Source organism: Pyxidicoccus fallax, assembly GCF_012933655.1.
Classification (GTDB): Bacteria; Myxococcota; Myxococcia; order Myxococcales; family Myxococcaceae; genus Myxococcus; species Myxococcus fallax.
In genome coordinates, this window is the sequence record NZ_JABBJJ010000016.1 from 1 (window position 1) to 57,671 (window position 57,671).

Genomic DNA, 57,671 nt, shown 5'->3' on the forward strand with positions numbered 1-57,671 from the left:
GTAGGGGACGGGGAGGAGGGTGTGGACCGAGGAGCATCCGTTCGAGACGTCGCTGCGCGAGTCGGCGACGCCGCGGGCCTGGCGCGGAAATGGCCACGCACGCGCCGAGGATCTGGCGCGGGCGGGGTGGATATCGGTGGGCCGCTTCTACCGGCACCATGGCAGCAAGGCGGGCTTCGCCTGGGTGTACTCGGCGTACCGCGAGCCGCGTGGGCTGTGGACAACACGAATGTGGAGAGCGCAATCCCACGTGCGGGACGCGGCAATCCCACGCCCGAACAGCCTGCGCCCCGTTCCCCCAGCCACGCGGACGAATCGCCGGGCGTAAGCCTTGCAGCCCTCACCCGCCATGAGCCCCACCCCGTCACCCCTAGCGTCCGGGAGCGAAAGCGCCCGCCCCGTCGGCGCGGGCGAGCGAGTCGTCCTCCTCGACACGCTGCGCGGCTTCGCGCTGTGCGGCGTCCTCATGGCGAACGTCTACCTGTGGTTCAGCGGGCGCATGTTCCTCTCCCGCGCCCAGTTCGACGCGGCGATGAAGGACGTGACGTGGCTGGACACGGTGGTCAACCACGCCTTCGGGCCGCTGATTGGCGGGCGGTTCATCACCCTGTTCTCGGTCCTCTTCGGCCTGGGCTTCGCGGTGCAGCTCGGGCGCGCCGAGCACCGGGGTGCCTCCGTCGTCCCGGTCTACACGCGGCGACTGGTGGTGATGCTCGGCCTCGGCCTCGCGCACCTGTTCCTTCTCTTCCAGGGGGACATCGTCAGCACGTACGCCCTGCTGGGCTTCACGCTGCTGCTCTTCTACCGGCGCTCGGACCGCGCGCTGCTCGCCTGGGCCACGGCGCTCATCTTCCTCGCGCCCGTCCTCGTGAGCGTAGCGCTGCGGCTGCCCCAGTGGCTCGGCGGACCGGAAGCCCTGGAGGCCGCGAAGGCCGCCAACGAGCACCGCGCGGGCCTCCGCGCCCAGGTGCTGGAGGCGTTCATGCACGGCTCCTTCGCCGACACGGTGCGATCCGGAGCCGCGTACTACGTGGGGGACCTGGGCCCGATGCTCGCCACGTTCTGGCCCGTCATCATCGGCCGCTTCCTGCTGGGCCTGTGGGCCGGACGCCGCCGCCTCTTCCACGACGCGCCCCAGCACCTGCCCTTCTTCCGCCGCCTCCTCGCGTGGAGCCTGGGGCTGGGCCTCTTCGCCAGCGGCGTGGGCGTGCTCGTCGGTCAGCTCTTCAGCCGCAAGGTCCTCTCGCCGGACGGGCTCCCGTGGCTGCCGTTCGTCATGGGGCCCCTGCGCCATCTCGGGGAGATGGGGATGGCGGCGGCCTACGCGGCGGCCATCACCCTGCTCTTCCAGCGGGACACATGGCGGCGGCGGCTGGCGGTGTTCGCGCCCGTCGGGCAGATGGCGCTGACGAACTACCTCATGCAGTCCGTGCTGGGCGTGCTGCTCTTCTACGGCTGCGGGCTGGGGCTGATGGGCCGGCTCGGGTCCGCTGCGCAGCTCGCGGTGGCCCTGGGAATCTTCGCCCTCCAGGCGGTCTTCAGCCGCCTGTGGCTGGCGCGCTTCCGCTTCGGCCCCGCGGAGTGGCTGACGCGCTCGCTGACGTACGGCCGGGCGCAGCCCCTGCGCCGCGCCCCGGCCGGTGATGAGGTGGCGAACGCCTGAGTCCGGGAGCCCTACCCGGCCTTCGCCTTCTTCGGACGCACCGCCTGGACGGCGCGCGTCACCGCCGTCACGAGGAGCAGGACGATGGCCCCGGCGACCACGCCGGTCACCGCGTCGATGAGCGACGGAAGGATGGCGCCCAGGACACCGCCGATGCCCGGCACGCCGCTCGCGCCGTGGGCGATGCTCTCGCTCAGGTGGTGCAGCGGGGGGATGCCGTGGCCGAGGATGCCGCCGCCGACCATGAACATGGCGACGGTGCCGGCGATGGAGAGCGTCTTCATCAGCACGGGCGCGGTCGCGAGCAGCAGCTTGCCGAACTGCCGCGCTCCGGCGCTCGGCTTCTTGCTGAGGTACAACCCCGCGTCGTCGATTTTGACGATGCCGGCGACGAGACCGTAGACGCCCACGGTCATGATGAGGGCGATGCCCACCAGCACGGCGACGCGCTGGCCGAAGGACGCGGCGGCGACGGTGCCGAGCGCGATGACGACGATTTCCGCCGAGAGGATGAAGTCGGTGCGGATGGCACCTTTGATCTTCTCCTTCTCGAACGCGACCATGTCGATGGCCGGGTCGGCGACGGCCTTCACCAGCTCCTCGTGGTGCGCGTCGTCCTCGTGCTTGCTGTGCAGGAACTTGTGGGCCAGCTTCTCGAAGCCCTCGTAGCAGAGGAACGCGCCGCCCAGCATCAGCAGCGGGGTGATGAGCCAGGGCGCCAGGGCGCTGATGGCGAGCGCGGCGGGCACGAGAATCGCCTTGTTGACCATCGAGCCCTTGGCGACGGCCCAGACCACGGGCAGCTCGCGGTCGGTGTTGACGCCGGCCACCTGCTGGGCGTTGAGCGCGAGGTCGTCACCGAGCACACCCGCGGTCTTCTTGGTGGCGACCTTGGTCATCGCCGCGACGTCGTCCAGCAGGCTGGCGATGTCATCAATCAGGGTAAAGAGGCTGCTTCCGGCCACGTGGGTCTTCCTGTTGCTATGGGTCTGGCGGGCACTTCCGAAGGGTTCGCCGGGACGCGGTCCCGGCGGATTTCGGGGGTATACCTCGACTCGGCGATAAGAGCCCGGGACTCCTGGTGGAACGCGTCCCCGCCTCCTTAAAGCCGACAGCCGGCGGACGAAAGCGGCTCGTGGGAACCCCTTGACCTGATGCGCCATCCCCTTCCGTCCCCGGCGGAACGGCGCTCCCCTGAAATCCAGCCAGGCCCACGGGCCGTAGTCCGGGCATCGAACGACGTGCGTTTCCAGGGGGGTGTCCCATGCGGTGGTTGTGGCTTGCCGTGGTCCTGTCCGCGCTGGTGCCCGAGGCCGGGCGCGCGCAGTCGCAGTGCGTCTCCAACGGAGAGCTGTTCCTCCATGACCCGTCCATCATCAAGGTCCGCGAGGGGGCGCGGGACGTCTTCTACGTGGTGTCCACGGGACAGGGCATCGCCATCCGCCGCTCCGTGGACCTGGTGAACTGGCATTACGTGGGGCGCGTCTTCCCGCCCCAGTGGGATGCGCAGTGCAATGACCTCAACGCCGTTCCCGCCTGGGCGCTCCAGCGGTTCGCCACGTCCCTGCTGAAGCCGGACCAGGTCTGGTCGCCGGACATCTCGTACTTCGGCGGGCGCTTCCACGTGTACTACGCCGTCACGGTGCCCGGTTCGAACCGGGTGTACGTGGGGCATGCGTCCAACACGGTCCTCGATGGCAGCCTGCCCTGGACGGACCATGGCGAGGTCTTCCGGAGCACCGCGGCCTCCCCCTTCGCGGCGGACGGGCCGGACGTGCTCCTGTTCACCACGGCGACCGGGGCGCCGCGCGCGAAGCTGTCGTTCGGCGGGTTCTTCGGCGGCGTGTACCAGCTCCCGCTCAGCCTCGGCACCGGCAGGCCCAATACCGCCGCGACGCGCGTCCGGCTGGCCGGCCGCAACGGCGAGCGCTACCACGCGCTGGAGGGCGGCCACCTCTTCCAACGCGGCCGCTACTACTACCTGGTGGTGAACTGGGACTACTGCTGCGGCCCGCGCCCGAAGGAGTCCCCGCTGGGCTGGACGCGCGTGTACCCGCCCTACACGCAGTCCACTCCGACGCGACTGGCCGACCTTCCCGCGTACCGGCTGGTGGTGGGCCGCTCCACGTCGCCCGCCGGCCCCTTCGTGGACCGCAATGGCGTCAAGCTGGTCAATGGCGGCGGCACCGAGCTGCTCACCAGCCGTGGCAACCTCGTGGGACCGGGCGGCGCCTCCGTGGTGGAGCACGAGGGCCGGCACCTGCTCGTCATCCACCGGTATGCCGAGCGTCAGGTGGACGGCGCGACGTTCTGCGCGGGGACCCAGGCGCCCCACGTGCGGCGCCTGCACTGGACGGCGGATGGCTGGCCCCAGGATGACGGCCCCCATACCCTGGTCGACCCGAGCAATGCCGACACGGGCACGTCGGACCGCGTCGAGCCGTGTCTACCCGGCGTGCTGGAGGTCAGCACCCCCGGGGGCGGGAGTGTGTCCACCTCGTGCGGCGGCGCGTCGTGCCGAGGGGATACCGGCTCCCGGGTGGGCGTGACGGTGACGCCCGGCGAGGGACGCCGGTTCAGCCACTGGGTGGCACCGGCCGGAGAGCGCTGTTCGCTGCCGTCTCCTGGGGCCTCGGGAGGCACGGTGCAGGCGCTGCTGGATTGCCCCATCGTGAACCCCACGCGGGGCTGGGCCTCGTGCCGCCAGCGGTGTCAGGCGGTGTTCGTGCCCTGACCCGCCCCGCGCCTACTGGATGGTCAACGAGAGCTGCTCACCGGGGCGCACCGGCAGCTGCTGCTCGCTGAGCGCCCCCGCGTCCGAGCCGATGACCTCCATGCCGAAGCGGAGGTAGTCCATGTCGCCCAGGAACTGATGCGGGATGACGAAGCTGCGGGTCGTCATTCCCGGGACGGTGCCCAGGCGGAGGCGGCGCGTGGGGCTCAGCGCGTAGAGGTTGACGTCGACGGTCTTCAGGTTCCGCACCTCCACCGGCGTGTCCGGCGGAGGAGGCGGCTGGCTGGGGTCTCCCGCCTTCTGGGCGCCGCTGCAGGCGGCCACGGAGACGAGCAGGAGGTAGAGCGGGAGCACCGACCGGGTACGCATGGCAACTCTCCAATCTGGGACGGTATCCGTATGACAACCGTACCCCCGTGGAACCTTCCACCCGGGCCCACCGGGTGGAAAGAACCGCGTCCGCGTCACGTTGACCACGAGACCCGGGCATGTCCGCCGTGGCTCCCACGCACGGCAGGCCGGCGTCGCTGACGGCTTCCCTCCAGGCTCCTGGAGCCCGCGGCCCCGTCCGCGCGTTCACCCCCGAGACCGAACCGCTTTGCTCCGCGGGGCCTTCTTCCCACCACGAGCCCCCGAGGCGGCCTTCCGTGGCGCCCGGGCGGCGTCCCGCACCGGAGCCGCCCGCGCCTCCTCGAACCGCCGCACCAGCGTCTTGGGCGCCTTGAGCCTCCAGGCCGCCTCCAGCCGCCGCCGGCCCTCGTCCACGCGCAGCTTCGACAGCCGGGCCAGCACCGCCGGATAGCCCTTGTAGTGGTCGGTGATGAAGTACAGCGCCGGCATCGCCTGGATGAGGAACTCCTGCTCGTCCACGCTCTCCAGCAGGAAGACCACCGTGGCGCCGTCCTCCTTCAGCCGCACGAAGGACTTGCCCCGGACCTGCAGCGCCGGGGTGCGCCACCAGATGCCCTCCTCCACTTCCGGCAGCTCGCATCCCACCTTGCACAACTGCTCCCACGTCATGACGCCCTCCCGCGGGTGTTCGCGGGAGAGCCTCACACGTTCAGCCTCGCCGGGCCAACCGCGTCAGCGGGGCGTGAGCTTGAGCAGGCGGCCGTTGGACGCGTCCGTCAGCACGTACAGCGCGCCCTCCGGGCCCTGGACGACCTCGCGGATGCGGGCGTTCAAATCGGTGAGCAGCCGCTCCTCGCCCACCACGCGGTCATCCTTCATGACCAGCCGCACCAGGGCCTGGCTGGACAGGCCGCCGATGAAGACGTTGTCACGCCACTCGGGGAACAGCGTCCCGGAGTAGATGACCATGCCCGACGGCGAGATGACCGGGTCCCAGTAGTACACGGGCTGCTCCATGCCCGGGCCCTGGGTCGTCTTGTGGATGGGCTCGCCCGAGTACTCCTCCCCATAGCCGATGGTGGGCCAGCCGTAGTCCTTGGCCTTGCCGACGAGGTTCAGCTCGTCGCCGCCGCGCGGCCCCATCTCCACCTCCCAGAGGCGGTTCTGCGAGTCGAGCGCCGCGGAGAGGATGTTGCGGTGGCCCAGGGACCAGATTTCCGGCCGGGCGTCCTGGCGGCCCACGAAGGGGTTGTCCTGCGGCACCGAGCCGTCCGGGTTGATGCGGACAATCTTCCCGAAGTGGCTCTTCAGGTCCCGCGCCTGCACCCGGCCGGGGAGGATGGAGCGCTCGCCGAGCGTGACGAACAGCTTCCCATCCGGCGTGAAGACGAGCCGTCCGCCCGCGTGCAGGGTCGACTCCAGCGTGGGCTGCATGCGGAAGATGACCTGGAGATTGGCCACGCGCGGCTTCGGGCCGTCCACGAGCTTCGCCCGCGCCACCGCCAGGCCGTTGCCGCCCTCGCGCGGCTCGTAATAGGTCCAGTAGATGAGGCCGCTCTTCGCGTAGTCGGGGCCGACCTCCACGTCGAGCAGGCCGCCCTGGTTGCGCCCATCCACGGGCGGCAGGCCCTCGACGGCCGGAGACTTCTTACCGTCCGGCGTGACGATGAAGAGCTTCCCCGTCGGCTTCTCCGTCACCAGCATGCGCCGGTCCGGCAGGAACGCGATGGCCCAGGGCTTGTTGAAGCCGGAGGCAATCTCCGTCACCTGGATGGCCGTGCGCGACTTCACGCCCGGGGCCCGCGTCTGCCCGGGGAAGGCCGGCTTGAACTCCGGCACGTTCGGAGGCGCGGTCTCCAGCGGGGCGCCCTGGGCAGCGGCATCCTCGCGCGGCTGCGTCTGCTGGCTGCCCTTCGCCCCGCCCGGGGCGAGGTTGCCATTCTGCTCCGAGGGCGAGCGAGGGCTCTGGCCATATGCCGACCCCAGGCCCGACAGGAGGGCGGCGAGGCCGAAGGTCTTCATCCACGTGCGCATGGTGCTGTCTCCAGGGTGCTCAGAGGGGAATGCCACGGCGGAACGGGGTCCGCCCTGGCGGTCCAGATAAGCACGACCCGGGCGGCTGGCCGGGACGGTGTTCGCGGGCACCTGCACGAATTGTCAGGTGGCGGCAACGAGCCCCGTCAGAGGGGCCAAACACACAGACACGAACGAAGTGCAGCCATGCCCAAGCTGAACCAGATCATCGCCGTCGAGAAGGGCGTCAAGAACCGCTCCCAGCAGGAGCTGACCCTGGCGCACCACGACCTCCAGAAACCCCAACTGCTCAGCGGCATCTCCCGCACGTATCAGCCGCGTGACGAGGAGGGTGAGCGCTTCCCGCCCGAGTCCACGCGCGTGCAGGTGCGCACCGACGACGTGCTGAAGAAGACCCGCGAAATCCTCGCCCGGCTCTTCGACGTCACCGCCACCAAGGACCTCACCAACTGCCACGCGAAGGCGGACGTGCGTGTGGACGGCAAGGTGCTGCTCAAGGGCGTTCCGGCCACGTACCTGCTCTTCCTGGAGAAGCAGCTCGTGGACCTGCACACGTTCGTGAAGAAGCTGCCCACGCTGGACCCGTCCGAGACGTGGGTCCCCGACCCCGCGCAGGGCCTGTGGGCCACCGAGCCCGTGCAGACGGCGAAGACGAAGAAAGTCCCTCGCAACCACGTGAAGTCCGAGGCCACGGACAAGCACCCGGCGCAGGTCGAGGTGTATTACGAGGACATCGTCGTCGGCTACTGGAAGACCGTGAAGTTCTCCGGCGCCCTCCCCGCCACCCGCGTGCATGACATGCTGGAGCGCGTGGAGAAGCTGCAGCAGGCCGTCAAGTTCGCGCGCGAGGAGGCCAACGCCGTCGAGGCGGAGGAGATGAAGGCGGGCGACGCGCTCCTCGGGTACCTCTTCGGCTGACCCGGCGCGCCACAAGTTTCGGAGTACAGACTCAAGCTCAGCAGCAGACTCACGCCGAGCACTCCCAGGTCGCCTCCAGTGCGGGTTCGAGCCCTGCCCCCGTCATCGTCCATGCGACGGGGTAGCCCAACCGGTAGAGGCAAGCGACAACAAGGGATGGCGAAGCAACCCAGATTCAGATTCTCACTCCAAGCTCAGTATTCACTGTCGCAGGTCCGGTCGACCGTCACCGCTCGCCACCTCGAGATGCTGGTGCAATTCCAGCCCGCCGCTCCATCCGCATTGCGCGGCGGTCGTTCAATCGCAGGACGCGAGGCCTCAACCTGAAGCGGCGACTTCAAACGTACGGACCTCACCCATGGCAGACCCCGAGCCCGGTCAGGAGGACAACCTGGCCGGGCTCACTGCGTTCAGGGCCCACCCCGGCGGTCAGCCCCCATGTTGGCGTCGCGTCGCTCCTGGGAGAAGCTCGGATGAAGGCACTCGCGGAGCCCCAGGGATGACGCCCGGCGACGACAGAATCCTCCTGATACTGGACCTGGACGAGACGCTCATCCATGCCCGGGACGAGCGCCTGGAGCGCGACGCGGACTTCCAGGTGTTCGGCTACCACGTCTACGTGCGGCCACACCTGGAGCCCTTCCTCCAGGAGTGCGCCGCCCGGTTCCGCCTCGCGGTCTGGTCCTCCGCGTCGGATGACTACGTCGCGGAGATCGTGAGGCGCATCCTCCCGGGCGGGCTCGACCTGGAGTTCGTCTGGGGACGGAGCCGGTGCACGCTGGCGCTCGACAGCCGGAAGGTGCAGGAGGAGGGATTCCTCGACCCGGGCTCCCACTACAGCTACGCCAAGAAGCTCGCGAAGCTGAAGCGGCGAGGCTACCGCCTGGAGCGCGTCCTCATCGTCGACGACACGCCCGCCAAGTGCATCCACAACTACGGCAACGCCATCTACGTGAAGGAGTACGAGGGCCAGCCCCAGGACACCGAGCTGCTCGACCTGGGCCGGTACCTGGCGACGCTCGCGGAGGCCGCCAACGTGCGGACGCTGGAGAAGCGCGACTGGCGGCGACAGCTCGGGTGATGCAGTGGGTCGCCCGGACCCCTGTCAGGGGAGCCTCCCCGGGGACGTGTATGCTGCCACCATGCTCCTGCCACTGATTGCCCTGCTCGCCACCGCTCCCGCTGCTCCCGCCCCCGCCGCCGACCCGGCGCCCCAGGGAGAAGAGGCACGTGGGGCGCGGCTCGAACCCGCGTACCTCGACTTCGCCCAGGCGGTGGAGAAGGGCATCAACGCACGGAACGGCGAGGCGCTCGACGCGCACATCGACCGGGAGGCCATCTTCAAGAGGAGCACCGCGGGCGTGCAGGTGCCCCCGGACTTCGCCGCCGGCTTCAAGAAGGGCCTGCAGCAGGGCGCCACGCTGGGCTTCGGCAAGCAGCTCGTCGCCGCGTTCGACGAGGAGTCCACCTTCACGCTGCTGCGCACCCGCTCCGTCAAGGGCGTGCCACGCGCCCTCTTCCGCTCGGTGAGCACGCGGGGCCTGAACTACCTGGACCTGGAGCTGGCCCGGGACGCCAGCGGACAGGTGCGCGTGGTGGACATCTACCCGTACGTCTCCGGTGAGTTCATCACCGAGACGCTGCGCCGCGCCTACCTCTCCGCCGCCGCGGACGCCAAGCTGAACCTGGTGGACCGGCTGATGGGCAAGGAGCAGACGTACCTCAAGAACCTGCCCCGGCTGCAGGCGATGCAGCAGGCCTTCCAGGCCGGGAAGCACGAGGAGGTCTTGCGCCTCCATGGAGAGCTCCCCGCGGCCCTCAAGAACGAGAAGGTCGCGCTGCTGCTGCGGCTGCAGTCCGCCGCCGCGATTTCCATCGAGGGCGAGGCCTACGCGCAGGCCATCGCCGACTACGAGAAGGCCCTGCCCAACGACCCGAGCGTCGAGCTCGTCTCCTTCGACGGCTACCTGCTGCGCAAGGACCACGCCGGGGCCATCCGCGCCATGGACAAGCTGGACCGGCGCGTGCGCGACCCGTACCTCTCCGTGCTGCGCGGCAACGTGATGCTCGACAAGGGAGACACGGCCGAGGCGCGCCGCCACTACGTGGCCGCCATCACCGCCGAGCCCACGCTCCTCGTGGGCCACTGGAGCCTCGCCGGGCTGGCGCTCCAGGAGAAGCAGTACAAGGAGCTGGGCGAGCGGCTCGACGCCATCGAGGCCACGGGCCTGGTGCAGCTCAATGACGTGGCAACCGTGCCCGAGTACGCGGGCTTCGTGAAGAGCCCCGAGTACAAGGTCTGGAAGAAGCGCCGCGCGGCGAAGAAGTAGCCGTCACGAGCGGGAGGGCGAGCGGCGCATCTCGTCCTCGTAGCCGGGGCGCACCCCCACGGCCGGGCATCGCATCGGAACGGCTGCTCGCTCGCTTCCGGACTCACACTCCGAGCGCAGCTCTCGCGGGCCCCGGCCTCGCGGTACAGTCGGGCCCTCTTCCGGGAGAACTCGATGCCCTGGCGATTTCGCGTCCTGCTGCTCACCGCGCTGCTGGTGGGAACGACCTCGTGTCACCGCGGGGCCGCGCGGCGCGCGCCGGAGCGCACGTGCGCGGTGCTGTCCGTGGGCGGGGCGAAGGGGCTCGCACACCTGGGGGCGCTGGATGCGCTGAAGGCGCGAGGCGTGCACATCGACTGCGTGGTGGGCAACAGCATGGGCGCGGTGGTGGGCAGCCTCTATGCGTCCGCGCCCCAGGCGGACCTGCGGGCGCGCTACCGGAAGTTCTTCTCCGACTACGAGCGGGAGACGGTGCGCGAGGCGAAGAAGCGCGGCACGGTGGGCGCGGCGATTGGACTGCTCGCGGTGCTGCTGTCGGGAGGCTCGCTGGCGCCGGCGCTCGCGGCGGGGGCGCTCGGGGCGGCGGGTGGAGCGTCCACGGTGCCGCCGCTCAGCCATGAGCGCTTCACCGAGGTGCTGGACTCCTTCTACCTGGGGGCCCGCGTCGAGGAACTGCCCGTGCCCTTCGTCACCTTCTACCAGGAGCCCACGAACCAGGGGCTCCGGCGGGTGACGGTGACGCGAGGGCCGGTGGCGTCGGCGGTGGCGGCGAGCGCGGCGAATCCGTTCCTGTTCGAGGACGCGACGCTGGAGCGCATCGACCCGGGGGCGGACCGCGTCTCGGCGGTGCCGGTCCACGATGCGTGCACGCTCTTCCCGGGCTCGCGGCTCATCGCCATCAACGTCACCGAGGAGCCCGCGTTCTACCGGCCGGACATGGGCTGCGAGGTGTGGGAGGTCCGCGTCGACATGGAGCACCCGGCGAACGAGGCGCTGATGGGCAGCGGGACCGACTTCGACGCGACGTACGCCGCCGGCTTCGATGCCGTCAGCCGGGCGCTGGAACGTCTGCGCTGAAGGGCCCTACCTCCGCAGCGGCAGCCGCACCGTGAACAGCGCCCCCTCCCCCTGCTGGCTCTCCACCTGGATGCCGCCGCCCATGGCCTCGACAATCTGCCGGGAGATGTAGAGCCCCAGCCCCAGGCCACCGTAGTGCCGGTCGGAGACGCCGCGCTCGAAGCGGCCGAACAGCCTCGGCATCGCCTCGGAGGAGATGCCGATGCCCTCGTCCCTCACGCGCAGCCGCGCCTGGCCCTCGTCCGCGTCCACCTCGATGTCGACCGGCTTGCCCGCGCCATACTTCGCCGCGTTGGACAGCAGGTTCACCACCACCTGCTCCAGCCGTGAGCCATCCCAGTACCCGCGGACCTCCACCGGAACCCTCAGGCGCACCTCGCAGCCCGCCTGCGTGAAGACGGCCTCCAGCCGCTCCACCCCGTCCCGCACCACCTGCCCCAGGTCCACCTCCGACAGCTCCAGCGCCAGCTTCCCCAACGACAAACGGCTCACGTCCAGCAGGCTGTCCACCAGCGAGGTCAGCCGGTCCACCTGTCGCACCGCCGCGCCCAGCCGCGTCCGCGCCTTCTCCGGCGGCCCCTCGCCCACCGCCCGCTCCACGAGCGAATGCTGCAGCCGCAGCGACGTCAGCGGCGTCTTCAGCTCATGGCTCGCCACCGAGAGGAACTCGTCCCGCAGCCGGATGGCCGCCTGCGCGTCCCGGTACAGCTCCGCGCGCTCCATCGCCTGCGCGCACTGGCGCGAGATGGCCTCCAGGAACGTCTTCTCCCGGAGCCGGAACGGCCGCTCCCGCGTCCACCCCAGGATGATGAGCCCCAGCACCCGCTGCTCCGTCACCAGCGGCAACACGGCCCGTGCCCCCTCGCCCGCGGCCTCGGTGACGGGCGCCAGCTCCGGCACATGGGCCAGACACTCGGCGAGCGTGGCGGACCACAGCGGCTGGCCCCCCCGCACCACCTCCCGCAGCCGACTGCCCTCGTCCACGGTGAGCCGCTCGAAGACCGCGGCATGCCCCTCCGGATAGCCGAAGTGACGCACGAGCCGCACCGCGCCGTCCCGCAACCGCAGGATGGCGCCCCGCTGCGCCTGCGTGGCCTGGAGCCCCTCGTGGATGATGACCTCCGCCATCTCCTCCAGCGAGGCGGCCCGCGACAGCGCCGCGGTGATGCCCTGGAGCCGCGCGGTGCGCGCCTGGGCGTCCTTCGCCTCCTCGAACAGGAGCGCGCTGTCCATGGAGAGGCCGGCCCGGCGGGCCAGCTCCCGCGCCATCTCCACGTCGCGGGGCCCATACCGCCGCGCGCCCGCTTCAATCATCAGGGTCAGCGCCCCCAGCACCCGCCCACGCGCCTGCAACGGCACGCAGAGCACGGACTTGATGCCGAGCCGCCGCCCCATCGCCAAATGCTCCCCATCCCGCGAGAAGGCGGGCAACGACTCCTCCGTCAGCTCCGGCAGGCACAGCGGCTCGCCCGTGCGCAGCACCCGGGCGATGCCCACGTCGGAGCCCAGGTCGACGGGATGGCGGCGGGCCAGCTCGAAGGCCAGCGCCACGCGCTCGGGATTCGCGTGCACCGCCACCCGCCGCTCCACCCCACCCTGCTCGGTGAGCACGTCCACCGCGCACCAGTCCGCGAGCTGCGGCACCGACAGCTCCGCGAGCCGCTGGAGCACCATGTCCCCATCCAGCGAGTAGGCCAGGACCTCGCCGGCCCGCGCCAGGAAGGCGAAGCGGTCCTCGGCCTCCTTGCGCGCCGTCAGGTCCTGGAAGCTCGCGGCCCGGTAGGTGACGTTGCCGTGCTCGTCCTTCAGCGCCACCCCGTCCACCAGCATGGGGAAGCGGCTGCCGTCCTTGCGCAGGTGGAGGTTCTCGTACGTGTGGTGCCCCTTCTCGATGGTCCGCGACAGCTCCGCCTTGAAGGCATCGAAGGTCTCGGGCGCGAGCACCTCCCGCACGTGCCTCCCGACGACCTCCTCGGGCGAGTCATACCCGTGCAGGCGCGCGAAGGCGGGGTTGACGGCGTTGAGGCGCCAGGTCTCCGGGTCCGTGCTGGCGATGCCCCAGCCCGCATGCTGGAAGAGCCGGTCCCACCGCTCCAGCTGTTCCGCCTGGCGGTGCAGGTCCTCGGCCAGCGCCTCCGCGCACCGTCGGGCGCGCACGAGCTCCGTCACCTCCACCGAGAAGGTGATGAGCCCATCCACCTGCCCTCGCGCGTCGAACGTGGGCTGGTAGGTGAGGTTGAAGAAGGACTCCTCGAGCTGGCCGGTGCCGTGGCGGTCCAGCGACACCCTGAACTCGGTGCCCACGAAGGGCTCGCCCGTCTCCATCACCCGCCGCAGCCGGGCCATGACCTCCGGCTGGGACACGACTTCCGGCATCACCTCCGCCAGCGAGGCGCCCACCGGAACGGGCCGTCCGATGATTTTCTCGTAGAGGGTGTTGGCGAACTCGAAGACGAAGTCCGGTCCCCGGGTGATGGAGATGGCCGCCGAGGACTGCTGCATGAAGATGCGATGCAGGTGCTGCTGGTGGGTGTGCTCGAGCAGCTCGCGCTCCCGGGCCTGGGTCCGCGCCGACTGGCGCTGGATTTCCTGCCGCGCGCGGTAGAGGTCCATGAAGACGGACACCTTCGCGCACAGCACCTGGGGCACGAAGGGCTTGGTGAGGAAGTCCACCGCGCCGGAGCCGTAGGCCGCGAGGACCTCCTGCTGGCTCCACTGGAACGCGGTGATGAAGATGATGGGCACGTCGCGCGTGCGCTCGCGTTGCTTGATGAGCGCCGCCGTCTCCAGGCCGCTCAGCCCTTCCATCTGCACGTCCAGGAGGATGACGGCGTAGTCCTCCCGCATGAGGTAGCGCAGCGCCTCCCGGCCCGAGGCGGCCTTGTCCAGTCCCACGCCCAGTGGCGCGAGCACGGTCTCCAGCACCAGCAGGTTGGCCGGGTTGTCGTCCACCAGCAGGACGCGCGGCGCGGTGGCGCGCGAGTCCATGACGTTGCCCCCCTCCACCTCCGGAGACCCGACGGGCTCACGCTCCAGTCCTGGAGGCGCCATCAGGATGCGAGACGAGGTGGGCATGGCCCACACTTAACGGCTCACGGAGAGGAGGACAATCCGTGCTTTCATCCAGGTGGGGCCCGCGCGACATCCACTTTCAGGTCGAACGACAGGTCCGGCGACGTCCTGCCGTTCTGTTTCACCATCACCGAGACGGTGTTCTCCCCCTGCACGAAGACCTCGGGCGGCAGCGTGACGTCCACCCGCTCGTTCTCCGCGGAGGCCGTCGCGTACTTCGCGTGCGCGGTGCCCACACCCATATTCCGCGTCAGCACGAGCGTGCCGTTCACCCACACGGCGATGCCATCATCGAAGATGGCGCTCAACGTGACGTCGACGGCGGGCCCGTCCAGGGTGACCTTCTTGCGGAAATAGACACTCGTCTGGGCCGGAGTCGTAGCGGGAAGTACGGTGGTCTCGTCCCTGTCCCCGTAGCCGAGCTGCCCCGCGCCGGAGCCCCAGGCGGAGTCATCGAAGCCCGCCAGGTACCAGCCGGCGCCCGGGTCCAGGCCGCTCGCCTCGTACTTCCAGGTGTCCCCGAACCGGATGACGGGCCGCAGCGGGGTGAGGTCCTCCAGGGCGTGCGCGTCCATGGCCAGGGTGCCCGGGCCGATGAGGGACAGCCCCACGCTGATGGCGGTCGCCTCGGCGGGCGCCGGAGGCGTCGTCCACTCGGCCGTGACGTATGACGCGCTGTGCGGCAGCAGCGGCCCCTGCGCCCACCAGACCCAGCCTCCGGCGGCGGTGCGATAGTACGCGGCGAAGCGCGCCGGGCCGTCCGTCCGGTACAGGGCGCGTGCCCGATACCGGTGCCCGGGCCGGGCCGGCGGCGCGCAGGCGCCCAGGTCCTGCGACGAGATGAGCTTCACGTCGCCGGAGACATGGCGGGTGATGGTGACCTGCGCGGCCCGGCTCCCGTCCGGCGCGTCCCCGGGCTCGCTCCACACCGCCGTGACGTCGCCGTAGCTCTTGCGCATCCAGCAGTCCGGGAGGGCGTCGCCGTTGGCGTCCTCCTCCAGCGAGGGATTGAACAGCAATTGGCTCGCGTCCGGGCGCTCCGGAGGCGGCGGTCCGGGCACCGGCGGATGGACGGGGCCTCCCATCACCTCGTGCACGGTGCGCACCGTGGTGCCCTGGACGGCACGCGGGGCGAGCCACGCCAGGAAGGCGTCCAGCGTCGCCGGGGTGATGGAGAGCGAACCACAGCCGTCGCACACGTCATGGATGACGAACGTCACCCAGCCACCGCCCCCCTGCTCCGCCCGCGTCACCGCGTCCTGGAGGTCCTGGAGCGTGGTGGTGGAGTCCACGGAGCTGAACACCCGAATCACATACGGGTCTCTCGGTGGAACGAGCTCCGCCACCGGGCAGTTCGCACAGCCTCCCGGCGACAGGAGCCCCGCGCTGTCCCGGCCGGAGTTGTAGCCACACTCCATGACGAGCCGCCGCGTCGTCGCGTCCAGCGCGCCGTACGGGTACGCGAAGGACGTCACCGTCAGGCCCGCCGCGCTCAGGGCCACGCGCTCGTCGCAGATCTGCCGGGCCTGCTCTCCGGGGTCCAGGTCCGTCAGGCGCGGGTGGCTGACGGTGTGCCCGCCAATCTCGTGCCCCTCGGCCTGGAACGCCTGGAGCTGCGCCAGCGTCAGCCGGGTGGACTGCCCGATGCGCCCGCTGTTCACATAGAACGTCCCCCGCATGCCATGGCGGGCGAGCAGCGCGCGGCCCTCGGCCTGGTTCGCCCGGCCGTCGTCGAACGTGAAGGAGACGACGACCGGCGCGGGCGTCTGCGCATGGGCCTCCCGCGTCCGTCCCCCCAGCAACACCAGCAACGTCGACAACCCGAACAACACACAGACCCGAGGCATGATGACAGCCAAGATCTTCACTGCCACTGCCCGGACAACCCGGGGGCCGAGCGCACCGTGCACCAGTTACCGTACGCAAGTGCTTGACGCTGTGCGTGGGGAACGCTCGGATGCGCGGCCATGACCGAGCTGCTCACCCGCGCTGAAGCGTCCAAGTACACGCAGACCTCTCGTCACTCGGATGTGCTCGCCTTCGTGGACGAGCTCTGCCGCCGCACGAAGCTCGTCCGCCGCGTCGACTTCGGGAAGAGCGGCGAGGGCCAGCCCCTGATGGCGCTCATCGTGAGCGACCGCAACTGCTTCACGCCCGAGCTGGCGCGCAAGCAGAAGAAGGCCATCGTGCTCATCGAGGCCAACATCCACGCCGGCGAGGTGGAGGGCAAGGAGTCGGTGCTCGCGCTCGCCCGCGACCTCACGCTCACCAAGCTGGGGAAGAACATCCTGGACCGGCTGTGCCTCGTGCTGGTGCCCAACTTCAACCCCGACGGCAACGACCGCATCAGCCCCAACAACCGCAAGCTCAACCTGAAGGAGCTCGAGGGCCAGGTGAACCCCGAGGGCGGCGTGGGCACGCGCTACACGGGCGAGGGCTGGAACCTCAACCGCGACAACACGAAGCAGGAGGCCCCGGAGACGCGCGCGCTCGCCGCGCTGTACCAGACGTGGTGGCCGCACGTGTTCATCGACTGCCACACCACCGACGGCAGCATCCACGGCTTCGACCTCACCTACGACACGTCGCACTCCAACGAGCCGCTCTTCTCCGAGCTGCGCGCGTACAACCGGGAGATGCTGGAGCGCGTGGCCGAGGCCGTGAAGAAGCGGCACGACTTCGACAGCTTCTGGTACGGCAACTACAAGCAGGAGGGCGACCCGAACTCCGGCTGGCACACCTACCCCGCCCTGCCCCGCTTCGGCAGTCACTACCGCGGGCTGCTCGGGCGCATGGACGTGCTGCTGGAGACGTACAGCTACATCGACTTCCCGCGCCGCTGCGCGGTGATGCGCGCGTGGCTCCTGGAGCTCATCCGCGACGCCGCGAAGAACGCCAAGGCCTACCGCGCCATCACCGAGGCCGAGGAGGCCCGCATCATCGAGCGCGGTGAGTCGCCCGACGTGCAGACGCTGGTGGGCATCAACTACGGCGTGGCCACGCGCGACGACAAGGGCGCGCTCGCCTTCGAGTACCCCGCGTACGCGAAGCCGGGCGACACCGCCCGCATCCTCGCCTACGACGAGGCGAGCATCGCGGAGCGGCGCTACCCCGGGAAGAAGAAGCGCGTGTACAAGATTCCGCACTACCGCACCTTCGTGCCCACGCAGGCGGTGAGCACCCCGGCGGCGTACCTCGTCCCGGCGGAGCTGGCGTCACGCCTGGAAGGCCACGGCATCCGCTTCGAGCGCCTGCCGGACACCCGCAGCTTCACCGTGGACAGCTACCGCGTGGCCCGGCGCGAAGAGACCTTCAGCCCCGACGTGGCCGCCAACGTGCCGCCCCCCGGAGAGGCCGAGGTGCCCCTCAGCCAGAAGCCCAAGCCCGTGCGCTTCGAGACGGTGCTCACCGTCGCCCCCGAGCGCACCACGCGCGAGTTCCCCGCCGGGACGCTGTACGTCCCCACCGCGCAGCGCGCCGGCACCCTCGCCGTGTACCTGCTGGAGCCCCACTCCGACGACGGCTTCTGCCGCTGGCAGTTCCTCGACAACATGATTGCGGCGGGCGAGCTGTACCCCGTCCACCGCGTCGTGGAGTCCGCCGCCGCGCCCAAGAAGGCGGAGTGACGGCGCCGCGGGGTTTCACGGTAGCGTCGGGCCCTCATCCGTGAGGGCCCTTTGAAACACCCGGCTTTTTCTGTCTCAGCCGCCGCCGTCCTCGTCCTCTCCGCGGGTCTCTCGGGCTGCTCGCTCTTCCGGGGAACCGCGTGCGAGTTCCGCGAGCCGACGGTTCCGCTCATCGAGAACGGGCGCACCGCCGAGCGGGCGCGTGGGGTGTGGCGCTCACGAGGCTACGGCGTGGTGCTGTCCGTGTCCGAGGACGGCGCCCGGCTGTTCCATGAGACGAAGGCTGGCTGCTACCCGGACCCGCTCGGCGAGGAGGGCATGCTCGCCGAGCTCGCCTTCGTGGACCCGGAGGTGAACCAGGCCCCGGACGTCCTGTCCCTGGCCAGCCTTCCCGGGGAGACGCGCTACGTCTTCGACAAGCTCGGGGCCCTGCCCGAGGCCTGCGCGGCCGCATCCGCCTCCTGGTCTCCGCCGCGCCTGTTCGACCTCTTCGTGGCGACCTTCTCCGAGCACTACGGCTTCTTCGAGGAGTACGAGCACCCCTGGAAGGAGCGCGTCGCGGCGCTCCGCCCGAAGGTAACGGACGCCACGGAGCCGCGCGCGCTGTTCGCCGTCTTCACGGAGCTGCTGAAGGGCCTGGACGATGCGCACACGGGCCTGTCGGCGGAGGTGGACGGCGAGACGCTCGATTTCAGCGAGGGCCAGGGGGTGACCACGAAGCGCGTCCTGGAGGCGGGCCAGAAGGCCGGGCTGTCCCCGAAGGAGGCCCAGCGCGCGTGGATGGGCGCCTGGCGCGAGGGAGTCCTCCAGACGGTGCTGAAGAGCCAGGGACATGTCGCGGCGAACAACCGCGTGATGCATGGCCTCATCGACGGGGACATCGGGTACCTCAACATCCTGACCATGGGTGGGCTCGTCGAGGGAGAGGCCTCCCTCGAGGAGGAGCGCCGCGCGTTGAACGAGGCGCTCGACGAGGCACTGAAGTCCTTCCATCACGCCCGGGCCGTCATCGTCGACGTGAGCAACAACCGCGGCGGCTATGACGTCATCGGCCGGGACATCGCCGCGCGCTTCACCTCGCGGGAGGCGCGGGCCTACACCAAGCGTCCCCGGAACGTGGACGTGAAGCCCCAGGCCTTCCTCGTGGAGCCCACCACCCGGGCCCGCTTCCTCGGCCCCGTCTACGTCGTGACGAGCGACATCACCGTGAGCGCCGGAGAGGTCTTCACGCTGTCCATGCGCGCGCTGCCCAACGTCACCCACGTGGGCACCGCCACGCGCGGCGCCTTCTCCGACGTGCTCGTGAAGCCGCTGCCCAACGGCTGGCGCATGGAGCTGTCCAACGAGGAGTACCTCGACGCGGAGGGCAAGCTCTTCGAGGCCCGGGGCATCCCTCCCGAGGAGCCGCTCGACGTCTTCCCGGCGGACGACCTGAATGGAGGCCACGCCCGGGCCGTGCTGAAGCTGGCGGCGCTCGCGAGCGAGCGCGCCCCCAAGCGTCACACGCAGGTGTCCGAGGTCAGGTGAGGAGCCGCACCGGCGCGCCCGCGTGCCAGGCCAGGATGTCCTCCAGGGCATCCCGGTAGAAGACGGCGTAGTTCTCCCGCGTCACGTAGCCCAGGTGCGGCGTCAGCACGACGTTGGGCAGCGCCAGCAGCGGGTGGCCGGCGGGCAGCGGCTCCTCGGAATAGACGTCCAGCCCGGCCCCGGCGATGCGCTGCTCACGCAGCGCCGCCAGCAGCGCGGGCTCGTCCACCAGCCCGGCGCGGGCGGTGTTGATGAACCAGGCCGTCGGCTTCATCGCGCCCAGCTCCTCGGTCCCCACGACACCTCGCGTGCGCTCCCCGAGCACGAGGTGCAGGCTGACGACGTCCGAGGTGGCGAACAACTCCCGCTTCTCCACCCGGCGCACGCCGGCCTCCGCCGCCCGCGCGTCGGTGAGGTTCTGGCTCCAGGCCACCACCTCCATGCCGAAGGCCTGCCCCACCCGCGCCATCTGGCTCCCCAGCTTGCCCAGCCCCACGAGCCCGAGCCGCTTGCCGGCCAGCCCCTCCGTGAGCCCCGTCTGCCATGCGCCCGCGCGCAGGGCGCGGTCCTCCACCGGAATGCGCTTCACCAGTGCCAGGATGAGCCCCCAGGCCAGCTCCGCCGTCGGCGCGCCCACGTTGCCCGTGCCGCAGACGGTGATGCCCCGCGCGCGGCACGCTTCCAGGTCGATGGCCGCGTTGCGCCCTCCGGTGGTGACGAGCAGCCTCAGGTTCGGCAGCCGCTCGATGAGCGCGGCGGGAAACGGCGTCCGCTCCCGCATGAGCACGAGCACGTCGAAGGGCTGGAGCGCGGCGGCCCGCTCCTCCACGGTAGCGAGGTACCGGTCGAAGATGTGGAGTCCGCTGCCAGCGGGCAGCCGTGCCCAGTCCGCGAGTCCACGGGCGACGCGCTGGTAGTCATCCAGGATGGCGATGTTCAGGGACATGCCCTCCGGCCTACCGCACCCGCGCGCGGAGTCATAGGTCGTTGCGCTGTGATGGGTTTCTCCCGGCAGCCCGCTGGGACATGGCCGGAAAAAGACCGGGTCTTCGTATCCCATGGCTCCTGAAGCGGAGTGCGACACGACAACCTGGAGCGGGACATGTGCCCAGAAACGGAATGGAAGAGACGGGTCCGCGCGGTGAGGCCGGGCGGCCCGGCGGAGCTGGCGGGCATGGCGCGGCCCCCGGACACGCGGCGTCCGTACATCCTGGACTATACGACCTTCACACCGGACGCCGTGCACACCTCTCACGTGGCCTGGCACGGGGTGGTCGCTCCGGCCGTGACGGCAGCGCCGCGGCAGCCGGAGCGCAATACCGACTCCGACCCGGTCGCCTCCTTTTGACGAGGCCGGCACGGATCTCCCACGAACGAGGACTCACCTCCATGCGAAGGACGCTGCAGATGGCCGTGCTGGGCGCGGGGCTGGCCCTGGGCGTGCCCGGCCTGCGCTGAAGCTCAGAGACTGCCGACCATCCACGCGCTCCCCAACACGATGGAGAGCGCGGAGGCCAGCCGGGGGACCTTGGCGCTCAGCGTCGCCGAGAGCCCCCGCGCCTGGGAGAAGGTGGCGATGCCGGCCGTGAGCGCCGCCATCGCCAGGGTGCTTCCAATGGAGAAGCCGCCCAGGAAGAGGGCGCGGTCCATGGCCGAGCCGGACACCGTGGCGGGCAGGATGAGCAGCAGCGCCGCCGCGCCGGTGAGGCCATGCACCAGGCCCACCGCGAGCACGCCCCGCGTTGCCGCCTCTGGCTGGCTGCTCAGCGAGCGCCGCTTCAAGCCCCAGACACCCATGCCGAACAGCGCCAGTGCGGCCACGCGCTCGCCCCAGCGCTCGGCGCCCTCAAGATGCACGGCGGAGAGCGCCATCAGGAGCACCGCGGACGCGGCGAGTGTCCCGAGCCCGTGGCCGATGCCCCACAGCAGCCCCACCCGCCACGCACCTTGCCGCCGGCCCACCGACAAAGGGGCCAGGCTGAGCAGGTGGTCCGGTCCCGACAACGCGTGCAGCGCACCTGAACCGAGTCCCGCCAATGCCATGACCATCGAGATGTCTCCTGCTGCTGTCACAAGGATGCACGTGAAGATGCTGCCGGCGGCTCATATCCGCCAATACAACTTTCATCGTGATTTGATAGCCACTCCCTATCAGCATCCACCGTCCATGGATCGGCGGTTCGGGATGGACCCGGACCGCGGGGCCATTCCCTCACGGACTGCGCAACGTCGTTGCGCCTGTAATGTCCTCCGCTGAAGCGAACCCCGTATCGGGAAAAGGTGCACCCGCCGCTTCCGTCCCGCACGCCCGCTACCCTGCTGGCTGTAACACCAGACAGGAGAGGGACTCATGAGCCGAGACGACAGGAGCCAACGCGGGAATTTCCCAGGAGGACCACGGACAGCCGTGGGACGCTGGGTGACTGTACTCCTGGGTGTTCCCGCGCTCTGGTGCGGCACCCTCGGCTGCGAGGCTCTGCCTCCGGAGGAGCTTCCCGGTGAAGGCAGGCCGATCCACGCCTCCGACGACTCCCTTCAGTCCGCCAACGGCCTGTCACCCAACGGGCTCATCACCAACGGGCTCATCACCAACGGCCTCATCACCAATGGGCTCATCACCAACGGCCTCAGCACCAACGGGGTGAGCACCGCCAGCTTCGGCACCTGGTTCGACTCCACCGCGTCGGCGTACTCCGACATGGTGATGAAGTACGTGGTGGCCTGCGCCTACGCCGAGGGCAGCTCGCTCACCTACCAGGCCCCCTCGACGGGCATCACCTACACCTGGCCCGGGCTGTTGGGCCTCACCCCTGGCTGGGCGAGCGGCCAGCCCATCACCCCGGTCGAGGAGCAGCTCATCACCGGGTGCCTCGCGGCCCACGTGAACAAGTACGGCATCCAGATGGAGGTCTCCGTCCGCGGGGCTACCGCCGTGGGCACCCTGCTGCCCGTGACGCAGTCGGAGGCCACGGTGTTCTCCGAAAAGGAGGCCGCGTTCTTCGGCAACCTCATCAACGGAGCGGGCGTCTTCGCCTGCAATGACCGCAACCTCACCGTCATGGAGAGCAGCGCCCGCGCCTGCGGTCTGGCGTCCCAGGGCAACGGTGCGAGCGTCGAGTGCCCGCCCATCCGGCACGTCGGCACCTGCAAAAGCATCTGCGACCTGGACGAAAGCAAGACCCATTACACGTCCTGCGTCTTCAATGGAGTCACCTACAAGCCCCTCACCACCCGCATCCGGCCCGCGGACATCTATCGGTGCGGCGACGGCGTCTGCCAGTTGACCGAGTCGTGCGACCCGGACCCTCGTACCGGCAGCAACCGGTACGACGCCTGCGAGAGCGACTGCGGTAACTGCCCGTGACGCGGCACGCGGGCCTCACCCCACGGCCCGGACGCGCACCTGCTCCAGGCCGCGCCGCAGCCGCGCCTGCATGAGGTTGGGGATGCGGGCGGCGCGGCGCAGCGCCTCCTCCAGCAGCCGCACCGGCGCCTCGCGCTCCCCCCGCCTCCTGCGTGCCAGGGCCTGCAGCTCCAGCACCTCCAGGGGCTCCTGCTCCACCGAGCATGCGTCGGCGCGGCCCTGGAGCGCGCGCCACTCCTCGGGGCTCGACTCCCGGGTGGCCAGCTCCACCAGGCCGAGGAGGACGTCCTCGGAGGGACTCAGGGGGATGCCGGTGGACGCCACGCCCTGGCGCACCTCGGCGAGCCGCTGCCTCGCCCGCGCGTCCTCTCCCATCCAGGCCAGCACCCTCGCGTGGAGGAGCAGGGCCCACGGCCGGGGGGCCACCTCGCGGTGCCGCTGCTCCAGCGCGACGGCGCGGAGGATGTGCGGCAGGGCCGCCTCCGGGGCTCCGGACTGGTAGAGCAACTCGCCCATGTTGTACTCGGCGAAGTACTCCCACCCCACCATTCCCAACTCGCGGCCCAGCCGCATGAACTGCTCCTGGTCCTTCAGCGCGCCGGGCAGGTCTCCGCGCGCCACCCGGAGGTTGCGCCGGTTGTTGAGGGCACTGCCCAGGTGCAGCCGATCCCCTCGCCGGTGGCAGCCGGCGATGAGCTCCTCGAAGATGCGCTCGGCGTCGTCGATGCGGCCCAGCATGGGGAGGATGGCGGCCAGCATCAGCAGCGACACCACCCAGGACTCATAGCCGGCGTCCCCCAGGGCGAGCGCGCGGGTGGCGGCCTCCTCCAATTGGACACAGGCCTCCGCCCACGCGCCACCGCGCAGCCGCGCGCGCCCCTGGCCCAGGAGCAGCCGCACGTGGAGCTGGGGAGAACGCAGGCCCCGCTGCCGCGCCAGCCGCCGGGCCTCCTCCACCCGCGCCCCGGAGGCGGCGTAGTCGTTCGTCCAGTCCAGGGCCATGGCCTCGTCCAGCAGCAGCTCCACCTCGTCGCCATCCGCGCCCAGGCGCCGCGCCAGCTCCCGCGCCTCGGCGAAGTCCGCCCGCGAGTCCTCGTAGCGGCCCACGCGGTAGCGCATCAGGCCCCGGCCACGCAGGGCATCGAGCCGGCGCCGCGCGTCCTCGGCGGGCAGCAACTCCAGCGCGCGCGTATAGGTCGACTCCGCCTCCAGATAGGCGTGACGGCCGCGAGCCGACTCGGCCAGGAGGGCGTAGAGGGTCGCGCCCTCCTCGCGCAGGCCGGCGGCGGCGGCGTGGCGCGCCAGCTTCGGCAGGCGCTGGCGGTCGGCCGCGAGCGGCTCGCCCTGGTAGTAGCGCCAGGCGGCGCGGTGGATGCGCGCGCGGTCCGCCTCGGGCAGCTCGCGGGCCACCGTCGCGCGCAGCAGCTCGTCGCGGAAGCAGTACCCTCCCTGCCGCTGGGGCACCAGCAGCCCCAGCTCCCGCAGCCGGCGCGTGGCGTAGCGCGAGTCCAGCGGGAAGTCCGCCGCGCCACCGTCCCGCTCCAGCTCGCGCACCACGCCCTCGAGCTCGGCGACGGTGAAGCCCGGGCCCAGCAGCGCGCACAGCCGGGCATGCGCCGACAGCGTCGACGGCAGCGCCCGCAGCTCGCGCTCCGCCAGCCACTCCACGAGGTGCAGCTCGGGCACCTCGTCCAGCTGGTCCGTGACGAGGTACCAGCTCCCCCCGCCGGGGCGCTGGAGCACCCGCCCCTGCCGCTTGAGGCCGTGCACCAGCTCCACCAGCAGGCGCGGGCCGCGGCGGGCGCGCTCGGCCAGCTGCTCCAGCACCTCGATGGGGACGTTCTCCGCCGGCACCAGGAGGTCGCGACACAGCGCCACCGCGGCGTCCCGTGGCAGCGGGCCGAGCGGCAGGACAGGGCTGCGCGCGGCGCGAGCGCCCCACTCGGGTCGCAGGCGCTGGAAGGCCGGGCGCGCCAGCACGCACACCCAGAGCGGCAGACCGGACTCGGCCAGCGTGGCGTACTCCAGGGCGTCCAGCGCCGTCTCACCGGCCTCTTGCGCGTCGTCGATGATGAGGCACAGGGGCTGACGGCGGGCGCGCGCGGCCAGCAGCTCGCCAGCGGCGCGCACGGCCAGCGAGTGCAGGGCGCCCGGGGCCACGGCCCTGTCCCGCAGCGCGCCCGCGTCGGGAGGAAGCCACCCGAGCGTGGCGGCCACCACCGGCCACAGCTCCGCGCCGAGCTCGGCGCCCAGCAACTGGAAGAGCGTGGCGCGCCCCTCGTCCCTCGCCGACGTCCCCTCCCCGCGAAAGGCCCCCAGCGCCCCGCTGATGAGGGCACGCAGCGTCCCCTCGGGCGCCCCCGGCGCGGGCTGACGCGCGCGCAGGGCGCACACCCGCGCCCCCGGCAAGGACTGCCTCAGCCGCTGGACGAGGCTCGCGCCCAGGCACGACTTGCCCGCGCCCCACTCGCCCAGCACGGCGGCCAGCGTGGGCGCCCGCTCCTCCAGCGCCGCCGTCGCGCTCCGCACCAGCTCCGCCAGCTCCGCGTCGCGTCCCACGAGTCTGGGAGGCTCGGCCCCCGCGAAGGGCGACGTGAGGTCCTGCCTCGGCGCGGGGCGCGGGGCGCGGAGGAAGAGGCCCGGACGGCCCGGGAGCGGCTGGCAGGGCAGCTCCGGCAGGGCCTCCATCGCCGCGGGAGTCAGCAGCAGGGTGGCCGGGTCGCCCTCCTCTGGATGGCGGTCCTTCCGCGTGAGGGAGCCACCGAAGTACCGCGGCGCTCCACCGGGCGCCTGCTGCACCGTCACCGACGCCACGTCCAGCAGCGCGGCGGGGGCGAGCTCGTGCGCGGCGAGCCCCTCCGCGGCCCGCACCGCGCGCTGCGCGGGATTCTCACCGGTGTTCGGGTCGAACACCCCGACGAAGCGCGTGCCCTCGTAGAAGGCCAGGTGTCCACCGAAGTCGGCCAGCAGCTTCTGGAGGGTGACGGCCGTGGCGCCGGAGTGGAAGAAGAGCACCGCGACGGTGCGGCGACCGAGCTTCGACGCCTCGGAGCGAAGCGGGACTTCCGGCGCGCGGGGGCGCGGCGCGGACGGCCGCTCGCCACCGGCCAGGGCATCCCGGAGGGCCCGGTGCACCGCCTCCGCGCTGTCGAAGCGCCGCTCCGGCTCCTTCGCGAGGCAGTGCAGCACCACTGCCTCCAGCGCCTCCGGCACGGCCGCCCGCCCCGCGAGCCCCGGAGGCCGGAGGGACAGGTGGGCCTGGAACACCTCCGTCTGGGTGCCGGCGAAGGGAGGCCGCCCGGTGAGCAACTCATAGAGGAGCACGCCCAGGGCATAGACGTCCGCGCGCGCGTCCAGGGACGGCGTGCCCGCGCACTGCTCCGGGGCCATGTACTCGGGGGTCCCCGCGAAGGCACCGCTCGCGAGGAGGAAGGACGGAACGGGCACGGACGCTGCCAGTGGCCTCGCCAGCCCGAAGTCGATGAGACACACCCGCGCCTCGGCCGAATCCACATACACGTGCTCCGGCTTGAGGTCGCCATGCAGGAAGCCGCGCGCGTGCACGACGGACACGGCCTCCGCCAGCGCGAGCGCGCACGGGGCGAACACCTCGCGCGGCAGCGGCCCCTCGCTGCGCCTCAGCCACCCGGCCAGCGTGGGCCATTCCAGCCGCCGCATGACGACGTAGGGCCGGCCCCCTGGAAGCAGTCCCGCCTCGTACACCTCCGGAACCGTGGGCGGCCCGATGGCTCGCAGCACCTGGGATTCATGGGTCAGTTGTGACCAGCCCAGCGGGCTCTCGGGATGGGCCACCTTGATGGCCACCGGCGCGCCGTCGCGCTCCCGTCGGGCCGACAGCAGCAGGCCGAACCCCCCTCGCGCCAACACCTCGTCAACGCGGTAGCCCAGCAGGCCGAAGTCGGCCGAGGCGCACTCAGTGCTCACCATGGGCAGCCTCCAATTTCTCTCAATTCAAGACGCCTTCATCCCCGGGAGGGCGCCTCCCCCACTACCGACAGGCTAGACCCTGCTCGGCTGCTTTTCACGTCAGGCGAAGGCTTATCCCCGGACTTCGCGCTTCGCTGTCTTCCAGCTTCCAATCCAAACCGCGCGTGGAGTCCCCGCTGGAGGGCCTGGGCCGGAAGCCTCGTTCGCCGGGGCTGTATGCCTTGTCATGCTTTCATGTGAGGTATTTGCTTGAGGCGTTTCCCACGTCAGCGGAGATGCCATGGAAGATGCCACGCAGCCCTCTGTACAGGCTTCATTCACGCGAGTCTTCGCAGACACCCCCCGACCCGGCGCGCTCAAGCCAGGCACCCTGGCGGGAGAATACCATCTGCGTGAGGAGTTGGGTCAGGGCGGCCATGGCACGGTGTACAAGGCGGAGCACCGCATCCTCGGCCGCCTCGCGGCGGTGAAGGTCCTGCACCCCCACCTGGCCGACAACCGCGAGATGCTACAGCGCTTCGTGCGCGAGGCGCGGGTGGTGAACCAGATTCGCCACCCCAATGTGGTGGACATCCATGACTTCGGCCTGCTGCGCGACGGCAGGCCCTACCTCGTGATGGAGCTGCTGCCGAGCCGGACGCTGAGCCACGTGCTGAGGGAGCAGGGGCGGCTGTCACCCGAGCGGGTGCTGGCCTACCTCCTGCCGGTATGCGCCGCGCTGGAGGCCGTCCACCGAGCGGGGGTGGTGCACCGGGATTTGAAGGCGAGCAACGTCGCCGTGCTGTCCGAGGGCAACGAGCTGCCGCGGGTGAAGCTGCTGGACTTCGGCATCGCCAAGTTCATCCGCCCCGAGCCCGGCTTCGGAGGGCTGACGGTGGCGGGGCAGCGGCTGGGCAGCCTGCACGCCATGGCGCCGGAGCAGCTCCGTGGAGACCCCATCGGCCCCGCCACGGACATCTACGCGCTGGGCGTGCTGCTCTACCAGCTGCTCACCGCCACCCATCCCTTCCACGCGCATGACCCGGTGGAGCTGGAGATGCTGCACCTGGAGATGCCGCCGCCGAAGCCGAGTGAGCGGGTGCCGATGTCGCCCGCGCTGGATGCCGTGGTGCTGCGCTGCATGGAGAAGGACGCCAGCAGGCGCTACCCGGACGTGGCGTCCTTCCTGGCCGCGCTGCGGGACGCCGTGTTCCCTCCCTCGTCCGAGCGGCTGGCCGCCCACACGCGTGGCGCCCACGCCCTGGCCCTGCATGTCACCGTGGCGCCCGAAGGGGATGATGACCGGGCGTACGCCACCACCTCCGAGCTGCTCGACGGCGTCGAGGAGGAGCTGCGGAGCGCGGGCTTCCTCCTCGCGGTACGCACGGGCCTGACGCTGCTGGGCGTGCACCTGCTGGAGGGCGCTTCAGCGACGCCGCGGCGGCTGGTGGAGAAGGGACGGGAGCTGCACGCCCGGGCGCTGGCCCGGGCGCTGGCCCACCTCGACGTGCGCGTGAAGGTCAGCGCCTGCGCCCACCTGGGACGCGTGGACATCCGCCAGGCGTCCGGCCAGCTCGAGGTGGTGGGGGGCCCCGCCGTGGACATCGCCGGCTGGGTGGTGCGCGACGGCGGCGAGTTCGTCCTCTCGCCCGAGGCGGCGTGGGCCCTCCGGGAGGCGGCGTAGGCGCGTCAGCCCGCGACCTCGCCGGCGACGGGCGCGACCTCCACCTTCGCCTCGGGATTGCGCCAGACGAAGGGAATGCCCGGCTGGCGGTAGTGCGTGGCGGGAATGTCCTTGGCCAGCTGCGCGTGCAGCTCCGGGAGCTGGGACCAATGCAGCCCGTGCCGGACATGGTGCGCCGTGTGGTACCCGAGGTTGCCCGTCATCAGGTTATAGCCCCGGTGCAGGATGTTGTAGGACGCGTGGGTGTGCTCGTTCGTGTCCAGCCCCACGTGGTGGAAGTACGTGGCCCACACCGTGACGAACAGGGACACGCACATGGGCAGCAGGAACACCCAGAGCGCGTTGTACCAGTCGTGCCAGAACAGCAGGCCCAGCAGGAACACCTGCAGCGCGCCCATCCCCAGGAAGACGGGCAGGTAGCGCGGGTGCTGCCGCCCCACGGCGAACGCGCGGGGGTAGGCCACCAGGGTCGTGATGATGGAGAACTCCATCTCGCCCATGGTCGTGCCGTCGGCGCGCTTCCAGCGGGCCTCGTCCTTCTCCTGGTCCAGGTAGTTGCGATGGTGGCCCAGCACGTGGTGCAGGAACCACGCATGTGACGTCACCCCCGTCTGGAACGCGAGCATCACCTCCAGCAGGCGGTTGGGCAGCGCATGCCGGAACATGGGCACGTGCTGGTGGTGGTGGTTCCACGCGCAGATCCACCCCTTGGGAATCACCCAGAGGAGGAGCCACAGCACGGGGAACCAGGCGCTCCGCGACGTGAAGTAGACCGTCAGGTCCAGGGCGAACACGCAGGCGAACAACAGGACGGGGATGCGATCACTCGGATGTCGAAACAGGGTCATGTTGCTTTCGCTGCGAGGGGGGAAGGTCCTAGCCCACCGACTGACGGGCCGTAACGACCGGGCGTGCGACGAACTTCCCGGTGACGCCCTTCGGTAGGACGACGCCGAAGAAGAAGTCCTCCTCGAAGGGCTCCGTGGAGTCCACGTGCACCCTGGCGCGCGCGGCGAGGGTGGCGAGCGCCGTCTGCAGGAACACCATCGCCAGGGGCGCGGCCACGCACGCGCGCGGGCCCCGGCCGAACGGGAAGAAGTGGCCACTGCCCAGCGGATCCCTCGCCGTGCCTCCGTCCAGCCAGCGCGAGGGGTCGAAGGTGTCCGGAGCCGTCCAGTGGGCGGGGTCCCGGTGCAGGTGCTGGTTCGAGATGAGAAGCGTCGTCCCCGCCGGCAGCGTGACGCCCGCCAGCTTCGTGTCGGCGCTCGGCGTGCGGGTGAAGATGCGGACCGCCGGAAGGATGCGCAGGGCCTCGTACGCGACGGCCTCCGTCCAGCGCGCGCCGCGCAGGACCTCCCAGCTCGGTGGCGCCTCGGCCAGCGCGGCGGCCTCGGCGGCGAGTCGCGCCTCGGCGTCGGGGGACTTCTGGAGCTGGTGGAAGGCCCCCACCAGCGTGGTGCTGCAGGAGAAGACGCCGCCGTAGAAGCTGGAGCCCAGCAGGTGCGCGAGCACCTGGTCATCCATCTCCGGCATCTCGCGCAGCGTCCAGGACAGCAGGTCCTGCCCGCCCGGAGTGGGCGTCCGCCGCGCCGCGCGAACGCGCTCCAGGAACTGCCCGTAGTAGCGCGTCTTCGCGGCCTCGTAGCCCTTGGGGAAGCGCACGAAGCGCAGGGGGAGGTTCGCCTTGATGCGCGCGTCCGCCCCCTTCGCCAGCAGCATGAAGTCGTCGTAGGCCGGGTCCGGGAGGTGCTCGCCGACCAGCGTCACCGCGAGCGCGTCGAACGTCAGCCGCCGCAGCGCGGGCGTGAGGTCCAGCGGGCCCTGCGTCAGGAGCGCCTCCAGTGAGCGGGTGATGGACGCCCGCAGGGGCCCCACCTGGGCCGCCAGCCAGTCACCGGACCAGGGCTGCGCCATGGGGTCCGTCCGACGCTTGCCAGCCCAGTCCTCGCCCTGCTTCGCGATGAAGGACGTGTCGTCCGTCACCGTCGGGCGCACCTGCTCGTTGACGTTGCCTTTCTCGAACTCGAGCCGGCGCGTCTCCATGACCTCCTCGATGACCGAGGGGTCGTTGAGCACCAGCGCGGGGCTGGGGCCCATCCAGACCAGCGTGACGCCGCCATACTCCCGCCCATACCGCGCGCAGACGTCCCAGGGTGGCACGCCCAGGAAGTCCCCCACGTTGCCCAGCACGCCGGGCTGGGGGCCGGGAAGCCCCTGCAGCGCCTTGCGCCGGGCCCCGAAGAACAGATTGAACAGACCGCGCGAGAGCAGGTTCGGCATGGGTTCCTTCACACGTCTCAGACAGTGATGCCGCAGGGGATGCGGTCGGGCCGCAGGACGGTGTAGGGCACCTCACTCGTCGCGTTCCGGGCCTTCACCGCTTCCAGCTGGGCGCGCAGCCGGTCCTGGAAGCGCTGCTGGACGGCGAGCACCTCGGACTCCTGGAAGTACACCTCGCGCCAGCCGCCCTCGTTCAACAGGTACTCCTCGTCGTCACCGAAGCTGGAGAGCGCCCGGCCGATGGCGACCTGCCAGAGCGTCTGCGAGCGGGTGGGCAGCATCTCCGCGAGCTCCTTCGCGCCGATGACGCCCTTCCGCGTGGGAGGCGCCTGCCGCATGCACAGCGGCGCGTTCGGCACGAAGGCGTAGTGCTCGTACTGCAGATAGTTCACCGCCGCGTGCTGGACGCTGACCGTGAAGATGAGCGTGGCGAGGATGTCCACCAGGTCGGAGACGCGCTTCAGCTCCGCGCAGGGCAGCTTGTCGGCGGGCAGCCCCCGCTCGACGAGGTCCGCCCACCAGGCCTGGAGCTCCGCGTCCTCCACGAGGTCCGCGTCGGACCGGTAGAAGTGCCCGAGCACGCCGCCGACGTACTCCTCGATGGCGTCCCACAGCGGCAGCGCGTCGTCGCGGTAGGGGTAGTACGGCAGCACCGCCGGGTCCAACACCCCGCGGCGCGCCAGGTCCACGCGGGGCTTGTTGTCCGTCAGCTTCCAGCGCTCGTAGCCCTTCTTGCCCAGCTGCAGGTGCCCCTTGTCCGGGCCGCCGGTGGCGATGAAGTCGTCGAACACGGCGCCCTCGGCGAGCAGCCCCTTGCGGGCCCCGTCGTTGATGGCGAGGGTGTAGCGGAAGTGCCGGCGCATCAGCTTGTAGACGGGGTGCGGGTCCGGCAGGTTGCGCATCGTCGCCATGACGAACGGCTCCGCCACGAAGTGCGTGCGCAGCGCGTGCCCCACCATCTGATGGGCGTTGCCCTCGCCGCAGCGCACGAAGATCTTCGCCGCCAGCCAGTCGTACTCGCCGTCGTTCGGCGTGAAGACCGGGTCCTTCGCGGCGTCGCGGCCGAGCTGGATGGCGAGCGGGCGCAGCCTGTGGGTGTCATCCCAATACAGCAGGCACCGGGACGCGGGCGCCCAGCGCCGCTCCTCCACGCCGTGCTCGTCCACCTTCCGGAACATCTGGATGCCTTCGAGAATCTCGAGGTCGAGCAGGAAGACGCGCCGCGCCTCCAGGGCCTGGGCCAGCGTGGTGCCCGGTGACAGCAGGCCCGCCACCGCGTCGTCGGTGAGCGCGAAGCCCTCCGGCAGGGCGGTGATGCTCGTGATGTGGACGGGGTGGATGCCCTGCACGGCCTGCCGCGCGAACTCGTAGTCGTCCTTCCACCGCTGGGCGAGGTGGGGCAGCTCGATGCCCTTGAAGAAGTCGTAGATGTCCACCAGCCCGTCCCAGACCTTCGCCAGCATGGGCAGGTGGAGCTGGATGGACGCCAGCGTCTTGGCGATGACCACCTCGTAGCTGCCCTCCACGAGCCCCCGGTAGAGCTCGTCCTTCGGCAGCGGCCGCTCCTTGCGGATGTCGAGCGCGCCAGGCAGGCCCACCGTCTCCTCGGCCGGACGCCAGCCATACATCTCCTTGCGGGCGCGGAGCTGCGCCTGACGGGCCGTGGCCTCGCGCTCGTTGCGCACCTGCCGTGCGAGCCGCGCCGTTCCCTCAAGCACCTCCACCGTCGAGTTGCCCAGCACCCACCGGTGGTGGGGGAAGTTCCACAGCTTGACGCCGGAGGTCACCTGGACGGTCTCCAGCAGCCAGTCGTCCTCGAACTTCGCGGTGTTGCTGAAGCGCAGCAGGAGCAGCTCGCCCACGTCCGGGCCCCGCACCGTGTACACATCCTCCGCACCGATTCCGAAATCGTTGCGGAAGGGCTTGTCCAGCACGTGGGGCCCACTCTCGCCCTGCATGCCGACCAGAATCACGGAGATGGTCGCGTCCGTTCCCGCGCCAAGCCGCGAGCCCGTGCGAATCACGAGTTTGTATTCAGTGCTCATGGGGGTTCCCGGAATCACCACAGGCCCTTGCGTATAGGATGGCGCGCGCGGGACTGGCAAGTCGGGCACCTGGAGCCATCCGTGCTAGAAGCACTCACATGTGCCTGCTGTCTGCCTTCCAAGGCCTCGTCCTCGAACACGCCTCGCGAGGACGGAACTGATGCTCGTGGCGCTGCGTCGCCTGATGTCCTCCCTGGGCTTCAAGCGTGAGGAAGCCACCGACCTCCTGGAACCCGAGGAGCTGGCGCGGTGGTACTCGGGGCTCGACCTGCCCCAGCGGCGAGCCATCAGCCGGAAGCTGGCTGCTCACGTTCGCGCGCCTCGCGCCGTACGCGAGCCGTCGAGCCTGCCTGCCCTCGCCAGGGGCCGTCTGGCGTTCGAGCAGGACGGTCCTCATGGCCCCATCCCCCTGCATCACCTGAAGGTCGAGCTGTGGGACCGGGACCTCGGCGGCCCGGATGACTACCTGGGCGAGGGCTTCACGGACGCGGAGGGGCGCTTCGAGATTCGCTACGACCCCGCCGACGCCGGAGCGGGCGACCTGCCGGACCTGGAGCTGCGCATCTTCGAGCCGCAGCACACCTTCCGCCCGGATGGCCGGGTGGTGGAGAGCTGGCGGCGCATCGGCTCGCAGCGGGGCCCCGACGACCATGGCGGGCTGCACCACGACTTCGGGACGGTCCGCCTGCCCTACTGGGAGTACGACCCCACGACACCCTTGGCGCGGCTGCACGTCGTGGAGGAAGGAACGCCGCCCACGGAGTATGCGCCGGGGCGCTCGCTGGCGATGCTCAAGGCCGTCGCGCCCATCGAGCTCGTCAAGCGGCAGCACCTGCTCCAGGTCCGGCTGGGACAACCGCCGAGCCTGACGAAGATCCAGGCCGACTATCCCGAGCCAATGACGGTCCGCATGGAGCGGCAGGAGCCGGGCTCCTCGCGGAGCGACGCCTACTTCGGCGAGCGGCTGCTCAACGGCATGTTCTCGTCCATCATGGACAGGGATCCGGAGCAGCCCGGCGACGCGAACGCCTTCCGGCTCTACCAGCCGTGGAACGCCTACGAGCAGGACGGCCTCCACTGCCTGCCCGACGTCGACGTGCGGCTGCGGCTGGTGGAGGGCCGGCTCCTGCCGGTGCGCATCATCCTGGGAATGCGGGAGCCCGGGGCGACCGCGCCGGGCTCGCCGGTGACGCGGCGGAGCTTCACGCCCGCGGACGGCGCCGCCTGGGAGGCCGCCAAGCGGATGGCGCGGGTGAGCGCGACGCTGGACACGGAGCTGGGCAACCACCTGGCCCAGTGCCACTTCAACGTGGAGCAGTACGCCATCGCCGCGCACCGGAACCTGCGGCGCAATCCCGTCCGCTGGCTGCTCATGCCCCACCTGCGCGAGGTGGTGTTGATCAACCACTCCGCCAATGGCTTCCTGGTGGGCCCCACCGGCTACATCACTCGCGCCAGCGCGCTGACACAGCGGGGCGTGGAGGCGCGGCTGGAGCACCTGATGGGCAGCTACGACTGGCGGGGCTTCGCGCCCGCGGCACCCGTCTGTGAGGGGCACCGCTACGCCCACGCCGCCAACCTGTTCTGGCGGCTGCTCGGGGAGCACGTGGACGCCTTCTTCGCCGAGCACGACGCGCAGATTCAGGCGCAGTGGACGGAGGTGCGTCGCTTCTCGGAGGACCTCGTCACGCACTCGGTGCCGGCCTTCGTCTGCCGCTACCTGCGCGCGCGGGTGCCGGGAAAGCCCGCGCCCTGGTTCGTGCGCTCGGAGCGCATGGACCTGGACGCGAAGGCCGCCGAGCCCCCGCCCCGCGCCGTCAGCGCGGTGACCCGGACCGACCTGCCCCAGCCCGGCGAGCTGGACGCGCTCAAGCAGCTGTGCCGCTACGTCATCTTCTTCGCCACCTTCCGGCACGCGTGGGCCAACAACCTCCAGTGGGAGGATGCCGGCGAGGTGCTCTACGCCTGTCTGGGATTGCGCTGGGGAAAGGGGGGCGCCCTCTCCACCGAGGAGGACCTGGACGTCGCCCCGCTTCCGAGCGAAGCCACGGAGATGCTGTGGATCTCCTGGATGCTTTCCAGGACGAACTACGGTTTCCTGCTGTCGAACGAGGAGCAGGACGTGCATCCGCGGTTCGTGGAACTGCTACGCGCCCACGCCGCCGCGTTCGCCGCGCTGGGGCTCGACATCCGCACCGTGAGCTCCCGCATCAACATCTGACGTCGCGCGAGCCGCTCAATCGCTCGCATCCCGCCGTTCCAGGTATCTGGTGAGACGCGACGCCACGCTGCGTCAGCGAGAAGTCCGTGCAGCGTATCAATCCGAGCAACAACAACACGGTATTCTCGGCAACATTGATTCACCCGGAAGACGCGGTTATGATTCATTTTGTGTCGGAGGTATGAGCCGTGCGCTTGGTGTAGGCCAGCAGTCGCACAGGTCGGTCTGCTTCCGTCCCGCCCTGTTCATCCCTACGGCACGTTCGTCAACTGAAGCCAAGGAGAGCAACATGGACACCACGTCGCAGGGCATGGATCTCGTGGAGCAGTGGCGTAACGATGCGAGCATGGACAACCCCGCGGGCCCGCTGTTCATCGGCGGCGAGTTCACGGAGGCGGACATCATCTGTGAGACCGGCACCATCAGCGGCCGGTGTGGCACGGCCTGCACGGGCTCCCGGACCCTCGACTGCTGCTGATACATGACGGCGTCTGATACAGGCGCCAGTAACTTCGACGCATCGCTGGGTTGCCAGCTCTTGCCCGCCGTGGAAGAGCTGGCAGCCCGGCTTGAGCGAGTTACTGGGTTGTCTTCCGGCGAGCGCGACACCGTCGTCACCGCGACGCGTGACTCGCTCTACGCCGTCCTCTCCAGGAAGCTCACCCGGCTGCTCGTCCTCGAGCTGAACGCCGCGCGGGTGACGGGACGTCTCACCGGCACGGACGCGGAGCAGCGCTGGGCCCAGTTCCTGGAGCTCTCGTCGCGACGTGACTTCTGGGATGGGCTCGCGGGCCCCTACCCCACCCTGCTTCCCCGCGTCGAAACCATTGTCCGCAACCGCTGCACGGCCTCGCTGCGCTTCGCGGAGCGCTGGGCCGCCGACCGCGCCAGCCTCGCCGCCCTGTGTGGCAACCCACCGGGTGAGCTGAGGAGCCTCGGCTTCGGCGCGGGTGACAGTCATTGCGGCGGGCAGACGGTCTCTCTGCTCCACTGTGACGGCGGACGGCTGGTCTACAAGCCGCGCTCTCTGGCCATCGACGTGGCCCTGCGTGACTTCGTCGCCGAGCTGGCCGGACACCACGACGGCCCCCTGACCCTCCGCGTCCCCTCGGTGGTGATGCGCGAAGAGCATGGCTGGGCCGAGTTCGTCCCGCATCGCTACGCCTCCGACGGCGAGGAATTGCTCGCGTTCTACCGGGGCATCGGCCACTGGCTCGCCATCATGCGGCTGCTGGGCGGCAGCGACCTGCATGCGGAGAACCTCATCGCCCATGGGGGCAGTCCCGTCATCGTGGACTGCGAGACGCTCTTCACGCCGAAGCCCCCGCCGAATCCGTCGGGTCTGGGCGAGGCGTTGGACCGCGCGGCCGGACTCGTCTCCGGCACCGTGCTCTCCATCGGCCTGCTCCCCGGCCGTGGCGAGGGCCTGGGCTGGCGCGGCGTGGACAGCTCCGCCGTGGGAATGCTCCCCGGCCAGCAGCCACGGCTGCGGCAGCCCGGCGTCGTCAAGGCCGGCACCGACGAGGCGCGCATCGGCGCCACCCAGGTCGAGGCGCCCGTCTCCCAGAATCACCCCAGCCCGGAGCCCGCCCTGGCGCGGTACTGGCCCGAGGTCCTCGCGAGCTTCGGCGAGATGACGGAGACGCTGCGGCGGCTGGACACCCGGGGAAGGCTGCGGCCCATGCTGGAGCGTTTCGAGCCCTGCCGCATCCGCGTCGTGACGCGGACGACGGAGGTCTACTCGGAGCTGGCCCGCATGCTGTGGCATCCCGTCTCGCTCCACAAAGAGGCGCCGCCCCGTCAGCGAGCGAAGGAGTTGCTGGCGAAGATGGCGGTCAACGTGTCGACCGCGCCCTCAGACCCGGCCGTCATCGAGGCCGAGGTGGAAGAACTGCTCGTGGGCGACATCCCCATCTTCACCACGCGGGCCTCCGAGGGCCGGCTGGAGGGTCCCCGCGGCACGTCATGGCTGGCGCCGCGCAACCTGGTGGACGCCTCGCTGGAGCACTGGCGCGCGGCGGACTTCAAGCTGGAGCGCAACGTCATCCAGTCCGCGCTGGTCAGTGCGTACATCAACGATGGATGGAGACCGGACGAGGTGCCGCGCCGACCCGAGCAGGTGCGGGTGGACAGCGTCGAGCGCTCCCGCCGGCGCGTCGTGGCGCGCATCATGAGCGACCTCGCCTCCACCTCCATTCGCGGCAAGGACGGCACCGTCACCTGGATTGCGCCCATCTTCCGGCCCACCGGCTGGTCCGTGCAGCCGCTGGAGCAGGACCTGTATGGCGGCACCTCCGGCGTGGCGCTCCTGCTGGGCGCGTACCTGCGCGAGGCCGCGGCGGGCCGGGCCGACCCGGTGGACGGACTGGAGGACCTGCTCGCCGCCACGCTGCGCACGCTGGACCTGGCCGAGGCCCGGCCCGCCCTCCAGCGGAGCAAGGGCGTGAAGCTGAGGCCCCAGGCACCGGGCGGCTACATCGGCCTCGGCTCGCAGCTCTGGACGCGCCTCGTCCTCGCCGGGTGGGGACTCGACCGCGGTGACGGCGTGGCGCGCGCCGTCGCACTCGCCGAGGGGATTCCCGAGGCCGCCGCGGCCGACGACATCCACGACGTGCTCTCCGGCAAGGCGGGCGCGATTGGGCCGCTCCTCGCGCTCGCCCGGAAGACGGGAGACGCACGGCACCTGCGCATGGCCAGCGAGCTGGGTGACACGCTATGCGACCTGGCGAAGCAGAAAGGGGATGGGGTCTACTGGGTTCACCAGAGCTGGCCCGAAGGAGTCGGCGGCTTCGCTCACGGCGTCACCGGCATCGGCTGGGCGCTGACGCGGCTCGCCCGGGCCACGGGCTCTCCCCGGCATGCGCAGACGGCGCGGGCGGCCTTCGCGTTCGAGGAAGCTCTCTTCGACGAGGGCGAGCAGAACTGGCTGGACTTGCGCCTGCTCGAAGGACTGAAGACGGCCGCGGCGTGGTGTCACGGCTCGGTGGGCATCGGCCTGGCTCACGCCGACCTCGACCCGGCGCTGGAGAATCCGCATACGCGACTCATGCTGCGCCGGGCCGCCGCGGCAACGTGGCGCCAGGGCCTGGGCTGGAACCACTGTGCCTGCCACGGCGACCTGGGTGCGTGGGAGGTGCTGGACCGCGCGATTGCCGCCGGTGAGGGCCCCGAGGGCCTGACGCGAGAGCACCTGCTGGGCACCGTCCTGACCAGCATCGAGGAGCACGGGCCCTCGTGCGGCATGGCGCGAGATGCCTTCGTCCCCGGCCTGCTGCCCGGCCTGGGCGGTGTCGTCTACCAGCTCCTGCGGGCGCATCCCGAGAACGACCTGCCCTCGATTCTGACGGTCGGCGGAGGAATCCCCTGAGCGCGGACGCCCCCCAGGCCGAACTCGAGAGGCCGTACTGGCGGATCGACGGGGCCGCGCCGCCGGGCCATGGGCTGCTGGCGCTCGTGCGGCGCATGTCGCTGTCCATCCAGCCGGTGCTCACCGTGCTGCGCCGGGCCGCGCCCCGGTCCACGCTCGTGGTCTTCGGCGCCCAGGTGCTCGCCGGAGCGGCCACCGCGTGGGGGCTGCTGCTGACGACGAGCGTCCTCGGGCAGCTGCTGTCCGGGGGGCCGGATGTGGAGCGGCTGCGTGCCGCCCTGCCCACGCTGCTCCTGCTCGGCGGCGTGCAGCTCGCGAGAATGGGGATGGAGACGGCCACCTCCATCGCGCGGGCCCACCTCGTCCCCCGGGTGTACCGCGTCGCGGAGGAGGACCTCTTCCGCGTGAGCCTCCAGGTGGAGCTGTCGTCCTTCGATGACCCGGGCTTCTACGACCAGCTCCACCGGGCCCGGGACCGGGGCGTCATGCACCTGGAGGGCGCCACCACCTGCCTCGTCGATGCCTTCCGCGCGGCGTTCTCCGTGGGCGGCGCGGCGCTCGCGCTGCTCTGGCTGCATCCGCTGCTGCTGCCCATCCTCGTCGTCGCGCTGCTGCCCGAGGGCTGGGCCGCGCTCCATGCGGCGCGCCTGCAGTACTCCGGCATGGCGACGACCATCTCGCTCACGCGGCAGGTCCACATGATGGCCGAGCTCGCGACGCAGCGCGAAGCCGCGCCAGAGATTCGCACCAACCAGGCCGAGGACTACGTCCTCTCCGAATACCGGCGCGCCGCCGTGGCGCTCCAGGACCACCTGGTCCGCATGGGCGTCGCCGAGGCGCGGGCAACGGCGTTCGGCCGGCTCCTCTCGGGGCTCGGACTGGTGGCGACCTTCGTCGCGCTCGGGATGATGCTGCGGGCCCACTGGCTGGACCTGGCCGTCGCCGGCACGGCGGTCATCGCGGTGCGGAGCGCGAGCACGGCCCTCACCCAGCTCATGCAGATGGCGCATGGGCTGTTCGAGAAGGGCCTGTACATCAGCGACTACCGCGAGTTCATCGAGCAGTCCTCGCGGCGCGCCCGGCCCGCCACCGGAGTGAAGGCGCCGGAGAACCCACAGCGCATCGAGCTGCACGGCGTGGGCTTCCACTACCCGGACCGGGAGGACCGCCCCGCGCTGCGTGACGTGTCGCTGACCATCGATGCGGGGCAGAGCATCGCGCTCGTCGGGGAGAATGGCTCGGGGAAGACGACGCTGGCCAAGCTGATTGCCGGGCTCTACCCGCCGACCTCGGGGCGGATTACGTGGGATGGCGTGGACCTGCGGGACATGGCGCCCGACAGCCTCGCGGACCGCGTGGTGATGGTGCTGCAGGACCCCATCCGTTGGCCCCGGAGCGCACGGGACAATGTCCGCCTCGGCAGACACCAGCGGGTGGACCCGGATGCGCGCGTGCTGCACCAGGCCGCCGAGCAGGCCCGCGCCCTGGAGGTCATCGAGAGCCTTCCGCAAGGCTGGGAGACGCTCCTGTCGCGTCAGTTCCGGGGCGGCCAGGACCTCTCCGGCGGACAGTGGCAGCGGCTCGCGGTGGCGCGCGGGCTGTACCGGGACGCGCCGCTCGTCATCTGGGATGAGCCGACGGCGCCGCTGGACGCCAGGGCCGAGCATGCCGTGTACGAGTCGCTCCGGCAGATGGCCCGCAACCGCACCGTGATTCTCATCACGCACCGGCTCGCGAGCGTCCGCAACGCGGACCGCATCTACTTCCTGGAGCGCGGCGCCATCGTCGAGCAGGGCCGCCACGAGGAGCTGATGCGCCTGAACGGGCGCTATGCCGAGCTCTACCGCCTGCAGACGAAGCTGCACGGACTGGACGAGGACAGCGCCTGACGATGATGACCGCGATGGAAGCCCACGGGCGTGCCCGGGAGGTCGACTGGTCCCCGCTTCGCGGAGTCCTCCAGGGCACCGTCATCACCCCGGGCGATGAGCGGCTGGTGCTCGCGAACAAGCAGTTCGCCGCGGGCCAGCCGATTGCGCCACCCCAGGCCCTGGTCCGCTGCCGGAGCACTCCGGACGTGCGGCGAACGCTGGAGTTCCTCCGCGAGCACGCGCTGCCGTTCTCGGTGCGCAGCGGAGGACATTGCTTCGCCGACCTGTCCACCCGCGCGCCCGTCATCGTCGACCTCGCGGAGCTGAATCACGTCACGTGCCGTGACGGCGTCGCCGTCGTGGGTCCGGGCGCGCTGTCCGGAGATGTCAGCCGGAGCCTCGCGACCGAGGGGCGCGTGGTGCCCACGGGCGGGTGCCCCCGGGTCGGCATGGGAGGACTCTCGCTCGTGGGGGGCTTCGGGTTCCTGGGCCGCCGCCACGGGCTCACGAGCGACCAGGTCGAGCGGCTGCGGGTCGTCCTCGCGGACGGGAGCGAGGTCCACGCGAGCCGGGACGAGGCGCCGGACCTCTTCTGGGCGCTGCGAGGCTCCGGCACCGCCGGCCTGGGCATCGTCACCGAGCTGACGCTGCGGACGTTCCCCCTGGAGGGGCTCACGGTCTGCAACGGCCGCTGGCCCCTGACGGAGGCCGCCGCGCTGATGGCGCTCTGGCAGCACCACGCGCCCGAGGCGGACCCGGACGTCAACCTGGAGCTGGGCCTCGTGGCGCCGGATGATCCGGAGGCTCCGTGCCACGTGGAGCTGTTCGGCGTCCTGCTCGGGAGCGACGCGCGCGTCGCGGGACACCGGGAGACCCTGGCGCGCTGGCTGGGACCCCTGGCGAAGGACCTGCGCTTGTGGAACCTCGCTCCGGCGGAGGCGGCGGACTACGTCGTCGGGCTGCTGGACCACGAGGTCTCACCGGCGTGGCTGCCCAGCCTCCCCTACCGGCACACCGGCTATCAGTTCACCCGGTCGAACTTCTTCGATGCGCCCCTGAGCCCCGAGTCCATCCGGGCGTGCGTGGAGCAGTTCGAGGCGGACCGCCGCTACGCGCAGTTCCGCGAGCTGGAGCTCATTCCCTGGGGCGGCGCGTATGCGCGGCCGGATGCGTCCTCCAGCTTCCTCCACCGGGGCGCTCGCATGATGCTTCGCCACACCGCGACCGTAGGCTCGCGGTCCACGGAGGCGCTCCGAGAGCATGGGCGCGCGTGGGTGGATGCTTCGCGAGAGACGGTGCTCCGTCATGCCAACGGGCACGTGTACCAGGGCTATGCGGATACGCGCCTGGACCGCTTCCACCACGCCTACTACGGCGACCGCCTCGGGCGGCTCCAGCGCATCAAGCAGAAGTACGACCCGGAGAACGTCTTCAGGAACGCACAGACGCTCGCCCTGCCCTGAGAGGTGCGGCCCTGCCTCGCGCCCTACTGAAGCGCGCTTGCCGGGGCTCTGGCAGACTCCCACGGCGAATGGCACGCCACACACGCAAAGGTCCGCCGGAGCCGAAGCCCGCGGGCACGCCGTCCGGAAAGCCCTCGCCGGGCGGGTTCAACAATCCCTTCGCGAAACTCGCGGAGCTGCGGGACGCGCTCCCGGGCAAGACCCCGCAGCTTCGCGCGGAGGACTTCCCCGCCGAGCCACCACCGGATGGCCCGGAGAGAGCGGTGGTACGGCTCGCGCGGCGAGAGCGCGACGGCGCCGAGGTGACGCGGGTGGAAGAGCTGGGGCTGCCTCCCGATGCGCTCGCGGCCTGGGGCCAGGCGCTACAGCGCGGGCTCGCATGCCGTGTCTCGGTGGAGGGCGAGGCCCTGGTGCTGGAAGGAGACCAGCGCCGCGGCGTGCCGGGCCTCCTCCTCCGCAAGGGCGTGCGGCGCGTCTCCCAGGGTTGAGGTCCCCTACCCGCCCGCAGCCGGCCGCATCGCCAGTTCCACCGCGCCCACCTCGCGCCACCAGGGCGTGACTGCCTCCACGTGAGAGGGCTCCACGGCGGAGCCCAGGCGCGGCGTGAAGAGCCGCACGCGCTGCTCCTCCGCCAGCCGCACCAGCGTCTCCGCGGGCTCGTCCCAGGCATGGAGCGCCAGGTTGAAGGTGCCCCAGTGCACCGGCATCAGCGTGCCGCCACCGAGCATCGCGTGCGCCTTCAGCGCGTTCTCCGGGCCCAGGTGGATGCCTCCCCAGCTCGGGTGGAACGCGCCCACCTCCAGCATCACCAAATCGAAAGGCCCATGCCGGCGGCCAATCTCCTCGAACTCTGGCGTCAGCCCGGTGTCCCCGCTGAAGAAGACGCGGCGCCGGTCCGTGGTCAGCACCCACGACGCCCACAGCGTCCCGTTGCGGTCCCCCAGCCCCCGGCCGGAGAAGTGCTGCGACGGCGTGGCCGTGAAGCCCACCGGCCCCACCCGCGTCTCCTCCCACCAGTCCAGCTCGGTAATCAGCTCCGGCGCCACCCCGTACGCCTCCAGGTGCGCGCCCACGCCCAGCGCCGTGACGAACGGCACCCGCCGCTTCGCGAGCGCGGCGACGGTGGCGCGGCACAGGTGGTCGTAGTGGTCATGCGACAGCAGCACCGCGTCCAGCTCCGGCAGCGCGTCGAGCGGCACCGGCGCCGGGTGGAAGCGCTTCGGCCCGGCGAAGGACATGGGCGAGGCGCGCTCGCCCCAGACGGGGTCCGTCAGGATGCGCGCGCCATCCAGCTCCAGCAGCATCGTGCTGTGGCCCAGCCACGTCACGCGGAAGCCACTGCCCGGCCGGCGCGTCCACGCCTCCAGCGGGCTCAGCACCGGAAGGGGCGCCGGGGGCGTCCGCTGCGTGCCGTTGAAGAAGTACTCACCGAGCAGCGGCAGCGGGTTGCCCTGGAGGCCGGGGCCGACGGGCGCCGTGTTGCGGAAGCGGCCGTCCGTGAACTGCCTGGAGGCGCGCGCCCGCTCGAGTCGGAGTCCTGAAAGAGCCATGGCCCGTCTCTAATCCCGGCCGTGCTCCCGGGCCACCCGCCCCGTGTAAAGAAGTGTGTCAGCGGCTGTCGCGGCGCTTCTGCTGACGCGCCTGCTCCGCCCGCAGCGCCCCGCCGATGCGTTTCCCCGCCACCAGCGTCATCTTCGGCACCGGGTTGCCCTGCTTCTTGGGCCACTTCGGGCGCCAGTTCGACGTCGTCGACGGCTTGCCGGGGAAGTTCTTGTTCTTCATGGGCTGTGTCCTCATGAGTGGGGCCAGCCGGCCGTGAAGCGCCTGCCAGCCCGTCCGGTGGCGGACCCTTTCCAGAACCAACGCTCCCTACATCATGCACATGCCCGGGGCCCGCTGAAGCCCCGAGAGCAGGCGGCCAACCCCCGTCTCACCCGCCGTGGAGTGGCGGGCCGGTGAGCATGCTTCCGTCCTACGGGCGCGAACCCAGGGCGTCCCTCACTCCTTGGAGGCCGCGGGCTTGCGCGAGGCCTTGAGAATCTTCACCGGAGGCGTGAGCTTCTGCTCGCTCGCGGGCGCCTTCTGGATGGCGCGCACCACGTCCATGCCCTTCACCACCCGGCCGAAGGCGCCGAAGCCCTGGCCATCCGGGTTGCGCTTGCCGCCGAAGTCGAGCTCGGGCTGGTCGCCGAGGCAGATGAAGAAGTCGGAGGTGGCGGTGTCCGGCGTGTCGCGCGCCATGGACACGGTGCCGTCGCGGTGCTTCAGGCCGGTGACGCTCGTGCGCTCCAGGGGGATGGGCGCCTTGTCCTCGGACTGGCGCGCGGGGGCGATGCCGCCCTGGATGACTTCAATCTTCACCGGGCTGTGGGGCTGGTTGTCCGGCTTCACCGTGCGGTGGAACACGCCGCCGTCGTAGAGGCCCGCGTCCACGTACGTGAGGAAGTTGCGCACCGTCACCGGCGCGCGGGCCTCGTCGAGCTCCAGCTCGATGTCGCCCTTCTCCGTCTGGAGCACCACCCGCACCAGCTTCGACGGCGCGGGGCTGGCACCCTTCTTCGGCGCGGCGGCGAGCGCCAGGGCGGGCAGGAGCAGCAGCATGGCGAGGCAGGCGGAGGCGAAGGTCTTCATGGGCGTCACCTGGGCAGGGGAGCGGGAGACTCCGCCCCTCGGGGGACTTCTACCGCGTGGCCAGGAAATGCGCTTCGCTGCGTATTCCACCTGTCTGGCCCCACCTTCGAGACGCCCAAGATGACCGCCCGCTACAACCTGCTGTCACCCGAGCTGAAGACCAATCCGTACCCCGCGTACGCGGACCTGCGCCGCAACGCTCCGGTGTGCCAGGTGGACCCGGGTGGGATGTGGGCGGTGACGCGCTACGACGACGTGATGCACGTGCTGAAGAACCCGCAGGTCTTCTCCTCCAAGGGCTTCGGCGCGGCCACCAACCCGCCCTGGCTCGGCGGCAACCCGTTCTCCGAGTCGATGCTCGCCATGGACCCGCCCCACCACGGGCGGCTGCGGGTGCTCGTCTCGCGCGCCTTCGGCGCCCCCGCCATGGCCCGCATGGAGCAGCGCGTGCGCGCCTTCGCGCGGGAGGCCGTGGCCGCCCTGCCCCTGGACCAGCCCTTCGACATCATGCAGCCGTACGCCCTGCGCATCCCCGCCAGCGTCATCGGCGACCTGCTGGGCGTGGAGTCCTCCATGCACGGCCGCCTCAAGCGCTGGGCGGACCTCATCACCGGCGGCGTCACCACCGTCCGTCCGGAGGAGGAGGACCGCAAGCAGCTGGCGCGTGACGCCGTGCGGGAGCTGAGGGGCTACTTCGGCGGGCTCTTGAATCGCCGCCGCGAGGAGCCCGGAGAGGACATCCTCAGCGACCTCGTCCGCGCCCGCGTGGAGGGCGAGGCCCTCACCCAGGACGAGCTCATCGCCTTCTGCTCCCTGCTGCTCGTGGGCGGCATCGAGACCGCGGTGCACATGCTGGGCGCGTCCCTCGTCGTGCTGCTGGAGCAGCCGGAGCTGCTGGCGCGGCTGCGCGCCGACCGCTCGCGCATCCCCGCCTTCATCGAGGAAATCCTCCGCTACGAGCCGCCCGCGCAGGCCGCTCCGCGCGTCACCACCCAGGACGTGCAGCTGGGAGGCGTGAGCCTGCCCGCGGGCTCGCGCCTGCTCGTGCTCATCGGCTCGGCCTGCCATGACGACGCGCAGTACCCCAATGGGGACCGCTTCGACATGGACCGCCCCGGCCCGCAGAACCTGCCCTTCGGGCACGGCGTCCACTTCTGCCTGGGCGCGCAGCTGGCGCGCATGGAGGGGCGGCTGGCCCTGGAGGCGCTGCTGGACCGGGTGGGCCGCCTGGAGCGCGGCCCCGAGCCGATGACGTGGCACCGCACGCTGGTGGTCCGCGGCCCCGCCACCCTGCCCATCGTGCTGCACCCGGCCTGACGCGTCAGCGCGCGTCTACAGCGGCCCGCCCAGGTCGGCCGGCGGCGGCCCCACGGCGGCGCGCTCGCCATGGCCGATGCGCGAGTGCCGGCGGCCATAGCCGAAGTAGATGGCCAGCCCCAGGCCCAGCCAGATGAACAGGCGCAGCCACGTCTCCAGTCCCAGGCCAATCATGAGGGACATGCAGACGACGATGCCCAGCACCGGGACCACCGGAACGAAGGGCGTGCGGAAGGGCCGGTTCAGCTCCGGCTGGCGGTAGCGCAGCACCAGGACGCCGCCGCAGACGACGACGAAGGCGAACAGGGTGCCGATGGAGACCAGCTCTCCCAGCAGGCCGATGGGGAACAGCCCCGCCACCACCATGGCCACCACGCCCGTCAGCAGCGTGGAGGCATAGGGCGTCTTGAAGCGCGGGTGGATGCGCGCGAAGAACGGGGGCAGCAGCCCGTCGCGCGACATCGCGTAGAAGATGCGCGGCTGGGCCATCAACATGACGAGCACCACCGAGGCCAGGCCGGCGACGGCCCCCAGGCTGACGATGGGCCGCAGCCAGTTGAGCGACGCCCCCGCGTTGGAGATGGCCACGTACACGGGCTCGGGCACGTTGAGCGTGGTGTAGTGCGCCAGGCCCGTCATCACCGCCGCCATCAGCACGTACAGCAGCGTGCAGACGGCCAGCGAGCCGAGGATGCCCGTGGGTAGATCCTTCTGCGGGTTGCGCGTCTCCTGCGCCGCGGTGGACACCGCGTCGAAGCCGATGAAGGCGAAGAAGATGACGCCCGCGCCCGACAGCACCCCGCTCCACCCGAAGTGGCCGAAGGTGCCCGTGTTCTCCGGGATGAAGGGCGTCCAGTTCGAGGGCACCACGTAGAACGCGCCGAAGCCGATGACGAGCAGCACCACCGTCACCTTCACGGCGACGATGATGTTGTTGACCCGCGCCGACTCGTGCACGCCGACGAACAGCAGCACCGTCATCAACCCCACCAGCAACACCGCCGGCAGGTTCATGATGGCGCCGGTGGCATGGGGGATGTGCGAACCCGCCGCCACCTCGAAGGGCGCGGTGACGAGCTCCCGGGGGAGCTGGATGTGGAGGTAGTCCCGGAGGAAGGCGGTGAAGTAGCCGGACCAGCCCACCGCCACCGTGGAGGCGGCGAAGAGGTACTCGAGGATGAGGTCCCACCCGATGATCCAGGCGATGAGCTCACCCAGCGTGGCGTAGCCGTACGTGTACGCGCTGCCGGCCACCGGAATCATCGCGGCGAACTCGGCGTAGCACAGCCCCGCGAAGAGACAGCCCAGCCCCGCCAGCACGAAGGCCAGGATGATGGCCGGCCCGGAGTGCTGGGCCGCCGCCGTCCCCGTCACCACGAAGATGCCGGCGCCGATGATGGCGCCGATGCCCAGCAACGTCAGTTGGAAGCCGGTGAGCGTGCGTCGCAGCTCGTGCCCGGCGCCTTCATCGCCCTGAAGCTGGGCGATGCTCTTCTTCGACCAGATGCCCATGCGCGGGCATCCAACACCGCGTCCGACTCTGGAGGAAGGAAGATTCGCGCCTTCCCCGGACGAATGTCAGCCTCCGACGGGCTGCGTTACTACCCGCGGCGCCAGCCATCCGCCGTGTGGCGGCGGGAGCCCCACGGGTCGCGGCGGTCCTCCCGCGTCTCGCGGCGGTCCTCGCGCTGCTCGCGGCGGTCCTCGCGCATCTCCTCGTGGTTGCCACGCACCTCCTTCTCGCCCACGCGGATGAGCTCCACGATGAGCTCGCGCTTGCGGTGCAGCGCCCCGCCGTGCCGCATGCCCTCGATGGCCGCCAGCTCGCGGGCAATGGCCCGGCGCGTGCGCAGCGCCGCCTCCTCCGCCCTCACGTCCTGGCGGTCATCCCGCGCGTCACGCCGGTCGTCGCGCAAATCCCTCCGGTCATCCGCGTTGCGCCGGCTCCAGCGGTTGTCGTCCCGGGCCTCCCACTCGGAGCCGCGCACCTCGCGGTAGCTGCGCCGCGCCTCGGCCCGGTCCGCGTCCAGCTCCGCCCGGCTCTCCGCCAGCTCGGCCCGCAGCAGCTTGCGCAGCGTGGCCTCCACCGCGGACATCTCGCGCTCGCTGCGGCGGCTCCAGGCGCTGTCGAAGCGGCCGAGCACGCCGCGCAGTTCCTCCACATCGCGCCGGTCGTCCCTCATCTCGCGCCGGTCCTGGCGCAGCTCCTGACGGTCCTGCGCGCGCTCCACGCGGTTGCGGCGCTCCTGGGCATGCGCGCTGCCGGCGAAGAGAAGGGCGGCGACCAGCGCGGAAGAGATGCGGTTCATGGGGTGTCCTCGGGGCTCTGTCTGGGCCCGCTGTCCTGTTCGTGATGATGGACGACCAGGGCCCGCCTTTATTCGAAAAGCCACGGATGGGGGCCGGGTATTTTGAGTCCCAACCGAAGCATGAAGGGGGGCCGGGATGTTCAGAACACCGCAGCTTTTTTGCAACCGGCATGCTGAAGAGGGATTCCGCCCGTCGCGGGCCGGCCACACTCTTGGTCCCTGGGAACTTCAGTGAGTGAACCTGGCACCACAACCGAAGAGGCGCGCCCGAAGGCCACCATCCTGGTCGTCAACGACACGCCCTCGGTGCTGTACCTCACCGCCCTCACGCTGAAGCGGGGGGGTTACCACGTGGTGGAGGCCACGTCGGGGACGGAGGCGCTCCGGCTGGCGGCGGGGCGGCCGGACATGGTGCTCCTGGACGTGCGCATGCCGGACATCGACGGGTACGAGGTGTGCCGGCGCCTGCGCGCGCGGGAGGAGACGCGGGACCTGCTCATCGCCCACCTCTCCTCGAAGGCCGTCAGCCGGGAGGACCGCGTCCGGGGGCTTGCCCAGGGCGCGGATGCCTACTGGACGACGCCCATCGGGGACGAGGAGCTGCTCGCCAACGTGGAGGCACTCCTGCGGCTGCAGGTCCGCGCCCAGGCCGCCGTCCGGGTGCGCGACGAGTTTCTCTCCATCGCCGCCCACGAGCTGAAGACGCCCATCACCGCGCTGCGGCTCCACCTGGAGCGCGTGCAGCACCATCTCTCGCGCACCCCGGCGGAGACCATCTCCCGGGGCACCGTGGAGGCGAGCACCGCGCCCGCCATCCGGCAGCTCGTGCGCCTGCAGCAACTGCTGGACACGCTGCTGGACGTGTCGCGCGTGGGCACCCAGCGGCTGAAGCTGGACGTGGCGGCGCTGGACCTGGTGGAGACGGTGCGGGAGGTGGCCCAGCGGCTGGCGGTCCAGGCCCGGGCCGCGGAAGTGGAGCCGCGGCTGGAGTTGCCCTCGGAACCGGTCATCCTCTTCGGGGACCGGCTGCGGCTGGAGCAGGTCGTGAGCAACCTGCTCACCAACGCCTTCAAGTACGGAGACCGCAAGCCCGTGTCCATCCGCGTGGAGGAACGCGAGGACACGGTGGCGCTCATCGTGAAGGACGAGGGCATCGGCATCGCGCCCGGGGACCAGGCCCGCATCTTCAACCGCTTCGAGCGGGCGGCGGGTACGGGGAGCGCGGACGGGCTGGGGCTGGGGCTCTACATCGCGAGGGAAATCGTCACGGCCCATGGGGGCACCATCACCGTGGACAGCCAGCCGGGACGGGGCTCGACATTCCAGGTGCTGCTCCCCCGGCACCGGACGGAACGGTACTGAGGAAAGAGAGGACATTTGTGTCGTCGGAAGAGGGCGAAGACCGTAAGGACCGCAGGGCAGGCCAGGAGCGGCTGGAGACCGGCGTCCCACGGTTGGACTTCATCACCAAGGGCGGCCTGCTGAAGGGCGCTTCGTACGCGGTGCTGGGACCGCCCGGCTCGGGCAAGACGGTGCTGGCGCACCAGATTGCCTTCTACCACGTCAAGCACGGCGGGAAGGTGCTCTACGTGACGCTGCTCACCGAGTCCCACGCCCGCATGCTGACGAACCTGGAGGAGATGACGTTCTTCGACTCCAAGGTCATCCCCGAGAAGCTGCACTACATCAGCGGCTACCGGGAGCTGGAGTCGGAGGGACTCAAGGGCCTGCTGGAGCTGGTCCGCCGGGCGGCGCGCCAGCACGAGGCCACGCTGCTCATCATGGACGGAATGGACGCGGCGAGGGAGTTCGCCCGCACGGACCTGTCCTACAAGCGCTTCCTCCAGGAGCTGCAGACGTTCGTCTCCATCATCGGCTGCACCACCCTGCTGCTGTCCCCGCACCACGAGGGGGAAGTCCACCCGGAGACCACCGCGGTGGACGGCATCTTCGAGCTGTCGCTGTGGCTGTCCGGGCCCCGTGCCGTACGCGAGCTGGTGGCGCTCAAGTTCCGGGGCAGCGACTCGCTGCTGGGCAAGCACGAGATGGAAATCTCCGAGCGGGGCATCGTCATCCACCCGCGCACGGAGGTGCAGTTCTCCAACCCCCAGGAGTCCAGCCGGGAGGACCGAATCCGGATGCCCTTCGGCATCCCCCGCCTGGACGAGTCGCTGCGCGGCGGGCTTTTGTCCGGCTCCACCACCCTGCTGTTGGGCGCACCCGGCACGGGCAAGACGCTGCTGGGGCTGCACTTCCTCCTGCAGGGGGCCCGCGAGGGACAGCCGGGCGTCTACTTCGGCTTCTATGAGACTCCGCCCCGGCTGCTGGAGAAGGCGGCCGGCGTGGGCATGGGGGACTTGAAGAAGTACGTGGACAAGGGGCTCATCGAAATCCAGTGGCAGCCGCCGCTGGAGCACAACATGGACTCGCTGGCGGAGCGGCTGCTGGAGCGCATCCACGAGCGCAAGGTGAAGCGGCTGCGGGTGTTCGTCGACAGCGTGGCGGGCTTCCGGTCCGCGGCCGTCTACCCGGACCGCATGCCGCGCTTCTTCTCCGCCCTGTCCCACCAGCTGCGCATGCTGGACGTCACCACGCTCTACTCCGACGAGACGGCGCTGTTCTCCGCGGGCGTGGAGACGCCGCAGCCCGAGGCCGCGGCGTACGTGGAGAACATCATCTTCCTGCGCTACCTGGAGCTGCGCTCGCAGCTCTACCGGCTCATCTCCATCATGAAGATGCGCGAGAGCCAGTACGACAGCGGCATCCGCGAGTTCGCCATCTCCGACGACGGCATCATCGTCGCCGACACCTTCCAGAGCGCGGAGGCCGTCCTCACCGGCCAGGCCCGGCTGCGCGGCGAGGCGACGGACAACGTCAAGCCGCCCATGGGCGCGCCGTCCGGGAAGAAGAAGCCCAAGAGGGGCCTGCTGCGCCGGAGGCGGTCATGAAGACCGTCATGGTCGTCGACGACGAACTCGACATCGCGGAGGCCGTGAAGTCCATCCTGGAGGACGAGGGCTACAACGTCGTCATCTGCGCCAACGGCCGCGAGGCGCTCCGCAGCCTGGACGGCACCCGCCCGGACCTGGCCATCGTGGACATCATGATGCCGGTGATGAACGGCTACGAGACCATCAAGGCCATCCGCCGCCACCCGGAGCACGGCAAGCTGCCGCTGCTCATCATGAGCGCCATCGACCCGTCGGTGAAGCCGCCAGAGTTCGACTCCATTGGCCTCCTCAAGAAGCCCTTCGCCCTGAAGGACCTGCTGCAGCGGGTGCAGCAGCTCGCCCCCACGAAGCCCCGCGAGACGACGTAGTCCCTTCCGGAAAAAAGACGGGGCCCGGACGCGCGAAGAGCGATGTCCGGGCCCCGCGGTGCCTCAGGAAGACGACGCGATGACTACGGCCGCAGCTCCCAGACGGAGCGGCCGAACGTCGCGGCGCGCACCAGGCTGGAGTCCGGCAGAATCTGGACGTCCGTCACGTTGACCAGCGGCATGCCGGCGCCGAAGCGGGTCCACGAGGCGCCCGCGTCGGTGGAGCGGTACACGCCCAGGTGGGTGGCGGCGTACAGCGTGGTGTTGCTGCCCGGGTCCACCGTGACGGTGTTCACCGGCACGCCGGCGGGCAGGCCGTTCTCGATGACCGTCCAGCTGGCGCCGAAGTCCGTGGACTTCCACAGGTGGTTCTTCGTCCCGTCCGCCGCCACCGAGCCCACATACATCGTGTTGGCGTTGGTGGGGTCGAAGGTGATGTCGCTCAGGCTCAGGCCGTTGTTCGGCAGCGCCGCGGCGGTGGTCCAGGACGTGCCGCCGTTGTTGGTGAGGAACACGCGGCCGCCGCTGGCCACCACACCGACGACGCTGGCGTTGGACTTCGCCGCGCCCACGTTGCGGATGACGGCGCCCGTGGCAATGCCGCTCACGCCCAGCGCCGTCCACGAGCTGCCGAAGTTCGTGGACTTGTACACCTTGGCGTTGGTGTGCGTGTAGACGGTGTTGCCCGTGGCGTCCGCCGCGCCCAGGGCCAGGCGGGTGGTGAACGGCGCGGAGCTGCTGTTGTTGCACTCGGTGATGCCGGTGCAGGCGGACACCCAATTGAGGCCGCCGTCGGTGCTGCGCTGGATGCGCGCGTAGTACAGCGAGCCCAGCATCAGGTTGGCGTTGGTGGGGTGGATTTCGCAGTCGAAGCCGTCGCCACCAATCTCCTGGTTGTAGACGCCGGTGTCGCCCACGCGCACGCGGGTGCCGTTGTCCTGCAGGCCCGCGATGATGGCGCTGCGGTTGGCCCCGGACATGCCGATGTCGTAGATGAGGTGTGAGGCGATGCCCACGTTGAGCGCGTCGCTGAAGGTGGCGCCACCGTCGCTGGTGACGAAGATGCCGCCGTCATTGCCGACGTAGAGCTTGCCGGACGCGTCGAAGGCCGCCGCGTGGAAGTCCGCGTGCACGTACGGCAGGCTGAACTGGCCCAGCCAGTTGGAGACCTGCGACCAGGTGCCGCCGCCGTCCGTCGACTTCGCCATGTGCAGCGCGCCGCCGATGTAGACCTGGTTCGGGTCGGTCGGGTGGACGATCAGCATGTGGTCGTACCAGCCCTGGCCGTTGAAGAGGGTGCCGACGGTGCGGCCCTCGGCGTTGCCATTCTTGTAGCGCTTGCCGGCCGCGCCCAGCGCCGTCCAGCTGGTGCCGCCGTTGGTGGACTTGAAGATGTCCGCCATGCCGCCGCTGGGGTTGGCCGCCAGCGCGTACAGCGTGTTGCGGTTGGAGGGCGCCGCGGCGACGGTGATGCGCTCGATGCCGCCACTGATGGTGACGCCCGTGCCGCGCGTCCAGGTGGCGCCGTTGTCGTTGGAGACCCAGATCTGCCCCTGGTAGGTGCCGCTGGCCGCCGCGGGGTCCGCGTCGATGGCGGCGACGAACCTCGTGCCACCGGCCCATTCGATGGACCAGCCGTACGGGGCACCAGCGAAGCCGGTGTTCAGCGAGATGGCGGTCCAGGTCGCGCCCGCGTCCACCGAGCGGAACAGGCCCGCGTTGGTGGTGGCCAGCACGATGTTGCTGTTGCCCGGCGCGACGATGAGGTCCGGAATCTCCGTGGCGCTGCCGAGGTACACCGGGTTGAACCAGGTGTTGCCACCGTCGATGGACTTCACCAGGCCGATGCCCGTGCCGTCGAACGGGTCGCCCAGGCCCAGGTACAGCGTGTTGTTGTTGTTGGGGTCCATCGCCAGCGAGCCGGTGGACAGGCTGCCCAGCGTCTCGGAGCGCGGAGTCCAGGTGGCGCCGCCGTCGGTGGTCTTCCACACGCCGCCGCCGGAGAAGGCGACATAGATGATGGACGGGTTGACCGGGTCGATGACGATGTCGCGCACGCGACCCGTGTCCGTCTTGTTCAGCGTGTAGCTGCCGTTCTGCGCGTAGTTGGCCTTCGTGGGGCCGATGTTCACCCACGTCGTGCCGGTGGCCGCCAGCGAGGCCGTCGGATCACCCGAGGCGGTGATGGAGGTGCTCGTGCCCGGCAGCAGCGAGCCGTACGTCTCGCGCTCCTTCGCCGCGGCCGCGTTCATGTGCTTGCGGAACTCCGCCGACCACGGCCCGCCCTTCTTCGACTTGCCGTAATTCTTCCCGTAGGACTCGTTGTACCACTCGTCCATCGCCCGCCTGCGGCCGTTGGGGTCGTCCTTCTCCCCCGCCAGGGCCGGCCCGCTCAGGACGACTGCCGCTGCCGCAAACAACCGCTGCCACTTCTTCAGGTGAGACATCCTCGCTCCTGACTCAGATGGGGGACGACGTGCTGTGGGGGGGGGAAGACGGTTCAATGATACAAGATTTTTCTGTTTATGAGAAGATGGGAGGGAATTCTTAAAATGCTTTGTATTCAAACTGACCGAGACTTCCATGCCTGTCTCAAGGTCAGGTCGCGCGTCCTTCGAAATTCGTGATTCGAAATTCGCGCCCGCTTTTTGGAGACTCCGTCCCCCCTCCCGCGGCCACTCCACACGGGCCGTACGATGCGCCCCACACGCCATGACCCCATCCCCCTTCGCCGAGCACTTCCCCGCCCTGCGTTCCGGCTTCAGCTACCTGGACAATGCCGCCGGAGCCCAGGTGCCCACGGACACCATCGACGCCATCTCGCGGTTCCTCTCCAGTGGGAGCTGCAACGTGGGGCAGCCCTACGCGGCGTCGGTGGCGGCCACGGAGCTGAAGGCGCGGGCGCGGGCGGCCACCGCGGAGTTCCTCCACTGCGAGCCGGAGGAGGTGATGCTGGGCACGAGCGCCACCTCCCTCACCTTCCAGCTCGGGCGGGCCTTCTCGCGCCTGTTCCGCGCGGGGGACGAGGTGGTCATCTCCGAGCTGGAGCACGAGTCCAACGCGACGCCGTGGCGGATGCTGGAGGCGCAGGGCGTCGTCGTGAAGACGTGGCGCGCGCACTGGCCCGAGGGGCGGCTGGACCCGGCGGACTTGCGGGCGCTGCTCACCCCGCGCACGCGGCTGGTGGCGCTGACGGCGGCGGCCAACTCGGTGGGCACCACGCCGGACGTGGCCGCCGCGGCGGAGCTGGCGCACGCGGTGGGGGCGTGGCTCATCGTGGACGCGGTGCACGCCAGCCCGCACCACCTGCCGGACGTGAAGGCGTGGGGCGCGGACTTCGTGACGTTCTCCCAGTACAAGGTCTTCGGGCCGCACCTGGGCTGCCTGTACGTGCGCCGGGAGCTCTTGCCAGGGCTGCCCGCGGACAAGCTGTGGTTCGTCCCGGACGACAGCCCGCAGAAGTTCGAGCCGGGCACCGCCAACCACGAGGGGCTCGCCGGGTGGCTGGGCTCGCTGCACTACGTGCGGCAGGTGCTGGGCGGAGGGCAGCCGGGGCGCGCCGGTTTGGAAGCGGCCTTCCGCCGCATCGAGGCGCTGGAGCGCCCGCTGCTGGAGTCCACGCTGGAGCGGCTGCTCTCCCACCCTCGCGTGTCGCTGTACGGCCCGCGCGAGCCCCGGGGGCGGGTGGCCACCTTCTGCTTCAACGTGCGGGGCGTCACGCCGCGCGCGGTGGCGGAGCACCTGGCGGCCCGGGACGTGGGCGTCGCCGCCGGCCACTACTACGCGACGATGACCATGCAGGCGCTGGGCCTCATGCCCGACGGCGCGGTGCGCGCCTCGCTGCTGCACTACAACACCGCCGGGGACGTGGACCGCCTCTTCGCCGGGCTGGACTCCCTCCCATAGACGGGGGGGGCCAGCGGGACGCCCCGCGCTGACGTAGACTGCGCCGCACGATGAACCGCGAAGAAGCGAACCAGGCGCTGGAGCTCATCCGAAGGGTCGTCACCCAGGCGCGTGACGACACCGCCCTGCAGAACTGGGGCGTCATCTGGATGCTCCATGGCTTCGTCAACGCCGCGGGCTTCGCGGCCACCCACTGGCTCTGGAGCCTGGGCCACCGCGCTCCGGGCCCCTATGTCTTCCTCTGGGGCGGCGCGCTCACCTTCAACATCATCAGCATCTTCGTCCTCAAGAGCGGGCAGACGGCCGGGACGCGCTCCTTCGTCGAGCGGCAGATCTGGGCCATCTGGACCACCTTCATCGGCGGCATGGTGGTGGTGGCGTTCCTCAACTGGCTCCTGGGGCTGGACCGGCTCTTCATGCCGGCGGTGGCCTGCGTCCTGTTCGCCACGGCGTTCTCCATGATGGGGGCGCTGATGGGCCGCGTCTGGTTCGTCCTGGCCGGGGTCTTCACGGTGGCGGCGCTGGTCATGACGCGCTTTCCGGACCATGCGTTCCTCGTGCTGGCGGGGCTGTGGTTCGCCACGCAGTTCAGCGGCGGGCTCGTCCTCCACCGCGCCCGCATGCGCAGGCTGGCCGCCGGGAACACCGGGGCGCGGCTGGTATGAGCCCGGAGTCGCTCGCGGCGCTGGTGGCGCTGGCCGCGGAGCCGCTCGGCGAGTCCGAGGCGTCGCTCCGCCAGCGGCTGACGGACGCCGGGGTGACGGACGCGGGCGCGGTGCTACGGGGCCTCGCCCGCGCGGGGCTGGTTCGCGTGGAGGGGCGCCTGTGGTCCCTGAGCCCGGCGGGCCATGAGGCCCTGCGCGCGGTGCACGCGGCCATCGAAGGGGCGCATGACCCGAGCCCCACCACGCCGGGCATGGAGGAGTGCCCGTCGGTGCCCTGGCTCACCCAGGTGCAGACGCACTGGGTGGAGGCGGTCTCCCTCAACTACGCGGTGGAGCCGAAGCGCCTGGCCCGCCTGCTGCCCGCGCCGCTGGAGCCGGAGGTATTCCACGGCAGCGCGTGGGTGCAGGTGCTGATGTCGTCCCTGCGGGACATGCGGCCCCAGGGGATGATTCCGCTGTTGGGCGTGTGCTTCTACCAGGTGAGCTACCGCGCGGCGGTGCGCTACCGGAACGCGAACGGCGACTGGCGGCGGGGCGGCTACTTCGTGCGCAGCGAGACGAACGACCCGGTGATGCGCCGCGTGGGCAACGCGCTGAAGGAGTTCAAGTTCCACGAGTTCGGCGAGGCGCACATGGTGATGGCCCGCGAAGGAGACTTGCTCACCACCACGGTGGACCCGGAGCCCGGATTTCCAGGCGGCCGGCTGGTGGGCGTCTTCGACACGCGGCCGAGCACGCGGCCTCCGGCGGGCAGCGTGTGGCGCGGGCTGGAGGAACTGCACGAGCCCCTGGTGGAGTGCTACGACGCGCTCGGCGTGGCGGAGGGGTACGTCTACGTGCTCACCATCGACCGCGAGCCGTGGAACGCGCGCTTCGTCACCCCCGTGCAGCTCTACTGCGAATACTTCGACGAAGGGCCGCTGGCCCCGGGCTCGCGGCTGGACTCGGTGCTGCACCTCACCGAGTGCGCCTACCGCTGGAGGCCCCTGAGGAGGGAGCGGTATGCGCGCTGACGCGGGGAACGGATGGGGGAGCCGGGGTGTCCCAGGCGGCATGAGGAACGCCGCCGCCTGCCTGCTGATGCTCTTCGCGCTCTCCGCCCATGCGGAGCCCCCTCGGGTCGCCGCCGCGAGGAAGAGCAAGACGCCCGTCATCGCCGCGCTGTTCAAGTCCGCCGGGGTGGCGTGGCCGCCGGAGCGGATGTACGTGCGCGCCTTCAAGCACGAGCGCGAGCTGGAGGTGTGGGCGGGCGCGAAGGCGGGCCCCCTGGTGAAGGTGAAGACGTATCCCTTCTGCGCCGCGTCGGGAGAGCTGGGGCCGAAGCGCCAGCGGGGCGACCTGCAGGTACCCGAGGGCTTCTACACCATCGACCTGTTCAACCCCTGGAGCGACTACCACCTGTCCATGCGGGTCAGCTATCCGAACGCGGCGGACAAGAAGCACAAGACGGCCGCGGACCCGGGAGGGAACATCTTCGTCCACGGTGACTGCGTGAGCATTGGCTGCATCGCCATCGAGAACGAGCCCATCCAGGAGCTGTACGTGATGGTGCTGGACACCCGCGCGAAGACGAAGCGGGACGTCCCCATCCACATCTTCCCGCGCCGGCTCGACGCGGAAGGTCTGAAGGCGCTGGAGAGAGGCCGCCCGGCCACGGACCCGCGCTTGGCGTTCTGGCGCAGCCTCCAGCCGGCGTACACCCACTTCGAGGAGAGCCGGCTCGTCCCCGTCACCTCGGTGGAGCCGGAGACGGGCACCTACGTGGTGAAGCCGGCGCGGCACGCCCGGGTGGTGGGCAGCACGCGCCGGTGAGAGCAGGCGCGCCTACGGGTAGTAGGCTCGAGCCCCCTGCTGGTCGAGCATGGAGAGGGAGAAGTCCCCCGTATTGGTGCCTCCGCACTGCGGGTAGTGCATCACCGAAGCAGGGTCATAGGCGGTCAGCGGGCACGCGCCGGTGCTGGAGTCGTAGC

Annotated in this window: 43 protein-coding genes (1 of these 43 running past the window's edge); 24 read left to right on the forward strand and 19 right to left on the reverse strand. The window is 70.7% G+C overall.

The window, feature by feature from the left end; genetic code table 11:
* The first annotated feature begins 349 nt into the window (after positions 1-349).
* Positions 350-1,663: a DUF418 domain-containing protein gene (locus HG543_RS05300; protein WP_169343575.1), complete on the forward strand. Its 1,314-nt coding sequence runs from the start codon at positions 350-352 to the stop codon at positions 1,661-1,663.
* Between the two features lie 11 nt (positions 1,664-1,674).
* Here HG543_RS05300 and HG543_RS05305 read toward each other — a convergent pair whose 3' ends face one another.
* A complete protein-coding gene (locus tag HG543_RS05305) occupies positions 1,675-2,628 on the reverse strand; it encodes a DUF808 family protein (RefSeq protein ID WP_169343576.1) in 954 nt (317 codons plus the stop codon).
* Between the two features lie 299 nt (positions 2,629-2,927).
* On the opposite strand from HG543_RS05305, the gene HG543_RS05310 reads away from it, so the two are divergent.
* The gene (locus HG543_RS05310) at positions 2,928-4,397 is read left to right on the forward strand and encodes an arabinan endo-1,5-alpha-L-arabinosidase (protein WP_169343577.1); all 1,470 of its coding nucleotides are present in this window, start codon (positions 2,928-2,930) and stop codon (positions 4,395-4,397) included.
* A gap of 12 nt (positions 4,398-4,409) precedes the next feature.
* Here the strand turns inward: HG543_RS05310 and HG543_RS05315 are convergent, their stop codons facing one another.
* The 3 genes from HG543_RS05315 to HG543_RS05325 form a co-directional block, all read right to left on the reverse strand.
* Positions 4,410-4,766 carry a hypothetical protein gene (locus HG543_RS05315; RefSeq protein WP_169343578.1) on the reverse strand — a complete coding sequence of 119 codons (357 nt, stop codon included), beginning with the start codon at positions 4,764-4,766 and terminating at the stop codon, positions 4,410-4,412.
* A 207-nt stretch (positions 4,767-4,973) separates the two neighbouring features.
* Positions 4,974-5,417, reverse strand: a complete 444-nt coding sequence (locus HG543_RS05320; RefSeq protein WP_169343579.1) for an MmcQ/YjbR family DNA-binding protein — start codon at positions 5,415-5,417, stop codon at positions 4,974-4,976.
* A 63-nt stretch (positions 5,418-5,480) separates the two neighbouring features.
* On the reverse strand, positions 5,481-6,782 hold the full coding sequence (locus HG543_RS05325; RefSeq protein ID WP_169343580.1) for a PQQ-dependent sugar dehydrogenase: 1,302 nt from the start codon (positions 6,780-6,782) through the stop codon (positions 5,481-5,483).
* Positions 6,783-6,968: 186 nt separating this feature from the next.
* On the opposite strand from HG543_RS05325, the gene HG543_RS05330 reads away from it, so the two are divergent.
* From HG543_RS05330 to HG543_RS05345, 4 genes are all read left to right on the forward strand, one after another.
* Positions 6,969-7,700 carry a DUF7873 family protein gene (locus HG543_RS05330; protein ID WP_169343581.1) on the forward strand — a complete coding sequence of 244 codons (732 nt, stop codon included), beginning with the start codon at positions 6,969-6,971 and terminating at the stop codon, positions 7,698-7,700.
* 499 nt (positions 7,701-8,199) lie between these two features.
* Positions 8,200-8,781, forward strand: a complete 582-nt coding sequence (locus tag HG543_RS05335; RefSeq protein ID WP_169343582.1) for an NIF family HAD-type phosphatase — start codon at positions 8,200-8,202, stop codon at positions 8,779-8,781.
* Positions 8,782-8,842: 61 nt separating this feature from the next.
* Positions 8,843-10,030 carry a tetratricopeptide repeat protein gene (locus HG543_RS05340; RefSeq protein WP_169343583.1) on the forward strand — a complete coding sequence of 396 codons (1,188 nt, stop codon included), beginning with the start codon at positions 8,843-8,845 and terminating at the stop codon, positions 10,028-10,030.
* 174 nt (positions 10,031-10,204) lie between these two features.
* Complete coding sequence (locus HG543_RS05345; RefSeq protein ID WP_169343584.1) at positions 10,205-11,107, forward strand: patatin-like phospholipase family protein; 903 nt, start codon at positions 10,205-10,207, stop codon at positions 11,105-11,107.
* 6 nt (positions 11,108-11,113) lie between these two features.
* On the opposite strand, the gene HG543_RS05350 is transcribed toward HG543_RS05345, so the two are convergent.
* Positions 11,114-14,182: an ATP-binding protein gene (locus HG543_RS05350; RefSeq protein WP_169343585.1), complete on the reverse strand. Its 3,069-nt coding sequence runs from the start codon at positions 14,180-14,182 to the stop codon at positions 11,114-11,116.
* 44 nt (positions 14,183-14,226) lie between these two features.
* Positions 14,227-16,026, reverse strand: a complete 1,800-nt coding sequence (locus HG543_RS05355; protein ID WP_169343586.1) for a polysaccharide deacetylase family protein — start codon at positions 16,024-16,026, stop codon at positions 14,227-14,229.
* Between the two features lie 120 nt (positions 16,027-16,146).
* Between HG543_RS05355 and HG543_RS05360 the strand changes: the two genes are divergently transcribed.
* The gene (locus HG543_RS05360) at positions 16,147-17,805 is read left to right on the forward strand and encodes a M14 family metallopeptidase (RefSeq protein WP_169343587.1); all 1,659 of its coding nucleotides are present in this window, start codon (positions 16,147-16,149) and stop codon (positions 17,803-17,805) included.
* A 51-nt stretch (positions 17,806-17,856) separates the two neighbouring features.
* Positions 17,857-19,332, forward strand: a complete 1,476-nt coding sequence (locus HG543_RS05365) for a S41 family peptidase (protein WP_169343588.1) — start codon at positions 17,857-17,859, stop codon at positions 19,330-19,332.
* Here the strand turns inward: HG543_RS05365 and HG543_RS05370 are convergent.
* A complete protein-coding gene (locus HG543_RS05370; protein ID WP_246356775.1) occupies positions 19,325-20,278 on the reverse strand; it encodes a D-2-hydroxyacid dehydrogenase family protein in 954 nt (317 codons plus the stop codon). The two genes, HG543_RS05365 and HG543_RS05370, sit on opposite strands and share 8 nt — an antisense overlap.
* A 515-nt stretch (positions 20,279-20,793) precedes the next feature.
* Positions 20,794-21,381, reverse strand: a complete 588-nt coding sequence (locus HG543_RS54390; RefSeq protein ID WP_171817977.1) for a HupE/UreJ family protein — start codon at positions 21,379-21,381, stop codon at positions 20,794-20,796.
* Positions 21,382-21,751: 370 nt separating this feature from the next.
* On the opposite strand from HG543_RS54390, the gene HG543_RS05380 reads away from it, so the two are divergent.
* Entirely contained in the window at positions 21,752-22,696 is a 945-nt protein-coding gene (locus HG543_RS05380) for a hypothetical protein (RefSeq protein ID WP_169343589.1), read from the forward strand.
* 15 nt (positions 22,697-22,711) lie between these two features.
* Here the strand turns inward: HG543_RS05380 and HG543_RS05385 are convergent, their stop codons facing one another.
* Complete coding sequence (locus tag HG543_RS05385; protein ID WP_169343590.1) at positions 22,712-26,644, reverse strand: serine/threonine-protein kinase; 3,933 nt, start codon at positions 26,642-26,644, stop codon at positions 22,712-22,714.
* Between the two features lie 400 nt (positions 26,645-27,044).
* Between HG543_RS05385 and HG543_RS05390 the strand changes: the two genes are divergently transcribed.
* Entirely contained in the window at positions 27,045-28,307 is a 1,263-nt protein-coding gene (locus tag HG543_RS05390; RefSeq protein ID WP_246356776.1) for a serine/threonine-protein kinase, read from the forward strand.
* Positions 28,308-28,312: 5 nt separating this feature from the next.
* Here the strand turns inward: HG543_RS05390 and HG543_RS05395 are convergent, their stop codons facing one another.
* Genes HG543_RS05395 through HG543_RS05405 form a run of 3 tightly spaced genes read right to left on the reverse strand, consistent with a single transcriptional unit; the run spans position 28,313 to position 32,632 of the window.
* Positions 28,313-29,155, reverse strand: a complete 843-nt coding sequence (locus HG543_RS05395) for a fatty acid desaturase family protein (protein ID WP_169343591.1) — start codon at positions 29,153-29,155, stop codon at positions 28,313-28,315.
* A 28-nt stretch (positions 29,156-29,183) separates the two neighbouring features.
* Positions 29,184-30,587: a cytochrome P450 gene (locus tag HG543_RS05400; RefSeq protein WP_169343592.1), complete on the reverse strand. Its 1,404-nt coding sequence runs from the start codon at positions 30,585-30,587 to the stop codon at positions 29,184-29,186.
* Between the two features lie 17 nt (positions 30,588-30,604).
* Entirely contained in the window at positions 30,605-32,632 is a 2,028-nt protein-coding gene (locus HG543_RS05405; protein ID WP_169343593.1) for a lipoxygenase family protein, read from the reverse strand.
* A gap of 160 nt (positions 32,633-32,792) precedes the next feature.
* On the opposite strand from HG543_RS05405, the gene HG543_RS05410 reads away from it, so the two are divergent.
* The 6 genes from HG543_RS05410 to HG543_RS05435 all read left to right on the forward strand — a co-directional run bounded on the left by HG543_RS05410 (position 32,793) and on the right by HG543_RS05435 (position 42,042).
* Positions 32,793-34,853, forward strand: coding sequence for a lipoxygenase family protein (locus HG543_RS05410; RefSeq protein ID WP_169343594.1), 2,061 nt, complete (start codon positions 32,793-32,795; stop codon positions 34,851-34,853).
* Positions 34,854-35,142: 289 nt separating this feature from the next.
* Positions 35,143-35,331, forward strand: coding sequence for a DUF6229 family protein (locus HG543_RS05415; protein ID WP_169343595.1), 189 nt, complete (start codon positions 35,143-35,145; stop codon positions 35,329-35,331).
* Between the two features lie 3 nt (positions 35,332-35,334).
* Positions 35,335-38,220 carry a type 2 lanthipeptide synthetase LanM family protein gene (locus HG543_RS05420; RefSeq protein ID WP_169343596.1) on the forward strand — a complete coding sequence of 962 codons (2,886 nt, stop codon included), beginning with the start codon at positions 35,335-35,337 and terminating at the stop codon, positions 38,218-38,220.
* Between the two features lie 95 nt (positions 38,221-38,315).
* A complete protein-coding gene (locus HG543_RS05425) occupies positions 38,316-40,109 on the forward strand; it encodes an ABC transporter ATP-binding protein (RefSeq protein WP_169343597.1) in 1,794 nt (597 codons plus the stop codon).
* 2 nt (positions 40,110-40,111) lie between these two features.
* Positions 40,112-41,554: an FAD-binding oxidoreductase gene (locus tag HG543_RS05430; RefSeq protein WP_246356778.1), complete on the forward strand. Its 1,443-nt coding sequence runs from the start codon at positions 40,112-40,114 to the stop codon at positions 41,552-41,554.
* A 68-nt stretch (positions 41,555-41,622) separates the two neighbouring features.
* Positions 41,623-42,042: an SUI1 family translation initiation factor gene (locus tag HG543_RS05435; protein WP_169343598.1), complete on the forward strand. Its 420-nt coding sequence runs from the start codon at positions 41,623-41,625 to the stop codon at positions 42,040-42,042.
* Between the two features lie 6 nt (positions 42,043-42,048).
* Here the strand turns inward: HG543_RS05435 and HG543_RS05440 are convergent, their stop codons facing one another.
* The 3 genes from HG543_RS05440 to HG543_RS05450 form a co-directional block, all read right to left on the reverse strand.
* Positions 42,049-43,104, reverse strand: coding sequence for an MBL fold metallo-hydrolase (locus HG543_RS05440; RefSeq protein WP_169343599.1), 1,056 nt, complete (start codon positions 43,102-43,104; stop codon positions 42,049-42,051).
* 58 nt (positions 43,105-43,162) lie between these two features.
* Positions 43,163-43,336 (reverse strand): hypothetical protein, encoded by a 174-nt coding sequence (locus HG543_RS05445; protein ID WP_169343600.1) that lies wholly within the window; start codon positions 43,334-43,336, stop codon positions 43,163-43,165.
* 216 nt (positions 43,337-43,552) lie between these two features.
* On the reverse strand, positions 43,553-44,185 hold the full coding sequence (locus HG543_RS05450) for a peptidylprolyl isomerase (RefSeq protein WP_169343601.1): 633 nt from the start codon (positions 44,183-44,185) through the stop codon (positions 43,553-43,555).
* Positions 44,186-44,305: 120 nt separating this feature from the next.
* Between HG543_RS05450 and HG543_RS05455 the strand changes: the two genes are divergently transcribed.
* Entirely contained in the window at positions 44,306-45,502 is a 1,197-nt protein-coding gene (locus HG543_RS05455; protein ID WP_169343602.1) for a cytochrome P450, read from the forward strand.
* A gap of 15 nt (positions 45,503-45,517) precedes the next feature.
* Here the strand turns inward: HG543_RS05455 and HG543_RS05460 are convergent, their stop codons facing one another.
* Both HG543_RS05460 and HG543_RS05465 read right to left on the reverse strand, forming a co-directional pair.
* A complete protein-coding gene (locus HG543_RS05460; protein WP_169343603.1) occupies positions 45,518-47,014 on the reverse strand; it encodes an amino acid permease in 1,497 nt (498 codons plus the stop codon).
* Positions 47,015-47,103: 89 nt separating this feature from the next.
* The gene (locus HG543_RS05465; protein WP_211193745.1) at positions 47,104-47,811 is read right to left on the reverse strand and encodes a hypothetical protein; all 708 of its coding nucleotides are present in this window, start codon (positions 47,809-47,811) and stop codon (positions 47,104-47,106) included.
* A gap of 231 nt (positions 47,812-48,042) precedes the next feature.
* Between HG543_RS05465 and HG543_RS05470 the strand changes: the two genes are divergently transcribed.
* From HG543_RS05470 to HG543_RS05480, 3 genes are read left to right on the forward strand one after another with little or no spacing between them, the layout of a single operon-like run.
* Complete coding sequence (locus tag HG543_RS05470) at positions 48,043-49,173, forward strand: ATP-binding protein (RefSeq protein ID WP_169343604.1); 1,131 nt, start codon at positions 48,043-48,045, stop codon at positions 49,171-49,173.
* 17 nt (positions 49,174-49,190) lie between these two features.
* Positions 49,191-50,759, forward strand: a complete 1,569-nt coding sequence (locus HG543_RS05475; RefSeq protein WP_169343605.1) for a DUF7125 family protein — start codon at positions 49,191-49,193, stop codon at positions 50,757-50,759.
* Positions 50,756-51,130 carry a response regulator transcription factor gene (locus HG543_RS05480; RefSeq protein ID WP_169343606.1) on the forward strand — a complete coding sequence of 125 codons (375 nt, stop codon included), beginning with the start codon at positions 50,756-50,758 and terminating at the stop codon, positions 51,128-51,130. Before HG543_RS05475 ends, HG543_RS05480 begins: the two co-directional genes overlap by 4 nt.
* Before the next feature lie 83 nt (positions 51,131-51,213).
* Here the strand turns inward: HG543_RS05480 and HG543_RS05485 are convergent, their stop codons facing one another.
* On the reverse strand, positions 51,214-53,577 hold the full coding sequence (locus HG543_RS05485; protein ID WP_169343607.1) for a WD40/YVTN/BNR-like repeat-containing protein: 2,364 nt from the start codon (positions 53,575-53,577) through the stop codon (positions 51,214-51,216).
* Positions 53,578-53,842: 265 nt separating this feature from the next.
* On the opposite strand from HG543_RS05485, the gene HG543_RS05490 reads away from it, so the two are divergent.
* Genes HG543_RS05490 through HG543_RS05505 form a run of 4 tightly spaced genes read left to right on the forward strand, consistent with a single transcriptional unit; the run spans position 53,843 to position 57,513 of the window.
* Positions 53,843-55,036: a cysteine desulfurase-like protein gene (locus tag HG543_RS05490; RefSeq protein WP_169343608.1), complete on the forward strand. Its 1,194-nt coding sequence runs from the start codon at positions 53,843-53,845 to the stop codon at positions 55,034-55,036.
* 50 nt (positions 55,037-55,086) lie between these two features.
* Positions 55,087-55,701 (forward strand): hypothetical protein, encoded by a 615-nt coding sequence (locus HG543_RS05495; RefSeq protein WP_169343609.1) that lies wholly within the window; start codon positions 55,087-55,089, stop codon positions 55,699-55,701.
* Positions 55,698-56,714 (forward strand): DUF2071 domain-containing protein, encoded by a 1,017-nt coding sequence (locus HG543_RS05500; RefSeq protein ID WP_169343610.1) that lies wholly within the window; start codon positions 55,698-55,700, stop codon positions 56,712-56,714. Before HG543_RS05495 ends, HG543_RS05500 begins: the two co-directional genes overlap by 4 nt.
* Positions 56,715-56,754: 40 nt before the next feature.
* The gene (locus tag HG543_RS05505; protein WP_169343611.1) at positions 56,755-57,513 is read left to right on the forward strand and encodes a L,D-transpeptidase family protein; all 759 of its coding nucleotides are present in this window, start codon (positions 56,755-56,757) and stop codon (positions 57,511-57,513) included.
* A gap of 12 nt (positions 57,514-57,525) precedes the next feature.
* On the opposite strand, the gene HG543_RS05510 is transcribed toward HG543_RS05505, so the two are convergent.
* Positions 57,526-57,671, reverse strand: partial view of a zinc metalloprotease gene (locus HG543_RS05510; protein ID WP_169343612.1) — the 3' portion only. Its footprint extends 685 nt past the window's final position; 146 of the gene's 831 nt are visible here — the last part of the coding sequence; its start codon lies beyond the right edge, outside the window; it ends in the stop codon at positions 57,526-57,528.

Bases quoted from the DNA above. Each gene is read 5' to 3' on its own strand.
- HG543_RS05300 (WP_169343575.1), top strand. From the start codon at position 350: ATGAGCCCCACCCCGTCACCCCTAGCGTCCGGGAGCGAAAGCGCCCGC.
- HG543_RS05310 (WP_169343577.1), top strand. From the start codon at position 2,928: ATGCGGTGGTTGTGGCTTGCCGTGGTCCTGTCCGCGCTGGTGCCCGAG.
- HG543_RS05315 (WP_169343578.1), bottom strand. From the start codon at position 4,766: ATGCGTACCCGGTCGGTGCTCCCGCTCTACCTCCTGCTCGTCTCCGTG.
- HG543_RS05320 (WP_169343579.1), bottom strand. From the start codon at position 5,417: ATGACGTGGGAGCAGTTGTGCAAGGTGGGATGCGAGCTGCCGGAAGTG.
- HG543_RS05325 (WP_169343580.1), bottom strand. From the start codon at position 6,782: ATGCGCACGTGGATGAAGACCTTCGGCCTCGCCGCCCTCCTGTCGGGC.
- HG543_RS05330 (WP_169343581.1), top strand. From the start codon at position 6,969: ATGCCCAAGCTGAACCAGATCATCGCCGTCGAGAAGGGCGTCAAGAAC.
- HG543_RS05335 (WP_169343582.1), top strand. From the start codon at position 8,200: ATGACGCCCGGCGACGACAGAATCCTCCTGATACTGGACCTGGACGAG.
- HG543_RS05340 (WP_169343583.1), top strand. From the start codon at position 8,843: ATGCTCCTGCCACTGATTGCCCTGCTCGCCACCGCTCCCGCTGCTCCC.
- HG543_RS05345 (WP_169343584.1), top strand. From the start codon at position 10,205: ATGCCCTGGCGATTTCGCGTCCTGCTGCTCACCGCGCTGCTGGTGGGA.
- HG543_RS05350 (WP_169343585.1), bottom strand. From the start codon at position 14,182: ATGCCCACCTCGTCTCGCATCCTGATGGCGCCTCCAGGACTGGAGCGT.
- HG543_RS05355 (WP_169343586.1), bottom strand. From the start codon at position 16,026: ATGCCTCGGGTCTGTGTGTTGTTCGGGTTGTCGACGTTGCTGGTGTTG.
- HG543_RS05360 (WP_169343587.1), top strand. From the start codon at position 16,147: ATGACCGAGCTGCTCACCCGCGCTGAAGCGTCCAAGTACACGCAGACC.
- HG543_RS05370 (WP_246356775.1), bottom strand. From the start codon at position 20,278: ATGTCCCTGAACATCGCCATCCTGGATGACTACCAGCGCGTCGCCCGT.
- HG543_RS54390 (WP_171817977.1), bottom strand. From the start codon at position 21,381: ATGGTCATGGCATTGGCGGGACTCGGTTCAGGTGCGCTGCACGCGTTG.
- HG543_RS05385 (WP_169343590.1), bottom strand. From the start codon at position 26,644: ATGGTGAGCACTGAGTGCGCCTCGGCCGACTTCGGCCTGCTGGGCTAC.
- HG543_RS05395 (WP_169343591.1), bottom strand. From the start codon at position 29,155: ATGACCCTGTTTCGACATCCGAGTGATCGCATCCCCGTCCTGTTGTTC.
- HG543_RS05400 (WP_169343592.1), bottom strand. From the start codon at position 30,587: ATGCCGAACCTGCTCTCGCGCGGTCTGTTCAATCTGTTCTTCGGGGCC.
- HG543_RS05405 (WP_169343593.1), bottom strand. From the start codon at position 32,632: ATGAGCACTGAATACAAACTCGTGATTCGCACGGGCTCGCGGCTTGGC.
- HG543_RS05410 (WP_169343594.1), top strand. From the start codon at position 32,793: ATGCTCGTGGCGCTGCGTCGCCTGATGTCCTCCCTGGGCTTCAAGCGT.
- HG543_RS05415 (WP_169343595.1), top strand. From the start codon at position 35,143: ATGGACACCACGTCGCAGGGCATGGATCTCGTGGAGCAGTGGCGTAAC.
- HG543_RS05420 (WP_169343596.1), top strand. From the start codon at position 35,335: ATGACGGCGTCTGATACAGGCGCCAGTAACTTCGACGCATCGCTGGGT.
- HG543_RS05425 (WP_169343597.1), top strand. From the start codon at position 38,316: ATGTCGCTGTCCATCCAGCCGGTGCTCACCGTGCTGCGCCGGGCCGCG.
- HG543_RS05430 (WP_246356778.1), top strand. From the start codon at position 40,112: ATGATGACCGCGATGGAAGCCCACGGGCGTGCCCGGGAGGTCGACTGG.
- HG543_RS05435 (WP_169343598.1), top strand. From the start codon at position 41,623: ATGGCACGCCACACACGCAAAGGTCCGCCGGAGCCGAAGCCCGCGGGC.
- HG543_RS05440 (WP_169343599.1), bottom strand. From the start codon at position 43,104: ATGGCTCTTTCAGGACTCCGACTCGAGCGGGCGCGCGCCTCCAGGCAG.
- HG543_RS05445 (WP_169343600.1), bottom strand. From the start codon at position 43,336: ATGAAGAACAAGAACTTCCCCGGCAAGCCGTCGACGACGTCGAACTGG.
- HG543_RS05450 (WP_169343601.1), bottom strand. From the start codon at position 44,185: ATGAAGACCTTCGCCTCCGCCTGCCTCGCCATGCTGCTGCTCCTGCCC.
- HG543_RS05455 (WP_169343602.1), top strand. From the start codon at position 44,306: ATGACCGCCCGCTACAACCTGCTGTCACCCGAGCTGAAGACCAATCCG.
- HG543_RS05460 (WP_169343603.1), bottom strand. From the start codon at position 47,014: ATGGGCATCTGGTCGAAGAAGAGCATCGCCCAGCTTCAGGGCGATGAA.
- HG543_RS05465 (WP_211193745.1), bottom strand. From the start codon at position 47,811: ATGAACCGCATCTCTTCCGCGCTGGTCGCCGCCCTTCTCTTCGCCGGC.
- HG543_RS05480 (WP_169343606.1), top strand. From the start codon at position 50,756: ATGAAGACCGTCATGGTCGTCGACGACGAACTCGACATCGCGGAGGCC.
- HG543_RS05485 (WP_169343607.1), bottom strand. From the start codon at position 53,577: ATGTCTCACCTGAAGAAGTGGCAGCGGTTGTTTGCGGCAGCGGCAGTC.
- HG543_RS05490 (WP_169343608.1), top strand. From the start codon at position 53,843: ATGACCCCATCCCCCTTCGCCGAGCACTTCCCCGCCCTGCGTTCCGGC.
- HG543_RS05495 (WP_169343609.1), top strand. From the start codon at position 55,087: ATGAACCGCGAAGAAGCGAACCAGGCGCTGGAGCTCATCCGAAGGGTC.
- HG543_RS05500 (WP_169343610.1), top strand. From the start codon at position 55,698: ATGAGCCCGGAGTCGCTCGCGGCGCTGGTGGCGCTGGCCGCGGAGCCG.
- HG543_RS05505 (WP_169343611.1), top strand. From the start codon at position 56,755: ATGAGGAACGCCGCCGCCTGCCTGCTGATGCTCTTCGCGCTCTCCGCC.